Here is a 46,326-nt window from a genome sequence, read left to right as displayed (position 1 = left end):
CCCCCCCCCCCCCCCCCCCCCCCCCCCCCCCCCCCCCCCCCCCCCCCCCCCCCCCCCCCCCCCCCGCTACGTTCGCGCGGCCGGCAAAGTACCGGTCATCGCTCTATGTTCACAATTGACTCAACCATGGGGAATATTTCACAAGATTACTATTTACAGTTTGGTCATGGTCGTGGAGGCTCCTGTCGCTTGGGTTGAGCCAGTTGGGAGTTTTCGATGTTCGAGGTCAACGGTCCAGACGCTTTTCACGGGGTGATACCGGTCTATCAGCCTGACACGATGAACGGCGAGAACGACATGGTTGAGGAAGTAATCGTCGTTGGGCAGCGGGTACAGCGTATCACTCGTCTCGACCCCAACCCGGGCATCTATGAGCGATCATACTCGGTGTGGACGGGCACTGGCTGGCAGCCGCTTTTCCCCGTGGATCAGAACGTACTGGACCAAGCGATCAACGCTGGCTCGGACAATGACCCGATAACTGAGCCTGAAGTGTTGGTTCTCGTGCCAAAAACCAGTCCCAATTACGCAAAGGCGCTCAATGCGGCGCTTTTGATTGAGGCGAAGGTTGATCAGTTGCATGGTCAGATAATGATTATCGAAAATGATGAAGTGATATTTCTCGATAACGGCAACCATATGACCGGCGCTCAGCTGAAGAATCTCTGGAATAACATTGACTATGCTGTGACCGAGGATACCTATGAGCCAGGTAAAGGTGGTGAAGTTGTTGGAGGTGTTTCTCACGTCCGCTTCGATACCATTTATGATCCGGACGCCCACAAGGGATACTTTGTCAACGCGGGGGACATTGGCCTCGGATACTATGTCCTCCACGAGCTCTCGCACACTACGGCCCCAGGCAAGGCGAAGCTCGACGAGAAGTTTCTCGCATATCAGAGCGCCGTCCCGGGCGATCCGAAGGGCACGAATTTCTACACCCATCCCCTCGGCTTGGAGGTTGAGAGGTTTACCAACAATATCTATCAGGACATTGCGTCTCACGTTAATCAGCCAGTGTGGCTGAGCGCGCCCGCCGGTTACTAGTGGGAGAAGGCAATGAGACTTCTAGTAGTCACCCTAGGAATTATCGTCTCCTTGCTAGCTGCGTCATCGGTCTCAGCGCAGGGCGGTCAGAAATGGTCGGACCGTGGCGTCTTCGTATTCGGTAGCCTTGCGTTGGACTTCGAAAAGCAGCGGGCAAAGCTTGGCTGGAAAGCCGTGCCACTGGAAAATTGCTCTAGTGCTGAGTTCTATTGCGCCAAATCTGAACTCGCGTCGGTGGTCCTGCCACGAAAATGCTCAGCCAATCTTCGTGTTGGCGATACGTGGGAATTGGCGGGAGTCCGCACCCGTGTTGTGGGCACAATCGACGAGCCGCTCGGGCACCTCGCTGTACCAGGAGGTGTGCTTTATGTCCTACAGAGCGCGGACAATCCTCGCGTGGCGTTCATTTATAAGCGCTCGTCAGGCGTACTATCCGTCCTCGCCGATCCAGCGAAGGACCTTGATCTGAATTGGACGAAGCCTAAGGGGCGCGGCGACTACAGTGAACTCACCAGCTCGGCTTATTGGCGAGGCGTCAACGGTTCGCTGATCACCAATGACGCGTTCGGACCGTGTTACGGCTGATCCCGCTGGCGGTAATAAGGCCAAGACCTCGGCGGCTAGGCCAAAAGGTCTAGCCGCCGAATGCTTTTCGAGCACTGCTTTGATGATCCGGCCGCTGATGGCCGTAAGCTTCTTGCTGGCGTCATTCCGGAACGCCCGCGCGCACGAGTGAGCTTTGGCCCTTCGCTTGCCTTCGCGGAAGAGTCCTTGGGAGGACCTGTTGTCAGCTTTCATGCTGCCGGGCGAAGCTACATCGGCGCTCCTCGCAGGGTTCAACGCGCCCTTGGGTACGTTCTCCGCCTGGATCAAGGCTGCATCGGCGATGGGCCTGATCACGTCAGGGCAGCAAGAGAATCTCGATCGCCTTCGGAGAATTTGAAACGAGTTCGCTCACTCATGGGAGCCGGTGTCGTTCTCCGAACAACGGCTGGCGTCCCACATCTCCGCTCTTCACTATAGCCCCCTGGTCAATGAGCCCCCGAGGAACGCCGCGGATAAAGTCCGTACCTTGATCAGCGCCCTTCTCACGGAACTCAGAGCCACGACCCATGAGATTGGAAAGACAGGCTCGACCGCGCGCGCCATCGACACACACCTCATTCCAGGCCTGGCCTTCGGCACCCTTGATCAGGTGAGCGTCTGCGCGCGGAGTCTGGCCGAAGTCGCCGAAGAGCTTCGTGAGGCAAAGGGCCAGTGCTGGGCGTTCCTGACGGCTCAATGGGAGCGTTGGCGCGGCCTGCTGACCATCCTGAGAGGCAAAGCCAGCCAAGAGGATCAAGTTCTGATCACCGAGACGCTGGCAAAGTACGCCGCGCTCCCGAAACCGGCACGCCCAACCTGAGACAGGTAGGACGACGTTGGACGTACTAGGCCGCAGCCGCGCGCTTGCGGATCAGCTCAGGGATGATCGCGTTCTTGGTGACCTTGTCGCCCAGGCCCAGGCGACCGTAGACCTCGCCGCCAATGCCCGGATCAACGTTGCCGTCAGCGTCCTTGCTGCTGTCGACCTCGAACGTCCAGTACTGGAACCGGTCGGCCAGCGGCTTGGCGAAGTCGCGCTCTAGGCGCTCATCGGCGCCGATGAGCATGACCGGCGCGGCGACATGGACGTAGGTCGGTACGATCTTATCGAACAGGTGCTCGAGATTGCTGCGGACCACGCACGATCCGGAAATGATCGACTTAAGCACCACCAGGTGTTCGATGCGGTCGAGCGACTCCACGTACTCTTGGGTGATCGGAGCCATGTCGGCCCAATCGACGCCGAACGCATCGGCGCGATCATTCCAGAAGCAGGCGACCGACACGTCGGCGCCGACGCGCTCAAGCGCTTCCAGAGCGCCCGCGCCAAGGAAGTCGGCGTCCTCGACCGTCATGGCCAAGCAGATGCGCGCACCACGCATGATCGTCTTCTCTGCCAAGGCTTCGGCCAGCAGGCCGCCGAGGCGGTGCATGGCTTCGCGATAGGCGTTGGTGGCGGACTTTTTGTCTTGGAGCACGGCCAAAGCTTCGTGAGCTTCGGCGCGAAGGCTGGCCGGGAGGTCTTGCACGACTAAGCTCATGCTCGCTCCTGCAGGGCTACAATCACCTCGAACGGGCTCGGACGGTTGTCCACGACAAACTCCTCGAATCGCGTGAACGCGGGCGTGCCCGTCCTGAACGCGGAGTATCCCGTGAAAGCACCGAATCGATAGTAAAGGTGCTTCTTGCGAATCGCGAAGTCCAGCCCCGGAAGGCTACGGAGATGATCGCGCACCGGGTCCGGCAGCACGTATTCCGGCCCAAGGACGGTGGTGACGGGGCCAGGACCCGTCGCTGCGTGTAGGGCGAAGTCCGCCAAGCTGATCTTCTCGGGACTCGTAACCCAGGCGGCAAGCAAGGTTTCGAAGGCCTTGCGCCGCACGCTCGCTTGCGGATCCCAAATGGCGATCGCGTCGAGCGCCCGGGCCAGTTCGGGGTCCCCTTCGATCAGCGCGCCAAGGTCCCGTTCAACCGGGAAGTGGACCACGTCGGCGACGACATCGGCGGGCTTGGCAGCCTCCAGCGCGCCGCGCTGCTCAGCCGTGGGGACAACGAGTTCGTAAGCGCCGTTGATGTTGAGCGACTGGTCCAAGGACCGCTGCATCCGGAAGTCATCGCCGATCGGGTGATCGCCGCCCGTCCAGGACGTCGTGGCACCGCTCTTGAGCTGGCTGAACCGGCGCTCGCCCGGCTGATCGACAATGAGGTCGTCGATGAAGCACAGCTGCTGCTCTTGCACCCAGGTGTCGGCCCCATCGTTGCCAGCCGCCAGGGCCTTGGCCATCAACGACGCCAGACGCGCCGCGGCGAAGTAGCTCTCATAGGTCGCGCCCTTGGCGTTGTTTCGGCCCCCGCGGTTCTTGTTGCCCGCATAAGTCGCCGCCTTGGCACCCAAGACCGCTTCAATGGTCGCTTTCTCGTACAAGCGTGTTTCCAACCTTTTCGGCAACCTAGCTGCGCTGCGCGCGAAGGTCGATCTACGGCATTTGGACGTGCCTGTGGGATTCGCCAAGCCCGCGCTATGCCACCTGTTGCACGGTCGAAGGCCAGAGGCGGTGACGTAGGCCAGCTGCGCTTGGCGCGGCGGAAAAGTCCGGCTGCCAGAAAGCCCAGTGCAAACCCCAACTCCGGCGACCAGGCGCCGGACGCACCTTGGGCGGTCGCCGCGTGCTCTCAGATACAACTTCTTGGAAAAGCGTAGGCGCGTAAGACAAGCTTCAAGCGGCTAGACCGCCGGCCCGTACGAGGCTGAAAGGTATCGGCTTCTCCGTCGACCACGAAGAGAAGTTTCTCTCCAGGCAGTCAGTCGATTTCGCACTGAACACCTTACCTTGCGATCCAGGCGCACCGATTGCGGCGGTCGTTTCTAATTATTCCCGCCCTTGAGGCGCCCTATGGCTCACAGCATGGTTGCCCCAACCCGACCGTCCCATCACCGGTCAGAGGCACCAAGTAGCAGGCGAGTATGGCGATGACGCGCGAGGAACTTCACCAGAAGGTCTGGTCCACGCCGATGAGGACCCTTGCGAAATCGATGGGAATCTCCGACGTGGCGCTGGCCAAGAGGTGCCGAGCCGCGAACATACCAGTTCCGCCAAGGGGCTGGTGGGCTCGAAAGGAAGCCGGCAAGCCAGTCAGGATCACTGCCCTGCCACCAGCGCGCTCCACCTTCGCGAACTACTTCCCCGCACAGGAACAAGACTCCACGGCAGATTCCAGCACGACCGACCGGGAGAAAGGAGCGCCTCTCGACCCGCCACGGTTCAGGGATCTAGCGGCGGTCAGCGATGAAATTCGGGCGATGGTGAAGACGGTCAAAGTCCCGTCGACGCTAGAAATCCCGCATCCGATTGTCGCCCGCCTTCTGAAGGAAGACGCCGAGCGGAAACCCAGCTCCTCGCCAAGCGGCTTTCTTGCCCAACGCCATGGGCCGAAGTTTGCGACGCCGATTCAGCAGCGCCGCCTTCGCATCCTATCCTGCGTTCTCACCGAACTCGCCCGCCTCGGATGCAAGATCAGCGGTCACACCCACGCCGGTGAGCGCTTCAGCGTCCAGGTCGGCGACCATTGGACCTATATCGCGCTCGCCGTCGAAGGCGGCCAATCAAACCGCTATTCGTTTTCCGGTCGCCGCAACGTCAAAGCGCCCGACCGCGAACAGCTGCGATTTGACATCACAGAGCATGGCGAGGGCCCGCCGCCCAAACAGACCTGGCGAGAGGATCAAGGGCCTCTGGAAAAGCAGGCTACCGAGATCGTGCGGGGCATCCTTCTCCAGGCTGAGGAGGACACACGCAAGTTCGCGCTCATGCACTTCAAATGGACGTGCGAGGAGAACGAGCGCCGGGCCAGCGAAGCCAAACTCGCAGCCGAGCAAACCGAAGCTCGCCGGGTCGCAGAAGAAGGCGGCGATGGCGGCGCGCGTCGAAAGGCTACTCAGCGATGCGGATGCGCTGGAGCGCGCGGCCAGGATTAGGCGGTATGTAACTGCGGCTCGCACCGCGTCAGAAGAAGGCTCGACGCCAGCTTCGCGCGATGCCGTCGAACGCTGGGCGCTATGGGCGCTGGCGCAGGCCGACGCGATAGACCCTGTGCTGTCGGGACAATTTACGGAACGCCTCGAACTCTAGAGCGCAGGAGGGATCTTGCCGCCGCTGCCCTTCCCTGCCCGAGGGCGTAAGTCAAGGGCCGCCGAAGCGCACCCAAGGACAGGCGCTCAAATCGGGCGGGACGCGAATTCGATTTTTTCTGAACTCAAAGGCGGCCGCCGCGCGATCCGAAAATCGCAACCACCGACACAACCACCGTCCCAAACGGGAAATCGGCGGAGCCGGATTCGGCTAAGGCATTGAAAGAATGGCGCGCCCGGAACGATTCGAACGTCCGACCCTCAGATTCGTAGTCTGATGCTCTATCCAGCTGAGCTACGGGCGCGCATTGCCTTTCGGCGAGGCGGGGGAAGTAGCCCGTCCGTTTCGGGAACGCAAGCCCGGTTTGAAGGATATTGTGGAAAAGTTTGACGCACCCGCGTTCGGTTGCCGCCAAAGCCTTGTGCGGCCTGGGTTCAGAGCCCGCAATTAAGGCCGGCGCCAGAGGATCTGGGCGTGACAGCGTCGCTCTATTGGTGTCCATGGAGCGCTTCCGGGACGGCGGGCAGGCTGTCCCCAACGTCTGCCTGAGGATCCGTATGCGTCGTCTCGCAACCCTGCTCGCCCTTTCCTCCGCCATCTCCCTGACCCTGGCCCCGATCGCCGCTTGCGCGGAGTCGATCCCGCTGGGCATGCCCACGCCCAAGCCGGTCGTGCACTCGACCACGGCCAAGGGCATGGTCGCCGCCGCCAATCCGCTGGCGGTCGAGGCGGGCCTGCGGGTGCTGCGCGACGGCGGCTCGGCCGTGGACGCGGCGGTGGCCATCCAGGCGGTGCTGGGCCTGGTCGAGCCGCAGAGCTCGGGCCTGGGCGGCGGCGCGTTCCTGGTGTTCTACGACGCCAAGACTGGCAAGGTGACGGCCTATGACGGCCGCGAGAAAGCCCCCGCCGGCGCCTCACCCGATATGTTCATGGGTCCGGACGGCAAGCCCCTGCCCTTCGTCAAGGCGCTGCTGTCGGGCCGCTCGTCGGGCGTGCCGGGCGCGGTGGCCATGCTGTCGATGGCTCAGAAGGAGCACGGCAAGGCCGCCTGGAACACGCTGTTCAAGGACGCCGAAAAACTGGCCGACGACGGCTTTGTCGTCAGCCCGCGCCTGGCCGGCATGATCGTCAGCCGCGCCCCGCAGGCCAGCCAGCCGGACGCGGTAAAGTACTTCACCAAGCCGGACGGGACCCGCTACCAGGCCGGCGACGTGCTGAAGAATCCGGCCTATGCGGAGACGGTGCGCAAGATCGCCGCCGAGGGTCCGGCGGCCCTGCTGGACGGTCCGATCGCCCAGGCCATCGTCGACCGCCTGCACGAGGGCGACCTGCCCAGCAGCATCACCTTGCAAGACCTCAAGAGCTATCAGCCGCGCTCGGCGCCGGCCCTGTGCCGTCCGTGGAAGGTCTACAGTGTCTGCGTGCCCAACCCGCAGTCGTCGGGCCTGGCGGTGATCCAGGCGCTGCAGATGCTGGAGCACACCGACATCGGCAAGCGTGGCCCGACCGATCCGGTCGCCTGGACCCTGCTGGCCCAGGCCGAGCGGGTCATGTACGCCGACCGCGACCGCTACGTCGGCGATCCTTCGTTCGTGACCGTGCCGGTCGACGGCCTGCTGGACCCGAAGTATGTCGCGCAGCGCGCCAAGCTGGTCACACCCACGGCCGGCGAGGCCCCGCCGTTCGGCCACCCGAAGGGCGCGCCCAAGGTCGGGATCGACATGACCAAGGAGCCGGGCGGCACCACGCACCTGGTCGTGGTCGACACCGCCGGCAACGTCGTCTCGATGACCACCACGGTCGAGAGCGTCTTCGGCAACGGCCGGATGGTCGGCGGCTTCTTCCTGAACAACCAGCTGACCGACTTCTCGTTCTCGCCCAAGGAGAAGGACGGCGCGCCGGCCGCCAACGCCATCGCGCCGGGCAAACGGCCGCGCTCGTCGATGGCCCCGCTGATCGTGCTGGACAAGAAGGGCAAGCTGGTTGCGGCCCTGGGCTCGCCGGGCGGCAACGCCATCCTGTCCTATAACCTCAAGGCCATGGTCGGGCTGTTCTACTGGGGCCTGAACATGCAGCAGGCCGTGTCGCTGCCGAACGTCGTGGCGCGCGGCGACAACTATTCGGGCGACGCTGATTTGTTCGGACCGGAGATGCTGGCGGCGCTCAATGCACGCGGCGTCAACGTCAAGGTCGGCCAGCTGGAGACCTCGGGCCTGCACGGCGTGATCGTCCGTCCGAACGGCGTGCTGGAAGGCGGCGCTGACCCGCGTCGCGAGGGCGTGGCCAAGGGCCTCTAAGGGTTCAGGTGTGGGCCTGGTGCTCTTCCAGGCCCGCCTCGACCTCGGCGCGGGAGAAGACCTCTTCCTGGCCGTCCAGCAGCAGCTCGGCATCGGACGCCTCCTGCACGGCGATCAGTCCCGCCACGCGGCGCAGGGCGGTCGGGGCGTCGGGCGCCTCGACGGTGATCTCGTGGATCGGCGCGAGACTCGGAGACGCGCCCAGCTTTACCGCGATGGTCCAGATCGTCGTCATCGGACTTCCTCCTAGGTCGCCGAGGCGTCGGCGGCCTTGTCATCAGGTTCCGGCAGCGGGTCGGGGACGCCGGCCAGGGTCAGGTCGAACACCGAACCGCCAGGCCCCGTCTCCACCAGCGCCAGGTCGCCATGATGACCCTGCGCCAGCTCTCGGGCGATGGCCAGGCCCAGGCCCGTGCCACCACGCCGCACCGAGCCCACGAAGGGCTGGAACAGGTTGGCGCGGGCCCGCTCGGGCACGCCAGGGCCATCGTCCGACAGGCGCAGGATGCTCGCGCCCTCTGCGCGGCGCAGCTCGACGAAGACCTTGCCCTTGCCGCCTCGATCCGGCGCGCCCTCGATGGCCTCGCGGGCGTTGCGCAGCAGGTTCGTCAGGATGCGGTGCAGTTGGTCGGGGTCGGCCAGCACCTGCTCGCGCGCGCCGATGACCGTCTCCAGGCCCACGCCCTGCGGCGTCAGGCCAGCGTCCTCGGCCGCCATCTCCAGGGCCGGGCGCAGCGGGATGATGCGCGTCACCGGCTCGGGCTCCTTGGACTTGCCATAGGCCATGACGTCCGAGGCTAGGGTGATGGCGCGATCCAGGGCGCGTTCCAGGCGGGGCAGGGCCTGGGCCACCTTGGGATCGCCCAGGGCGGCCAGGCGGTCGGAGGCCATCTGGGCGCTGGTCAGCATGTTGCGCAGGTCGTGATTGATCTTGGCCACCGCCTCGCCCAGGGCCGCCAGGCGGGCCTTGGACGCCAGGGCCGCCAGCAGGTCGGCCTGCATGCGGTCCAGTTCGGCCTCGGCGCGGCCGATCTCGTCGCGGCGCTTGGAGACGGTGATGCGGGCGGCTGGGTCATCTGGATCGCCGCGGAAGGCTTCCATGGCCCGGGTGATGCGCTGCATGGGCCTGACCAGGAAGACGTTCAGGAAGGCGTAGACGAACAGGCCCGCCAGGGCGGCGATGAAGATCGTCACGCCGGCCAGGCGCCAGAAATACTCGACCAGGGCGGCCTTCAGCGGGGCGTCGGGCACCACCACCTCGACGAACTCGGCCTTGCGGAAGCGCGGCTCGGCCATCACCCGGACCATGCTGCCCTTGGGGCTGGTCAGGGTGAAGAACGGCGCGGCCAGCCACGAGCCGGGGTTCTGGCGGCGCAGGTCCACCAGGTAGGGCGTCTTGAACGGCTGCTTGGGCGGCAGCACCAGGCGCCGCGCGCCTTCGGCCTGGACGGCGACGGTGACGGCGCCGGCCTGGTCGAACATCTGGTTGGCGACCGCGTCGCTGACCCGCAGCTCGGGATCGGACTCGGCGATGGTCGAGGCCAGTTCGCCGGCCCGCACCCGGTCCAGAAGCCACTGCTCCTCATAGGCCGCCAGGGTCGGCGGCACGATCAAGAGACCGCCCAAGGCCACCACGATGGCGGTGAACAGCAGCAGGCGCGCCGACAGGCCGCCCGGCCACGGGAAACGCTTCCGGGGCGGGGCGGTCTTCGTTTCCGACGGCGAAACCGTTTCGACCATTCGGTGCGGCTACTTCTCGTCCTGAGGCGCGGCTCCGCGCCCTTTGCGCCAATGGCGCCACAACGGCGGCAGAAAGGCCAGAACGCCCATGCCGATGATGGGAAGATAAATGCGTGGCGAGAAGAGGGTCTCCAACGTTACCGGCCCGCCATGGGCGAAGAGATGGCCAAGTCCCGCGCCAATGCCGGCATAGACAAACGAGCTCGGGATCATGCCCAGGATCGAGGCCAGGACGAAGGTGCGGACGGGAATGTTGGCCACGCCCGCCGCGACATTCACCGCCAGCAGCGGAAACGCCGGAATCAGCCTCAGGGTCAGCAGGTAGTTGAAGGCGTCGCGTCGCAGCCCTTCGGCCATGCGCGCCAGGAAGGCGTCAGGCTTGCGGCGCAACACGTCGCCGAAGGCGGTGCGGAAAACCAGATAGGTGACGGTCGATCCACCGGTCGCGCCAGTGACCGCCAGCGCGCCGCCCAGGGGTCCGAAGAGAAAGCCGCTGGTGAGCGACAGGATCAGCGCGCCCGGCAGTGAAACCGCCACCGAGCCCACATAGATCGCCAGATAGATCACCGCGCACAGCACCGGCCGCTCGCTGGCGAAGGCCTGCAGCTCGGTTCCCCGCAGGCGCAGCTCTTCCAAGGACAGGTGGCCGGCCAGACCGCTGAAGAAGGCGGCCACGGACAGGATCACGATGACCGCGAGCGGCCCGAAACGGCGCAGCAGAGTCAGCGCCCGTTCCCGAGTCATGGCGCGCCGACCGCGTCCTCGACCGCCGTGAAGCCGTCGGCGCGCAGGCGGGCGGCCAGGTCGCGCTTGATGCGGGTGACCAGGCCCGGCCCGCCATAGACGAGCGCCGAGTAGAGCTGCACGGCCCGCGCCCCGGCGCGGATCTTGGCATAGGCGTCGGCGCCGCTGGCGATGCCGCCCGCGCCGATCAGGGCCACGCGGCCGCCCGCGGCGGCGTGGAAGCGCTTCACCACCTCGGTGGAGGCCGCCAGCAGCGGCGCGCCCGACAGACCGCCGCTTTCGCCGGCATGGGCCGACTTCAGGGTGTCAGGGCGAGCGATGGTGGTGTTGCTGACGATGATGGCGTCCAGGCCCGCGCCGACCACCGCCTCGACAATGGCCTCGACCTCGCCGTCCTCGAGATCCGGCGCGACCTTCAGGAAGATCGGATAGTCGGCGCCGGACGCGACCTTCAGCGCCTCGCGCGTCTCGGACAGGCGGCCCAGCAGCCCCTCCAGCGCCGCCTTGGTTTGCAGGGCGCGCAGGCCCGGCGTGTTGGGCGAGGAGATGTTGGCGGTGAAATAGTCCGACAGGCCCCACAGGCGGGTCAGGCCGGTGACGTAGTCCTGGATGCGGTCGCTGGCGTCCTTGTTGGCGCCGATGTTCGCGCCGACGACGCCGCCCTTGGTCTTGCGGGCCGACAGGCTGCGAGCGAACGGCTCGAGGCCGCCGTTGTTGAAGCCCATGCGGTTGATCACCGCCTGGTCCTGCGTCAGGCGAAACAGGCGCGGGCGCGGATTGCCGGCCTGCGCCAGGGGTGTGACGGTGCCCGCCTCCACGAAGCCGAAGCCGGCGGCCAGCATGGCGTCCGGGACCTCGGCGTTCTTGTCGAAGCCCGCGGCCAGGCCCACGCAGTTGGGCAGGTCCAGACCCGCCAGCGTCACCGCCAAGATCGGATCGTCAGGGCCGCCGTCGCGCGGACCCAGGCCCCACTTCAAGCCCCGGATGGCCCAGCCGTGCGCGTCCTCGGGATCGAAGACGTGCAGCGCGCGGGCGGCGATGTCGTGGAAGCTCATGCGAGATGGTCGCCCAATTGCGGCACGCCGTCGGCGTCGAGTTGCAGGTCGGCCTCGGTCACCACTTCGCTGATCAGCAGCGGGCGGAAGAGGTGCGGGAACAAGGCCCCGCCGCGCGAGGCCTCCCACTTGAGCGCATCGCCCAGGGACTCGGCCTCGACGCCCAGCAGGACGAGGTCCGACTGGCCCTTGAAATAGAGCGCGGCGGTCGTCTGGGCCTGGTCGGCGCCGGACAGGTGGATGAAGCCATCCTGGTGGTCGACGGCCGAGCCTTCGAACTTGCCGACGGCCTTGGCGGCGTCCCACTCGGCGCGGGACAGGATCTTGTAGATCAGGGTCATTCGCCGCCGGCTCCGCCGTTCTCGCTCACGAAGAGCACGTGTTCGAGGACCGGCGGACCACCGCCGCCCCAGTTGAAGACCACGACCGTCGAGGTCGGGAAGCGGCTGCGCAGCTTGTTGGTCTGGATCGGCGAGGCGCCGCCCGTCAGGGCCAGGCGCAGGGCCATTTCGTGCATGCCGGGATTGTGGCCGACCACCATCACCGTGCCGACCGCGTCGCCGTGATCTTCCAGCGCCTGGACGATCTCTTCCGGATCGGCGTGATAAAGATCGCGCAGGTGCTCGAGCTTCGCCTTAGGGAAACTTGTCGCCACCTGCTCGGCGGTCTCGCGCGTGCGGCGGGCCGAGGAGACCAGCAGCAGCTCGGGCGAATAGGCCAGGCCCGCCAGCACTTGCCCCATGCGCACGGCGTCCTCGCGCCCACTCGGCGCCAGGGCGCGCTCGAAGTCGCCGCCGCTCTGGGCGTGCCGCTCGGCCTTGCCGTGGCGCATCAGGATCAGTCGCTCCATGGGTCCTCCATAGCCGTCCGTCGCCTCGGCAGGAAGCGCGCGGTTGACACCTTCTTCGCATAGCGCTCCAAGGCGACATGGCTGCGCTCGATCTGGTCACGCCCGCCGCCCCGCCCACTGGGGGAGGAACCTGGCGGTTTCCCGCCGACGAACCGCTGCGGCTCGATTCGGGAGCGGTGCTGGAAGGCCTGGAGATCGGCTACCAGACCTACGGCCAGCTCAATGCCGACAAGTCCAACGCCGTCCTGATCTGTCACGCCCTGACCGGCGACCAGCATGTCGCCTCGCCCCATCCGGTGACGGGCAAGCCCGGCTGGTGGACCCGGCTGATCGGCCCCGGCAAGCCGCTGGATCCCGAACGCCACTTCGTCATCTGCTCGAATGTCATCGGTGGCTGCATGGGCTCGACCGGCCCGGCCTCGACTAATCCCGCCACCGGCAAGCCCTACGGCCTGACCTTCCCGGTCATCACCATCGGCGACATGGTCCGCGCCCAGGCGATGCTGGTCAAAGCGCTGGGCGTCGAGACCCTGTTCGCGGTGATCGGCGGCTCGATGGGCGGCATGCAGGCCCAGCAGTGGGCGGTGGACTATCCCGAGCGGGTGTTCAGCGTCGTGGTGCTGGCCTCCGCCTCAAGGCACTCGGCCCAGAACATCGCCTTCCACGAGGTGGGCCGCCAGGCGATCATGGCCGACCCGGACTGGCGCGGCGGCGCCTACGCCGATCACGGCGTGCAGCCCGGCAAGGGCTTGGCCGTGGCGCGGATGGCGGCGCACATCACCTATCTGTCCGAGCCCGCCCTGCAACGGAAGTTCGGCCGCGAGCTGAAGCGCGACGGCCTGTCCTGGGGCTTCGACGCCGACTTCCAGGTCGAGAGCTACCTGCGCCACCAGGGGGCCAGTTTCGTCGATCGCTTCGACGCCAACAGTTATCTCTACATCACGCGGGCCACCGACTATTTCGACATCGCCGCCGGCCATGGCGGGGTGCTGGCCAAGGCCTTCACCGCCGCCCGCGACGTGCGATTCTGCGTGCTCAGCTTCACCAGCGACTGGCTGTACCCCACCGCCGAGAGCCGCCACCTGGTGCGCGCCCTGACCGCCGCGGGAGCACGCGCCGCCTTCGCCGAGATCGAGAGCGACAAAGGCCACGACGCCTTCCTGCTGGACGAACCGGTGATGGACGCGGCCCTGGCGGGTTTCCTAAGCTCGGCCGAACGCGACCGGGGGCTGACTTGACCGACATCGCTATCCGTGAGGACTTCCGCGAGATCCTGCGCCTGGTGCGCCCGGGCTCGCGCGTGCTGGACGTCGGCTGCGGCGAGGGCGCGCTGCTGGACCTGCTGACCCAGGAGAAGCAGGTCGACGGCCGGGGGCTGGAGATCAGCGCCAGCGGCGTGGCCGCCTGCATGGCGCGCGGCCTGTCGGTGGTGCAGGGCGACGCCGACCAGGACCTGGATCACTTCCCCGACCGCTCGTTCGACTACGCCGTGCTGTCCCAGACCCTGCAGGCGACGCGCAATCCGCGCCACGTGCTGGACGAGCTGCTGCGCATCGCCGACCGGGCCATCGTCTCGTTCCCCAATTTCGGCCACTGGCGGGTGCGCTGGTCGCTCTTGAGCCGGGGTCGGATGCCCGAGACCAAGGCCCTGCCGATGCCCTGGTGGTCGACGCCGAACATCCACCTGTGCACGTTGGCCGACTTCATGGCCCTGACCGACGACCTCAATCTGCGGGTCGACGCCAGCGCCGCCTCCGCCGGAGCGGGCGCGGCGCGGGCCATGAACCCCGTCAGCGCGCTGGAAAATTGGCGGACCGAGACCTGCCTCTTCATGCTCAGCCGCAACGGTGTGGCCCCAACCAGGGAACCTCTGCCCGGCTCGGGCGATCTCTTCGACGGATGAAGACACTTCGTCTCATGACCTACAATGTCCACCGTTGCGTGGGCACCGACCGCAAGCTCGACGTCGAGCGTGTGGCGGAGGTGATCGCGGCTGAACGCCCGGACGTCGTGGCCTTGCAGGAGCTGGACGTCCTGCGCGCCCGCACCAAGGGCGTCGACCAGGCCCATCGCCTCGCAGAACTCCTGAAGATGAGCTTCCACTTCCACCCAGCCATGACCGTGGAAGAAGAACTCTACGGCGACGCCATCCTGACCGCCCTGCCCGAGACGCGGATCAAGGCCAAGGGCCTGCCGCTCTACAAGCGCGTGCCGGGCCTGGAACCGCGCGGCGCCCTGTGGGTCGAGGTCGATGTGGGCGGAACCAAGGTCCAGATCATCAACACGCACCTTGGCCTGGTGCCGCAGGAGCAGAAGCGCCAGGCCGCCGCCCTTCTGGGTCCCGACTGGATGGGCGACGACAGGTGGCTGGCCCCCGGCGTGGTGCTGGGCGACTTCAACGCCACGCCCTATTCGGCCACCTATCGGATGCTGCGGACCGCCCTGCGCGATGCCCAGGCGCCAACGCCAACCTGGCCGCGCCCGGCCACGGCGACCTTTCCGTCCAGCTTTCCGTTCATGCGGATCGACCACGTATTCCTGACCAAGGGCCTGGAGACGCGCGGCGTCAGCTCGCCGTTCAGCCCGATGGCCCGTGTCGCGTCCGACCACCTGCCGCTGGTGGTCGATCTGGAGATCACGGCTGAAGGTGGTCCGGCGGCAGCGGCGGCGGCTCGGTAAGCCGGGCGATGTCGCGCTTCAGGCGCTTGCGCCGACCCCAGGGCCGCCAGGCGTCGTCGGGCGCGATGGCGTCGCCCAGGCTCCAGTCAGCGATGAACTGCTGAACACCGGTCAGGCGACGGGTCGGCACGGGCTGCAGCCGGCGCGGCGGACCACCCCGGACGTCCAGAGCGTTGATGGCCGCGCCCAGGCCGCCTTCCCGCTCCATCGTCTCCAGCACGGTCTCGGTGTCGCGGTCGATGAAATGGCCGACCAGCCTTCCGAGGAAGGCGCGCACCGTCTCGCGCTCCAGGTCTGACCGGGCCTCGAACGCCAGGTCGCACTCGCTGTCCAGGCCGATCGAACGATTGTTGAGGTTGGCGCTGCCGATCCGCAGCATCCAATCGTCCATGATCGCCACCTTGGAGTGGACGATGATCGGCGCGCCCTTGGGTGTGTGGGCCGAGAAGGCCGAAAAGCGCTTATGGATGTCACATTCGCGCAGGCGGTTGATCGCCGCCGTGCGGGCGCTGTCCATGGTCATCTGGTCGAAATAGCTGGGACTGCGGGCCGGGCCGATCGTCACCACCTCGGGGCCGTCCGGCTCGGCCAGGCGCTCGGCCAGGGCTTCGACGATGATCGGCGAGGTCAGATACTGGTTCTCCAGATAGATCAGCCGCTTGGCGCGGCGGATGGCGGAGAGGTGCAACAACAGGCTCTCGATGACCTCGGGCCGGCCCTGCCAGGCGGCCGAGGTGCGGGCCACGGCGATCGGCATGCGGCGCAGGTCAGGAAACAGGTTCTCCGGCCAGGGGGTCTCGTCCGGGCGCTCTGGTCGCTCGACGTGGTCGCCGCCCGAGGCCTTCCAACGGTCCATGAACAGGTCGGCCATCGCCTCGCCCGCCCGGCCGTCGACCAGCATCGAGACCTCGTGGCGGGCCGGATAGTGGCGGCCCGTCGGCAGGCGACGCAGCGGATTGTTGTCCAGGTGCCGAGTGTCGTCCCAGCGATCGACGCTGATGTCGCCGCCGCTGATCAGGGCCGTGACGCCGTCGATGATCACCGCCTTCTGGTGATGGCAGGCGCTGGCCGGCAGGGTGGCGTCCAGGCGGTACTTGACCCGCGAGCCGGCGAAGAAGGCCGCGCCGCGGTGGGGGCCGAACAGCTGCGAGGCGGCGATCGGGAACGGCATGTCCCAGGTCAGCACTCGCACGTCCAAGGCCGGGTTCAGCGCCGCCTGCCGCCGCAGGATCAGGCCGATGCGATCGGCGTGAGTAGGATCGCGGCTCTTGCGGACGCGGTCGGGATCCAGCCGCGTCAGCGGATCGAACACCCAGGCCAGGATCCAGATCGACTTCTTGGCCGACAGGATCAGGGGCTTGAGCGAGTCAAACGCCTCGTCGTTGTCGATGAACAGGGCCACGCGATCGGCGGGCTCGACCCGCCAGCAGTTGTATCCCGGTTGGAAGACTGAAGACCCCGGATCCATGTCGCCCCAAACGCCGTGAGCTACGAGAACGCGCGGGGCCGTTTATGGCTGCGCTTGTTCACGGCGTCGCGTGAAATCCTCAGCCCGCGATGGCGGCCGCGTCGCGTTCGCCGGTGCGGATGCGCAGGGCCTGTTCCAGGTCCATGACGAAGACCTTGCCGTCGCCGATCTTGCCGGTGTTGGCGGTGCGCTGCAGGGCCTCGATGACGGGCTCGAGCACGTCGGTCGGCACGGCGATCTCCAGCTTGACCTTGGGCAGCAGCTTCACCTCGTACTCGGCGCCGCGATAGACCTCGGTCTTGCCCTTCTGTCGGCCATAGCCGCGCACCTCGGTGACCGTCAGCCCCGACGCCCCCGCCTCGGTGACGGCCTCGAGCACCGCGTCCAGGCGGCTCGGCTTAATCACGGCGACGATCATCTTCATGGCGCGGCTCCCAGGAGCGAACGGTTGTTACGACTCCAAGCTAGGCGTCCGAGCGCTTCGCTCCAAGTAAGATCAGACTTCACGAGGGCCTGGCGCCTGATTGACAGGCATGGGACGCCCTTCGGTGTGGCGCGCGGGTGTCGGTCCCGCCGGACTGGGCAGCAAAACGCCAGGCGCGAACACCCTCGCCCGGGCCCGATGCCCCCGCGGCTTGACCGCGAAGGTCTGCTTGATCGCCTCCATCAGGATCACGCCGGCGAACCGCGGCCACAGCCGCGCGCCCACCTGCTCGAAACCCTCGGCCCATCCGGACATGGCCCCGAACGGCGGGACATAGAGAGCGCGGGTCCAGCCGGCCGGTTCCAGGCCCGCCTCGCGGATCAGGCTTTCCAGCTGGCTGCGGCTGTAGGGTCGGCCGTGGCCGAAGGGCGTGGTCTCGGCGCCGGTCCAGACGCCGTCGCGCGACGAGGCGGCCACGATCAGCCGGCCGGTCGGAGCCATCACCCGGCCGATCTCGGCCAGCAGGGCGGCCGGGTCGTCGGCCTCCTCCAGGGCGTGGACGGCCAGGACGCGGTCGAACATGGCGTTGGGCAGCGGCAGGGCGGTCTCTTCGACCAGGCAGGCCTGGTTGCGGCCGCCGTTCGGCCAGACCTCGACGCCCTGCTGTGCGGGCATGGCCGCGACCACGCGGCGCGCCCGGGCGCGGGCGGCGTCCAGGAACGGGGTGGCGTAGCCCACGCCCAGGATGTCGAGATCCCGCGTGTCGCCCCAGGCCTCCTCGACCTTGCGAGTGAGCATGGTCCGCGCCGCGCGCCCCAGGGGGGCGGCGTAGAAGGCGCGCAGGTCCAGCACGTCGCGGCGCATTGAGTCTCCCGAGCCGAAGCCCCATCCTTGTAGGCGCGCCCGCGCCCTCGTACCAGAGCACCGACATGCCCCTGACCGTTCATCAGTTCCCCTGCCTGTCCGACAACTACGGCTTCCTCATCCGCGACGAGGCCACGGGCAAGGTCGCCACGATCGACACGCCCGACGCCGAAGCGATCCAGGCCGAACTCGACAAACTGGGCTGGAGCCTGGACCTGATCCTCAACACCCACTGGCACCCCGACCACGCCGGCGGCAACGAGGCGTTGAAGACGGCCACCGGCGCGACCATCGCCGGCCCGGCGGAGGTGACCCGCATCGCGCCGCTGGACCGGGTGCTGCGTGGCGGCGACACGATCGCGCTGGGCGAGACGCAGTTCGAGGTGATCGACAGCGGCGGCCACACCCTGGGTCACATCGCCTATCACGACGCGGCGGACGGCATCGCCTTTGTCGGCGACACCCTGTTCGCCCTGGGTTGCGGGCGGCTGTTCGAGGGCACGCCCGAGCAAATGTGGGATTCGCTTTCGCGCGTCGCCGGCCTGCCCGACGACACCACCGTCTATTGCGCCCACGAATACACCGCCGCGAACGCGCGCTTCGCCCTGTCGGTCGATGATGACCCGGCCCTGAAGGCCCGCGCCGAGCAGATCTTCGCCGCCCGCGAGCGCGGCGAGCCGACGGTGCCGACCACGATCAAGGCCGAGAAGGCCACCAATCCGTTCCTGCGCGCGCCGCTGCTGCGACCTGACGCCGCCTCGCCGGCCCAGGCCTTCGCCGAGATCCGCGCCGCCAAGGACAGCTTCAAGGGGTGAGTAAAAGCGTGACTGAGAAGGCCATCTCCGGCGACCTGGGCGCCAAGGAAATCATCCGGATGCTGGACCTGGCGCCGCATCCCGAAGGCGGCTGGTACAAGCGGACCTTCGAGGACGAAGCGGGTCCCGACGGCCGCGCCCAGTCGACCTGCATCTATTTCCTGCTGGAGGCCGAGCAGGTCTCGGTCTGGCACCGGGTCGACGCGGTCGAGACCTGGCACTGGTACGCCGGCGCGCCGATCTCGATCAGCCTGTCGCCGCCCGACGCCAACGGCGTCACGGCCTATGTGCTGGGTCCCGACCTGCGGGCCGGCTGCCGGCCTCAGGTGGTGGTGCCGAAGGACTGGTGGCAGACCGCCGTCAGCCTGGGCGCCTGGACCCTGGTCGGCTGCACGGTCGCGCCCGGCTTCCGTTTCGAAGGCTTCGAGATGGCCGCCCCCGACTGGAGCCCGTCGAAAGGGTGAGCGGCCGCCGAAATCGCGCTCCCCCAGCCCCCGCGTCAACCTGTCGCGGGTCCCCAAACAGGGTCCCCATAGTGGGTAACTTGGTCGCATGGCGTCGGTATCTGAGCCATGCAATCCTTTTCTGGTCGCGTTAATAGCGTGGGCCCAGGGGAACCAAGTAACAGATGTCCGAAGAGTACATGAACGCTCGCGCAGCCACCCGCTACGCGACGGATTACATCCTGCGCTGGGTCGAAATCGCCAATGAGGTCCACGGATCCGACCTTTTGTACGCCCTGGTTTTCACCACCCTGTGGGCCGGCAACTGCTCGCACATCCGCGGCGGCGTCTATGCCGAGGTCGACGACATTCCGCCCGATCACGAGCGCCGTCCGCTGACCGTGCGCCAGGTCGCCGACTCCCTGGGCCTGCCCTACGAGACCGTGCGCCGCCGCTTCGTCGAGATGCTGGAAAAGGGCATGGCGCAACGCGTCGGCCGCGAGGGCTTCATCGTCCCGTCCTCGGCCCTGGCCCGCCCCGAAGTCGTGCAGGGCCTGAAGCGCTCGCACGTCAGCCTGACCCGCTTCCTCAAGGAACTGAAGACGATCGGCGTCGAGGCGGCCTAAGGCCCCCTCGTGCCCGCCGCCGACCGCGCCCTGCGGGGCCTTGCCTGGCTGATGTTCCTGGTCACGGCCATGACGACCAACGTCGTGGGCGTGCTGATCCCGGAAGTCGCCAGGGCCTACGGCCTGAACCTGACAGAGGCCGGCGGCCTGCAGTACGCCACCATGGCCGGCATCGCCCTGGCCGGCCTGTTCCTGGGGGGCATGGCCGACCGGCGCGGTCACCGGACCACGGTGATCCTGGGCCTGGCGCTGTTCGCGCTGGCCAGCGTCCTCATCGCCTTCAATCGCGCCCTGGCGCCGTTGCTGGTGCTGTTGTTCGCCAGCGGCCTGGCCATCGGGATCTTCAAGACCGGGGCGATCGCCCTGATCGGCGACCTGGCCCGTACGCCGGCGCAGCACACCCGCGAGATGAACATCGTCGAGGGTTTCTTCGCCCTCGGCGCCATCGCCGGGCCTCCGATCGTGGCGCGGCTGCTGGCAGAGGGCCTGCCCTGGACGGCGCTTTACGGCCTGGGCGGCGCTCTGACTCTGGGCCTGCTGGCGCTGGCCCTGATCGTCCGCTTCCCTCCGGCCCGACCGTCGGCAGAGCCCGAGCGCGCCGGCATGATCGCCACCCTGGCCATCGCCCGCGATCGAACCGCCCTGGGGTATGGCGCCTGCATCTTCCTCTATGTCGGCGTCGAGACGGCCGTCTATGTCTGGATGCCCGCCCTGCTGGCGGCCGAGGGCGCCAAGACCCTGCTGCCAGGCGCCTGGGCTCTATCGACCTTCTTCGTGCTGCGCGCCGTAGGCCGCTTCGCCGGCGCCTGGACGCTGGAGCGGCTGGGCTGGGCGCGGACCCTGGCGGTCTGCGGCGTGGCGGTGCTGGCCTGTTTCGCGGGCGCCCTTGCGGGAGGACACCAGGCGGCGGCGACGCTGCTGCCGCTGTCAGGCCTGTTCATGTCAGTGCTCTATCCGACCCTGAACTCGCGGGCGATCAGCGGCTTCCCGGCCCAGCGGCACGGCGCCGCGGCGGGCTTCATCCTGTTCGTGACGTGCTTGTCGGCCGTCTTGTCGCCGCTGGCGATCGGCGCGGCCAGCGATGCGTTCGGCGGTCCCCGCGCGGGCTTTGCTCTGGCGACCGGCATGGCGCTGGCCCTGGCCGGCGCCCTGGTCTTCAACGCCGCGAAGGCTCGCGCCTAGACGCTGGAGCCGCGCACCACCAGTTCGACCGGCGCCAGGGTCGAGCGCGCATCCTCGCCGGCCATGCGGCGGAACAGCAGGTCGACCATCGCCCGCGCCCCGAACGCCAGGTCCTGGCGCACGGTGGTCAGGGGCGGGTTGCTGTGGCGCGCCAGGACGATGTCGTCGAAGCCGACCACACCCACGTCGCCAGGCACGGTCTTGCCGGCCGCATGCAGCGCGCCGACGGCAGCCAGGGCGATGACGTCCGAGAAAGCGAAGATCCCGTCGAACGGCACGCCCGTCTTCAGGAAGGCGGTCGCGGCTTCCTGCGCTTCTTCCATCGTGTAGGGCGTGGAGACGACCAGGGCCGGATCGAACGGCAGGCCGGCCTCGGCCAGGCCCTTCTTGTAGCCTTCGAACCGCAGCGCCGCCTCGGGCGCGTCGACCGCGCCGAAGAAGGCGATGCGCTTGCGGCCGCTGGCGGCCAGGTGGGCGACGGCCAGGCGGCCGCCCTCGACATTGTCGCTGCCCACCGCGCAGTAGCGCTGGCCCGGCAGCTGGGCGCCCCAGACGACCATCGGCTTGTAGTTGTCGGCGACGGCGTTCAGGGCGTCGTGCTGGGTGCTCTGGCCGATCAGGACCAGGCCGTCGGCGCGGTGCGACTGGATGATCCGGTCCAGCCAGCCCGTCTCGGTGACGATCACCTTGTTCAGCAGGACGGAATAGTTGCGGCGGGTGATCTCGTCGGCCAGGCGGCCCAGCATCTCCAGGAAGAACGGATCCGAGATCAGCTGCCCGGTTTCGTGCGCCAGCGGAATGACGACTCCGATGGTGTCGGTCTTGCGCAGGCGCAGGGACCGCGCCGACTGGTTGACGACATAGCCGTGGGTCTGGGCGATCTCGACGATCTGGTCGCGCAGGGTCTTGGGGATCAGCGGATTGCCGGCCAGGGCGCGGGACACCGTCGAGATCGACACGCCCGCCATGCGAGCGATGTCGGCCATCTTCAGGCGGCCACGTTCGGGCGCCTCGGCGATGTCGGGGCTATCCATAGGGAGACAATAGAACCTTGCGTACGCGCGAAAAGCCTCGCTAGCGTCGCATTACGCGCGGTTGTGCGCGGGCAGCGGCGCCAGGAGGCCGTGAACAGCGAACACTGCTATTCGAGGCCGGTAAACGACGACTGAGCGCTTATGGTTACGCTTGCAAGATTTGCAAAGCGATACCCTTGAGACGGGAGTGCGTCCGGGCGGCGAACCGCTCACACCTCGCCTGACGCGCTCTGTCAGCGGTTGATCACCTTGATGATGCGCTTGGAGGAAGGGCGACCAGCCACACCCTGGTCGGGCGAATAGGTGATGGTCAGCGAACCATCCTTGAGGCTGGCGGCGGGCTTGTGGCCCTCGGCCAGCAGCACCCGGGCGATGCGTGAGATCAGCGAACGGTCGCCCTTGCGGGCCATGCGCTCGAAAGCCTCGGCGACCACGGTGGCGGAGTCGGCGGCCAGGACCGAGGTCTCGGGCCGCACGTCCTCGACGGTCGAGAACTCGATGTCGCGCTGGGCCGCGCGGCTGGCGCGGGCGGTGGCGATGCGCACCCGCTGGACAAAGACGCTGAACGACAGGATCGACGGCGGCTGGATCGAGGTGGCCCGGCCCGACAGGGCGGCCGCCGCGCCCATCGGGGCGTCGTCGGTGAACAGGATCATCCCGCCCAGCTTGGTCACCCGCAGCACGGGCTCGCCCAGGTCGTTGCGATAGATGACGTCGCCACGCGAGGCGGCTTGCGGCGACAGCACCCAGACCTCGGCGCTGTTGTCGAACTTCATCAGGGGGCGGGGCGCGGCCTGGTCGAAGATGAAACCGCCGCCGGCTTCGGAGACATAGCGGGCCACGGGCGGGGCTGTGACTCGACGGGCCTCCGCCGGGCCCTTGTGGCCGAGCAGAGCGTCCCGCAACGCGTGCGGCAGCTGCTGGGCGTTCGCGGACGCCGCCATGACCATCAGAGCCGCGATGGTCAGGGACGCACGCGCACCCCAATCGCCAAGCTCCGCCTTACAGAATTTCATGCGATCCGTACTGCCCGCCGACTGGGGCGAATCTTGGACGCGTTAACGTCCAAACCCCGAAGCCACGCGCATGAGGCCAAACTGCAACAGCAGGCGTCAAGTCCAGGCTTCGGGGGAGGTCGTCAGGACCTGGCTTACGCCATGTACTGGCCGCCGTTCAGGCTCAGCGTCGCGCCGGTCACGAAACCGGCCCGCTCGCCCGACAGGAACGAGACCATGTCGGCGATCTCCTCGCCCTTGCCCAGGCGGCCGACCGGGATGCCGGCGACGATCTGGGCCAGAACGTTTTCCGGCACCGCCGCCACCATTTCGGTGTCGATATAGCCGGGGCAGATCACGTTGACCGTCACGCCCTTCTTGGCGTTCTCGAGCGCGAGCGCCTTGGTGAAGCCGATCAGGCCAGCCTTGGCGGCCGAATAGTTGGTCTGGCCCATCTGGCCCTTCTGGCCGTTGATCGAGCTGATGTTGACGATCCGGCCCCAGCCGCGATCGCGCATGCCCTCGATCACCGGGCGGGTCATGTTGAAGGCCGAGTCCATGTTGACCCGGATCACTTCGGACCACTGCTCGTAGGTCATCTTGTGCAGCATGCCGTCACGGGTGATGCCGGCGTTGTTGACCAGAATGTCGACCGGGCCCAGCTCGGCCTCGACCTTCTTCACGGCCGCCTGGCAGTCCTCGAAGTGGCCGACATTGCCCTTCACGACCATGACGCCCAGTTCCTTGGCGCAGGCGGCGGCCGCTTCTTCGTTGCCGGAATAGCCCGCCGCCACCTTGTGGCCGTCGGCGATCAGCCGTTCACAGATGGCCCGACCGATACCGCGGGTGCCGCCGGTCACGAACGCAACTCTCGTCATCTGATCTCTCCCGATCGCGATTTTTCTTATGGTTCACGTGATCCGCGCGCCCCAGCAAGAGGAAGCGCGCGGCCACGGCTAAGGTTGCGCGACGTTTTTGTCTCAGAGCGCCTCGATGCACATGGCGACACCCATGCCACCGCCGACGCACAGGGTGGCCAAGCCCTTCTTGCCGCCCGAGCGCTTCAGCTCGTGCACCAGGGTAGTCAGGATCCGCGCGCCCGAAGCGCCGATCGGGTGACCGATGGCGATGGCGCCGCCGTTGACATTGACCTTGGCCGGGTCGAGGCCGAGCTCGCGGACCACGCACAGCGACTGGGCGGCGAAGGCTTCGTTGCTCTCGACCAGATCCAGGTCCGAAACCGACCAGCCGGCCTTTTCCAGCGCCTTCTTCGAGGCCGGGATCGGGCCGGTGCCCATGATCTCGGGCTCGACGCCGGCATTGGCCCACGAGACGATCTTGGCCAGGGGCTTGAGACCGCGCTTGGCGGCTTCGTCGGCGCTCATCAGGACGAGTGCGGCGGCGCCGTCATTCAGGCCCGAGGCGTTGGCGGCGGTGACCGAGCCTTCCTTGTTGAACACCGGCTTCAGGCCCTGGACGCTTTCCAGCGTCGCGCCGTGGCGGATGAACTCGTCCTTGTCGACGATGGTGTCGCCCTTGCGGCCCTTGATGGTGACCGCGACGATCTCGTCGTCGAACTTGCCTCCCTTCTGCGCGGCCTCGGCCTTGTTCTGCGAGGCGACGGCGAACTTGTCCTGATCTTCGCGGGTGATCTGCCAGCGGCTGGCGATGTTCTCGGCGGTCTGGCCCATGTGGTAGCCGTGGAAGGCGTCCCACAGGCCGTCCTTGATCATGGTGTCGACGAACTGCAGGTCGCCCATCTTCTGGCCGCCCCGCAGGTTCTGGGCGTGCGGCGCCTGGCTCATGCTCTCCTGGCCGCCGGCGACGACGATATTGGCCGAGCCGTCGGCGATCTGTTGAGCGCCCAGCGCGACCGCGCGCAGGCCCGAGCCGCACAGCTGGTTCAGGCTCCAGGCCGGGCTCTCGACCGGGACGCCGGCCTTGACCGAAGCCTGGCGGGCCGGGCCCTGGCCGGCGGCGGCCTGCAGCACCTGGCCCAGGATCACTTCGTCGACGTCGGCGGGCGCGATGCCGGCGCGGGACACGGCCGCCTCGATGGCGATCTTGCCGAGGTCGGAGGCGGGCAGGCTGGCGAGCGCCCCGTTGAACGAGCCGACCGGGGTGCGGGCGGCGGAGACGATGACGATGTCGCTCATTGGATAGCTCCCGTGACGTTCTGACGTGACGCCTTCGCGGTTGCAGCGTCACCGTTTTTGCAGTGCGGCGCCAAAAGTGCACATCCGGCCGCGTGCGTCACGACCACATTTTCATGCCTTCGCGACAGCTCCAAGTCATCAGACCACTGGCGCCATGCCTTTGCATTAGCGATAGTGCGGTGCGAGAAGCGGATGTAACCGCTGCCCTAGGGAACGAAATGTCCGAGAACCCTGAAAAAGGCGAAGCGACCACCGGCGCCGAAAAAGCCGCCGGTCAGCGCGTGATCATCAAGAAATACGCCAACCGTCGCCTCTACAACACGGCGTCCTCGTCCTACGTGACCCTCGAACACCTGTCGGACATGGTGAAAGAGGGCGTCGACTTCGTGGTCTATGACGCCAAGTCCAATGACGACATCACCCGCTCGGTCCTGACCCAGATCATCTTCGAAGAAGAAAACCGCGGCGGCGGCCAGAACCTGCTGCCCATCCAGTTCCTCCGTCAGCTGATCGGCTTCTACGGCAATTCGATGCAGGCCTTCCTGCCGTCGTACCTGGAAATGTCGCTGGAGAGCTTCTCCAAGCAGCAGGAACGCATGCGCGGCCAGTTCGCCGGCCTCGCGCCCGGCAAAATCCCCGGCATGGGCGTCTACGAAGAACAGATCCGCCAGAACATGGCCCTGTTCGACCGCGCCATGAAGATGTTCTCGCCGTTCGCCTATGTCCGTCCCGAGGACGCCGGCGCCGCCCCGGCCGAAGCCGCTCCGGCTCCCGCCGCCGCCCCGGCCGGCGACGACTCTCTGGCCGAGCTGAAGCGCCAGATGGAAGCGATGCAGGAGCAACTCGCGAAGCTCGCCAACAAGTCTTAACCACAACAGTCCAGGCGATCTTAACCGTCTCGGCTCTACGAATTCGGGTATGAACGGCCCGATCGATCCTCTTCGACGCCCAGGTCCCGCACGCCGCGCCTTGCCGGCGCCGCGCGATGACCGACGTCCTGAGGACCAGCAAGAGGCCGTCTTCGTCGTGGAGGAAGACGCCCCCCCACCGCGCCAGGACCCACCGCGTCGCGAAGGCTTCGCCGCCTTCGCCGCCCATGTCATGGGCCAGTCGGGTCAGAAGCGCGGCCTGCGCGGTGGGCAGGAAGTGCTCGATACGGCCAGATCGACCTATCTCGGGACGGAATATTCCGGCCCGGCCGATCGCCGTCCGCCAACAGGCCTGCTGAAGAAGACCAACATTTAAAGCCCCACCCGGGTCCCGAAACGGGAACCGCCGGGCTGGCGCGGAACTTGCTTGGACGTTGACGATATCAACGCCGCGAGCCCGCCATGCTGTCCGTCGCCATCCGCATCTTCGACGTCGCCGTCGTGGCCCTGATCTTCACGGCGCTGACCTGAGGGGTCTGCCCTTGTCCTTCGACAAGCTCAGGATGAGGGCTACTTTTGACGTCGCTTCAGTAGAAACCTCATCCTGAGCCTGTCGAAGGACGAGGTTTCGGCTCCTCGGCGTTTCAAGCGCTCTCCAGCAGCATCATCGTCCCCTGCCCGCCGTCGGCGCAGATGCTGACGATGGCGCGTTCGCCCTTTGGACGGGCGGCCAGCTCCTTCACCGCCTGGCTCAGGATCCGCGCCCCGGTGGCCCCGAACGGGTGACCCAGCGCCAGCGACCCGCCGTACGGGTTCATACGCTCGCGCGGGAACGCGCCCATCGGCGCCGTGACACCCGCTTTCTCCGACAAGAACTTGGCGCTCTCCCAGGCGGCGATGTGCGACAGCACCTGGGCCGCGAAGGCCTCGTGGATCTCCCACAGGCGGACATCGGCATAGGTCATGCCGTTGCGCGCCAGCATGCGCGGCACGCCATAGGCCGGCGCCATCAGCAGGCCCTCGTGGCGCAGGTCGATCGAGGTGACCTCGTAGTCGACGATCTTCACCTTCGGCGTCTCGCTCGGCAGACGACCCATACCCGCTTCGGAGCCGACCCAGATCGCCGCCGCCCCGTCGGTCAGGGGTGAGGAGTTGCCGGCCGTCAGCGTGCCCTTGCCGCTGGTCTTGTCGAAGGCCGGACCCAGCTTGGCCAGCTTCTCCAGCGTCGAGTCCTTGCGCGGGATCGTGTCGCGCTTCGCGCCGCCGATCGGAATGACCAGGTCGTCGAAGAAGCCCTCTTCCCAGCCCTTCACCGCGCCCTGGTGGCTGGCGAAGGCGATGGCGTCCTGGTCGGCGCGCGACAGGCCCCATTCCTTGGCCGTGATCTCGGTGTGCTCGCCCATCGACAGGCCGGTGACCCGGTTGGCGACCTTGGGGATGAAGAGCTTGACGTCCTTCAGGTTCAGCGCGCCCAAGGCCTGCAGCCGTTGTCCGCCGGTCTTGGCGCCCTGGAACTTGCGGATCCAGTCCGACAGGGCGACCGACAGGCCGATCTGCACCCGACTCATGCTCTCGACGCCGCCGACCAGGGCCAGGTCGCGGCCGCGCCCGTCGACCATGCCGGCCGCCTCGATCGCGCCGATCATGCTGGTCGAGCAGGCCATGATCGTCGAGAAGGCCGGGATGGTCGGATCGCCGCCGGCGTCCAGCAGCACCTCGCGCGCCAGGTTGCTCCAGGTCAGGTTCGGAATGACCGTGCCCCAGACCGCGAAGTCGGGCTTCACGCCCTGGGCCAGCATGGCCTTGACCACCGGCACCGACAGCTCGATCGCGTCGTACGAAGCCAGCGGCCCATCGACCTTGGCGAAGGGGGTGCGGACGCCCTGGGCGATCCAGACATTCGAGGCGGATTTGGCGGCGGGCATGGTTCGATCCCCAAGCGGAATGACTTCGCTATAGGTAGTAGATCAGAACCGCGCCCGCCGCCTCTTGTCGAATATCGACGTCTAAGGGTTTTTCGGCCCCGGGATTGGCGTCGGCGGCGGGTCAGTCTGGCACTCGAACGTATCCTGCTCGAAGTAGGGAGATGTCGTTCCCCACCATTGGTACTGCTGGCCGGAGCAGTACAGCGTGCGCTCACCAACGATCTCGGCGTGCGTTTCGTCGGAGTAGTAGACTCGGTCCCAGCCGTTTTGCAGCGCCGCCGAAGCGGGTAGCGACAGGCTCAGCCCCAGCAGCGTCGCGGCCGCGGCGGCTTTCATGATGGTCTTCAGCTTCATCCAACCCTCCATGTCGCGCGAATGCGCAAAACAATTGAAGGCTGCATTTTCATTTAAACAATCTAGAATGATCATTTCTTTTGTAGAAAGACGGGGACCGCTTCCGCCGACGCCATGAGCCATCGCAATTTCAGGCTCCGGTTCGCCCCTTAGGCGCGGCGCCCTATTTGCGCAGCGACGCCGAGCGGCTTAATCCGACGGCATGAGCACCGATCAAGACCTCGACACTCTGGACCTCGACACAAAGAAGGCCCGCGCCAAGGCGTGGTTCGAAAGCCTGCGCGACCAGATCTGCGCCGCGTTCGAACAGCTGGAAGACGAAGCTCCGGCCGACCTCTATCCCGGCGAACCCGGCCGCTTCGAGAAGAAGCCCTGGGACCGCGCGGCCGGCGGCGGCGGCGTCATGGGCATGATGCACGGGCGGCTGTTCGAGAAGGTCGGCGTCCACGTCTCGACGGTGCACGGGACCTTCACCCCCGAAATGGCCAAGACCGTGCCCGGCGCGGCTGAGGATCCCCGCTTCTTCGCCACCGGCATCAGCCTGATCGCCCACATGGTCAGCCCGCGCGTGCCGGCCGTGCACATGAACACCCGCTTCATCGCCACGACCAAGAGCTGGTTCGGCGGCGGCGGCGACCTGACGCCCCTGCTCGGCTACCAGCGTCAGCAGGACTTCCCGGACGCCATCGACTTCCACGCCGCCTATCAGCGGGCCTGCGACAAGTACGATCCGGACTGGTACGCCAAGTACAAGGCCTGGTGCGACGAGTACTTCTTCCTGCCCCACCGCAACGAACCGCGCGGCATTGGCGGCATCTTCTACGACCACCACGATAGCGGCAGCTGGTCCAAGGACTTCGCCTTCACCCAGGACGTCGGCCGGGCGTTCCTTGAGATCTATCCCGAGCTGGTCCGTCGCCGCATGGGCGAGGCCTGGACGGCGGACGAGCGCGAGCAGCAGCTGGTCCAGCGCGGCCGCTACGTCGAGTTCAACCTGCTGTATGACCGCGGCACGATGTTCGGCCTGAAGACCGGCGGCAATGTCGAATCGATCCTCAGCTCGATGCCGCCGACGGTGAAGTGGCCCTAGGCCTTGGGGGATTGGGGGCACTTGGCCCCCGTGTCGATCCAAGCCTTGATCAGCTCGCCGAACTGAGCCTGGGTCCCGGGGGCCGGGACGCGGCCCGCGCCGGGGTTCCAGGCCCAGCCGACCAGGTGGTCCCGGGCCATGTGGTCGTGCAGCTGCGCCATCGACTTGCCGCCATTGGTCGCCGGATTCTTGATCTGGGCGCAGATCTGCGCCAGCGACTTGCCCTGCCAGGCCATCTCGGCCGGCGCCAACGCCCATTTGGGATCGCCGGGAATGCTCTTGATGTCCTGACCCCAGGTCGGGACGTTCTTTGCCGTATGGCATGAGAAGCAAGCCAGGCCGGCCGGACCGTGGCCGCTGTCGCCGGCGACCATCGGCGGATTGTGCGGATGCAGGTCGTCGCCCTGGGTCGGAGCACGCTGGACCGGGTGACAGTTCAGGCAGCGCGGGCTCTGGATCACCTTGCCGGCTTCCTGGAACAGGGCGACCGAACGCGCGCCCGGATCCTTGATCGACTGGAAGCTGGCGGCGGTCTTCAGCGCGACCGGCGCGGGCTTGGCCGGCGTTTCGGGCGCGGTCTGGGCGCCCGCGACAACGGCGCCGGCGAGCGCGACGGCCCCGGCAAGCATGACGACGGTAGCGGCGCGCATAGGCGTTCTCTCCGGAAGGGTCCGGACTCGAACGCTTCAGCTTACCCTTGAGTTTCCTGGGCCAGGAACCGGCCGATCCACTGGGCCATCCGCACGCGGTCGTTCGTGGCGCTCAGGCTGGCGATCGCCGCGTCGGCCTGCTCGTCGGTGAAGCGCGTCCCGCGTCGGGCCTCGATCAACGCCTTGGCATAGGCCGGCGTGAATTCCGGGTGGAACTGCATCGAGATCGCCTTGGCGTCGTCATAGGCCAGGATGCCATAGGGCGTGAATGCACTGCCACCCAGCACCCGCGCGCCCGGCGGCAGGGCGGTCACCTGATCCTGGTGGGAGCCGGGCACGGAGACATGGGCCGCATCGTCCATCCAGGGTTCGTGCGCCGAGACCTCGTAGGCCTGCAGACCCACGCCCCAGCCCCTGTCGGACTTCTCGGCCTTGCCGCCGAACGCCTCGGCCATGATCTGGTGACCAAAGCACACACCGACCAGCGGCTGCTCGCCCTTGGCCTGGCGCAGGAAAGCCTTCAACGGCTCGATCCACGGCAGCGGGTCATAGACCCCGGCCGCCGAGCCGGTGATGACATAGGCGTCGTTCTCGGCCGGATCGGCCGGCAGCTCGCCCGCCTCGACGTCGTAGACCTGGTAGCTGTGGCCATCGCCCAGCAGCGTCTCGAACATCGCCGAATAGCTGCCGTAGGTCTCCGCCAGGTCGCCCGGCGGATGGCCGGTCTGAAGCAGGCCGATCTTCATTCTAGTAGACCATCCCCTGAGCCACGGCCTTGAGCCGCTCGATCGCGCTGAACTTGTCCTCGATGAAGTCCTGGTCGATCCACCAGATCTCGATCTCGCGCATCACCTCGCCGACCATCGGGCCCTTGGGCACGCCGGCCATCATGATCTCGTCGCCCGACAGCGGGAAGGTCGGCGGGGTCCAGGTCTCGGCCAGGGCCAACAGGGCGCGCCATTGCGGGGCGGTGGAGTCGCGGCCCGAGCCGGCCCAGGCCAGCTTGATCCGGTCACTGAAGGCGCGCACGCCCAGGCCGTAGACGGCGCGGCGGGCTTCGCGGGGGCTCATCCACGAGACCACGCGTGGGTTCTTACCCACGGCGTCGACCAGGCGGTCACGGACATTGTTGGGCAGGCGCAGGCGCTCGGCCACCTGCTCGGCGACCTTGGCGTCGTCCGGGATCAGGGCGGCCAGGCGCAGGTCGGGATCGTTCTCGAACAATTGCTCGGTCTCGATGGCGACCAGGGCCTCGAAGCGGGCCAGCGACTTCACCGACGGCAGGATCGAGCCCAGCACCGCCGTGGCGGCCATCAGGCGGAAGGCCGGGCGCGGATCTTCCGCGGCCAGCATCTTCATCAGTTCCTTCTGGGTGCGCTCGGCGGCGCGGCCCGAGACCATGCCCTTCAGCGCCTTGCAGGCGGCCAGGCCCTTCTGGTCGGCCTCGCCCTTGCCGTACCAGGCCTGGAACCGGAAGAAGCGCAGGATGCGCAGATAGTCTTCGCGGATGCGGGTCATCGGATCGCCGACGAACACCACCTTGCCCTCGCGCGCATCGGCGATGCCGTGACCGGTCGGGTCGAACAGGTGACCCTCGACATCGGCATAGATGGCGTTGAAGCGGAAGTCGCGCCGCTCGGCGTCCTGGCCCCAGTCCTGGGTGAAGGCCACCACCGCCCGGCGGCCGTCGGTCGAGACGTCCTTGCGCAGGGTGGTGATCTCGTAGGGCTGGCCGCCCGACAGCGCCGTGATCGTGCCATGGTCGACGCCGGTCGGAATGGCGCGCAGGCCCGCCTGCTCCAGGGCGTCGATGACCAGGTCCGGCGTCAGGGTCGTGGCGATGTCGATATCGTCGACCGGCTTGCCCATGATGGTGTTGCGCACGCAGCCGCCGACGAACCGCGCGCAGCCCGGATAGCCGCGCGCCTCCAGGGCGGCGATCACCGCCTTCGTCTCCGGCGAGGTTATCCACGGCGCGGGGCCGATCGTTTCAGTGCTCACGCCTGTTCCCACTCATGCGTTGCGCCCGTCTAGGGGGCGACATTGTTAGGCCAGGAGGCCCTGTTTTCGCCAGCCGTCAAACGCCCTGTTCGGAGGGGTGACGACCGTTTTCGTCGTAAAGCGCCTCGTACAGCGACCGAAGCATGCCCGCCGTCGCGCCCCAGATGAACCGATCGTTCCACGGCATGGCGTAAAAGTGACGGCGCGCGCCATCCGGCGCCTCGCGGTGCTGGCGCTGGTGGTTGGCCGGATCCATCAGGAACTCGAACGGCGTCTCGAAGACGTCGGCCACTTCTTCCGGACTGGCCGTGAAAGTCGCCTTCGGATCGACGAAACCGACCACCGGCGTGACGTAGAAGCCGGTCACCGTCTGATAGCCGTGCAGCAGGCCGGCCAGGGTCACGCGGGCCGGGTCCAGCGCCACCTCTTCCTGCGCCTCGCGCAGGGCCGTCTCCCAGGGCAGCTCGCCAGGGTCGCAACGACCGCCGGGGAAGGCGATCTGGCCGGTATGGCTGCGCATGGTGTCGGACCGGCGCGTCAGGAGCACCGTCAGGCCCTCCTCGTGCTCGATCAGACCCACCAGCACGGCGGCGGGGCGCAAGGCGTGCGGATTGTCGACCTTCAGCCCCGGATTGAGGTCGTAGTCGGACCGCATGGGGTTGGCGAGGCTCGGATCATAGTCCGCGATCGGATGCAGGCGGCTGGTGATCCAGGCGCGGCGTTCATCTCTCGTCATGCCGGCGCCGATCCGGGCGGGGCGATCGGGAAGAAGGCCCCGTTCGAGGTCACGCCCCAGGTGTCGCCGTTGAGGCTCGCCATCTCGGCCAGCTCGTAGAACACCGGGCGGGCGATCAGGGCCTCCAGGCCGCGACGGACGTGGACGTAGGGTCGCGGCTCGCCAGTCGCGGCGTCGATCTCGACACGGACGACGTTGTCGGGACCAGCCTCGACCTCGTCGCCGACATTGGTCTGGAAGACGAGCGCCTCGCCCACGCGGTCGACCCGCGTGGCGATGAACGGTGCATCCTCGACCGTGATCTTCATCTTCTCCACTGGCGTGACCAGGTGATAGCCGTCCGGATCGAGCCGCAGCACGGTTGAGAACAGCCGCACCAGAGCCTCGCGGCCGATCGGCGTGCCTTCGTGGAACCACACCCCATCCTTGCGGATGCGAATGTCGATCTCGCCGCAATGGGGCGGGTTCCACAGATGCACCGGCGGCAGGCCGCGCACGCCGGCCGCCTTCGCAGCTTGGGCGACGCCGTCCAGTCCAGCTTTCGGCGTATCGGTCATCACTGATCAGTTAGGCCGTACCAGCCCGGCACTCAAGCGCGCGGATCGATGGCGACGAGACCCGACAGACCCTCGTCGCCACCTTGCCGTAGCGGCAACAGCAGCACGCGGCGCTGGTCCACGGGGCCGGGCATGACGACGCCGGCGGTGTGGGCGTTGGTGAAACCCACCCGGCCGAAATAAGGACCGTCGCCAACCAGCAGCACGGCCCGCCAGCCAGCGGCGCGGGCGGCCTCGACGGCGCTCTCGACCAAGGCCTGGCCCAGGCCCGCGCTGCGCTCGTCGGGATCGACGGCCAGCGGACCCAGGAACGCGACCGGCTCACTGCCGATCGTCACCGGCCACATGCGGCAGCAGCCGACCGGCGCCCCGTCGCGGATGGCCACGAACGAGCAGTCGCTCAGCAGGGTGTTGCCCTCGCGCAGGCGCTCGGACGACTTGGCGAAACGGCCGGGGCCAAAGACCCGGTCGATCAGGTGAGTGACAGCGGCCTCCATCGCCGGGGTCTCATGGACCAGCGGCGGATAGGGCGCGGGAGAAATAGTCTTTTGAACGGAGGTCATCGGCCTTCGGGAAATGCGAAAGGGCGTCGGGGGCTCCCGACGCGAAGGCGCGACCGGGAGGGCTTCAGGTCGTGGCGCGTTCGCGCTGAATTCGTCGCAGGCGTCGCATGCCCCCACTCCTCCAAAAGAGATCGGATCGTGGCAACGCCACGCTCCGAGGCTCCCAAAAGATGCGCGCGCTGTAGGGCCAAGGCTTTCTCAGGTCAATAACGTTGCGGTGCGACAGCTTGGCCCTATGTTCGGCGCCATGTCCGACCCAGCGTCCCCGGCCGCAGAGCCCGCCCCTGACACCTCTACCCGCGCCCTGTTGCGGGAGCGTGACTTCCTTCTGTTCTGGGTGGCGCGTTTCGTCTCCACCCTGGGCGTGCAGATCCAGTCGGTGGCCCTGGGCTGGCAGGTCTACGCCATCGCCCGCCTGACCCACTCGGTCGGCGAGTCGGCCTTCATGGTCAGCATGATCGGCCTGGCCCAGTTCGTGCCGCTGTTCCTGCTGACCCTGGTCGCCGGCGAGAACGCCGACCGCCGGACCCGCAAGCTGATCGTCGCGACCACCCTGGCCCTGGACGCCGTCAGCGCCGGCGTGCTGCTGACCCTGGCCCTGATGGGCTCGCACCAGCTGTGGCCGATCTTCGCCATCTCGGTGCTGTTCGGGGCCAGCCGCGCCTTCCTGTCGCCCGCCAGCAGCGCCATGGGACCGATGCTGGTGCCGCGCCCGCTGCTGCCGCGCGCCATCGCCTGGAACTCGCTGTCCTGGCAGGGCGGCTCGATCGCCGGTCCGGCCCTGGGCGGCCTGCTGCTGATCCACTCGCCGGCCCTGGCCTTTGGCGTTTCGCTGGTCCTCTACCTGGTCGCCGCCTTGTTGGCCCTGTCGATCCGCAAGAACACCAAGCCCGAGACCCAGCCCGGCTCGCGCGTCGACCTGATCAAGGAAGGCCTGGCCTATGTCTGGAACAACAAGATCGTCTTCGGCTCGATCTCGCTGGACCTGTTCGCGGTGATCCTGGGCGGGGCCACGGCCCTGCTGCCGGTGTTCGCCAAGGACGTGCTGCATATCGGGCCCGGCGGCTTCGGCCTGCTGCGCGCGGCCCCGGCCATCGGCGCCTCGCTGGTCGGCGTCTATCTGGCCAGCCAGCCGATCCGCCGTCACGCCGGCCGGATCATGTTCGCGGGTGTCGCGGTCTTCGGCCTGGCCACGGTGGTGTTTGGCCTGTCCAAGCTGGTCTGGCTGTCGGTGGCCGCCCTGGCCGTGCTGGGCGGGGCCGACATGCTCAGCGTCTATGTCCGCCAGACCCTGGTCCAGATCGTCACCCCCGACCACATGCGCGGCCGCGTCGCCGCCGTCTCGGGCGTGTTCATCAGCGCCTCCAACGAGCTGGGCGAGGTCGAGAGTGGCGCGGCGGCCTGGCTGCTGGGTCCGATCGGCGCGGCGGTGTTCGGCGGCGTCGGGGCCATGGCGGTGACGGCCGCCTGGGCCTGGCTGTTCCCCGACCTGCGCAAGGCAGATCGCCTAGAGTAGTCCAGCCAGCTTGCGGATCCCGTCGCCCGTCAGGCGGCGGATCAGCCACTCGTCCATCGTGGCCGCCCCCAGGCTGTCATAGAAGGCGATCGACGGCGCATTCCAGTCCAGCACCGACCATTCGAAGCGCCCCAGCCCCTCGGCGACGCAGCGCTTGGCCAGGTTGACCAGCAGCGCCTTGCCCGCCCCCGAGCCCCGCGCCGAAGGCCGCACGAACAGGTCCTCCAGCCAGATCCCGTGCCGGCCGACAAAGGTCGAGTAGTTGTAGAACCACAGCGAGAACCCGACCGGCTGACCGTCCAGCTCGGCGATGTCGGCGAACGCGCGGGGGTTCTCGCCGAACAGGGCCGCAGCCGTATCGGCTTCCGTCGCCGTCACCGTGTCGAGCAGCTTTTCATAGTCCGCCAGATCGAGGATGAACTGGTGGATCAAAGCGGCGTCGGCGGGCGTGGCGGTGCGGACGGAAACAGGCATGGCGGTCTCTGCGGACTATCGGGACTTCGTTCTGGAGCAACTGGCCCCGCTGGGCCACATCACCTCGCGCTCCATGTTCGGCGGAGTCGGCGTCTATGCGAACGGCCTGTTCTTCGCGCTGATCGACGACGACACCCTGTACCTCAAGGGCGACGACGCCCTGAAGGTCGAGTTCGAGGCCGCCGGCTCCCACGCCTTCGCGCCGTTCGGCCACGACAAGCCGATGGCCTACTGGACCGCCCCGGCCGAGGCGTTGGATGACCAGGACGTCCTGCTGGAATGGTCGAGGAAGTCGCTGGAGGTGGCCGCGCGAGCAGCGACCTCCAAGAAGAAGCGCTAGCCGATCTTCACCCCCGGCGGCGGCTCGCTGCTCTCGGGCACGAAGAAGTCCGGCATCAGGGTCGCGGCCGGGTCGACCTTGTACTGGTCGAAGTCGCGCACGCCCTCGCCATACAGGAACGTGTCGTCGATCAGGAACTGGCCGGTCAGCTCACGCGAGGGCTTGTTGAAGATCGCATAGGCCGCGTCGGCCATGATCTCGGGCGTGCGGCAGTGGCGCAGGCCTTCCTCGCCGGTCAGGGCGAACTGGATGGCGGCGGTGGCGATGCCGGTGCGCGGCCACAGGGCGTTGAAGGCGATGCCGTCGCTCTTGAACTCCTCGGCCATGCCCAGCACGCACATCGACATGCCGAACTTGGCCATGGTGTAGGCCACGTGCGAGCCGAACCAACGCGGCGACATGTCCAGCGGCGGCGACAGCATCAGGACGTGCGGATTGGCCGACTTCTTCAGGTGCGGGATGCAGGTCTTCGACGTCAGGAACGTGCCGCGCGTATTGATCTGATGCATCAGGTCGTAGCGCTTCATGTCGGTCGACAAGGTGCCGGTCAGCGAGATGGCCGAGGCGTTGTTGACGCAGATGTCGACACCACCGAACTGGGCGACGGCCTTCTCGACCGCCTCCTGGACATTGGCTTCCTCGCGCACGTCGACCACCAGCGGCAGGGCCTGGCCGCCGGCCGCCTCGATCTCTTTCGCGGCGGTGTAGATGGTGCCCGGCAGCTTGGGATGGGCCTCGGCCGTCTTGGCGGCGATGACGATATTGGCCCCGTCCCGCGCCGCGCGCAGGGCGATGGCCAGGCCGATGCCGCGCGAGGCGCCGGTGACGAAGAGGGTCTTGCCCTTGAGGCTCATGAGCGTGCTTCCCGAGTTCGGACGAGGTCGATGCCGGCGATGATGAAGCCCACGATGAAGCTCATCTTCGCCACGTGCGCGATCGGACCGTGATCCTTCATAGCGAGCCCCGCAAGGCCGATGACGAGCGCGGCGATCCAGAGGCCGGCTGGGATGCGGAACACCTTGGCCCGCAGCATATCGACCGCCCAGATCACCATGCCGATCGACCACAGGCTGGAGGCGATCATGTACGACGCCTCGCCGAAGATCTGCGCCGCCGAGGTTCGCACCAGCATCACGCCCAACAGGCCCAGGACGAAGCCGACCAGGCCCAGGACGCTGGCCGAGCGCTTGCTCGCCGACCACACGCCCAGCATGCCGATCATCAGCAGGAGGTCGATGGTCACGTAAACGAGGTGCGGCTGCGGATCGACCAGGCGCGGATAGATCAGGAACGGCGCGACGACATCAATGGCCGACCCGACGATCGTGGCGACGCCGGCCAGGCGCAGGACAGTCCGGTTGTCCATCAGGCGCCGGCTCCGACGGTCTTCACCGACAGGTCCCACAGGCGGTCGGCCGCCTCGGGGTCCAGGGCGTGCGGCATGACACCGTTCCAGGGACGCTCCTGGCTCCACGGGACCGCCTGGTTGCAGTCCTCCAGATAGAGCCCGCCGACGCCGTCCAGCTCATCGCCGACCGCCGCCCAGACGCTGGTCGCCGCGCCCTGCTCGGTGGTCTTGAAACCCTCGCGCGGCTTGTCGTTCTCGTCCAGCCAGCCCATGGCGCGCTGTTCCTCGATCGACATGTGCCGCTGCAGAGGGGTCATGATGCCGCCGGGCATGACGGCGTTGGCGTTGACGCCCTGGTCCTTGAACCGCGTGTCGAAGCCGACCGCGAACAGGCTGTTGGCGGTCTTGGCCTGGCCGTAGGCTTCCCACTTGTCGTAGCCCCGGTGCTCGTAGTTCGGGTCGTCGAAGTTCACCCCCGCACGGCGGTGGCCGATCGACGACAGCGACACCAGCCGCGAGCGCTTGCCGCTGGCCTTGGCGCCGGCCACCAGGTTCGGGGCCAGAAGCACCGACAGCAGGAAGTGGCCCAGGTGATTGGTGCCGAACTGCATCTCGAAGCCGTCGGCGGTGCGCATCAGCGGGCTGGCCATGACGCCGGCGTTGTTGATCAGCAGATCGATCGGCCGGTCGCCCCAGACGTTGGCGAAGTGGCGGATGGACGCCAGGCTGGCCAGATCGACCATGCCGAAGCTGGCGCGCTTGGAACCGACCTCCTCGTTGATTGCATTGGCGACCTCTTCGCCCAAGTCCGGCTTGCGGGCGGCGATGATCACTTCCGCGCCGGCCAGCGCCAGGGCTCGCGCCGTCTCGACGCCGATGCCGGTGGCCGCGCCGGTGACGATGGCTGTCCGCCCCGACAGGTCATGGTCCGCGACGACCTCGCGCGCCGTCGACTTCGCCCCGAAGGGCGAGGTGATGCGATCGCTCATGATGTTCCTCCCTCGTATTTTGCTTTGTGTGGAACGCTACATCTGGATGGCGCAGATCCCCAGGGCGATCGCCAGGCACAACGGGCCATAGGCGCGGCGGTTGAGGCGCCAGAACGGCGTGCCCTCGGCATAGCGGAACACCGGCGGGACATAGGTCGCCAGGCCTCGGCCAGCGAACACCAGGAAGAGAGCCCAGCGCGCTGCCTGTAGCCACGGCTCGAACGACGTCGGTGGAAAGGCGCTGGCCAGGACCAGTCCGCCGCCGATCGCGAGCGCCAGAGCGACCGCCGCGCTGGCGACCAAGCCGGGCGCCTTCATGCCGCGCGTGCGGCCCACGACATGCTCGACCATCGAAGCCTCGTCGTGGCCGGGCCAGCGCCCACCAAAACCCCAATAGAGGTGGATGGCCGCCAGCAGAAACAGGACGCCGGCGACCAGCGCGGCCAGCAGCACGGCCTAGCCAACCTTGGAGAAGTCGGGCGCCCGCCGTTCCATGAAGGCCATGAAGGCCTCGCGGGCTTCGGCGGTCTTGAGGCGTTCGCCAAACAGCGCGCCTTCGGTGTCCATCAGCTCGGCGATCTTCTCGGCGTCGCGCATCAGACGCTTGGTCGTGGTCAGGGCGCCCAGCGGACGGGTCGCCAGCTGGTCGGCGGCGGCGCGGGCGCGGGCCCGCAGGTCGGCAAGCTCGGCCGAGCCGTTGGCGATGCCCCAGGCCACCGCCGTGCCGCCGTCGATCGCCTCGCCCAGGGCGAACATGGCGTAGGCGCGGGCATGACCGATGCGGGCCGGCAGCAGCCAGCTGGAGGCGGCTTCCGGCACCAGGGCCAAGTTCACGAACGGCACGGTCAGGCGCGCATCGGGCGTGACATAGACGAGGTCGCAGTGCAGCAGCATGGTCGTGCCCACGCCCACGGCCTGGCCATGGACGGCGGCGACCAGCGGCCGGGTGGCGTTGGCCAGGGCCTTCAGGAAACGGATCACATGGCGCTCGCCCGTCGCGGCGCCCGTGGCCTGGGCGGCGAAATCCTGCAGGTCATTGCCGGCCGTGAAGCTGTCGCCGTCGGCCTGGAAGATCACGACCCGCACGGCCGGATCCTTCTCGGCGGCCTCCAGGCTGTCGGCCAGCACGCCGTACATGTCGTTGGACAGGGCGTTCTTCTTTTCCGGACGAGCCAGGGTCAGCGTCATCACGCCGGCGTCGATCTCGACTTTCACGTGATCGGTCATTGGGGATCTCCCTTGGGGAACTTGGTCTGGAGGCTGGAGAGCCAGCGCGCGACGACGCCGATCTCCTCGTCCGTGAAGCCTTCGGTCAGGTGGGCGTTGATGCCGTCCAGGCCCGCTTTCGCGGCCTCGCGGGCGGCGCGGCCCTTGTCGGTCAGATGCAGGCGCATGGCCCGGCCGTCCTTGGGGTCGGCGCGGCGCTCGACCAGCTCGGCCTTGGTCATGCGGTCGATCAGGCCGGTCATGGCCGAGGGTGCCAGGTCCAGGGCGTCGGCGGCCTCGCCGATCAGCGCCCCGTCCTGTTCGCCGAGATAGAACAGCACCCCCGACTGGGCGGCGGTCGTGACGCCCTTGGCCGCCATCTTGCCCTCGATCCAGCGCTGCACGCGCCGATGGCCGGCGTTGAGCAGGAAGATCAGGCGGCGGTCGGCGGGCACGGGCATGCGCGCCAGATTATGTTTCGTATGCGAAATGTCAAACGGACGTTTTTAGGCTTCGCTAGAAATCGCCGAATACCAGGCGACACCCTCCGCATCGACGTCGCGCCGGATGCGTCCCCGGCCGATCAGGCAGTTCAGGTGCGCTAGCGCCTCGCCGGTCGCCATGCCCAGCAGGTCCGGCCCGATCGGCCGCGCGAACAGGGCGCCGAAGGTGTCGACCACCCGCTTGGGCTCGGCCAGCTTCTTTTCCAAGCGCGAGAGGCCCCGCTCGTGGCCGGAGATCAAGCCGTCGATCCGGGTGTGCAATCCCTCGAACGGATCGTTGTGGGCCGGCAGCACGATCACCTCGTCCGGCACGGCCGCCTTCACCTTGGCCAGCGACCGCAGCCAGTCGCTCAAGGGATCGGCGTCCGGCTCGGTCGGGAACACCGAGACGTTGGACGAAATGCGCGGCAGCACCTGGTCGCCCGAGATCAGCACGTTCAGCTCGGGGCACCACAGGCAGGCGTGGTCGGGCGAGTGCCCCTGCCCCGTCACCACCCGCCAGGTCTTGCCGCCGATGTCGAAGTCCTCGCCGTCCGACAGCCGGCGATAGCTGTCGGGCAGGGCGTAGATCGCCTTGCCGAAGCCGCCGAAGCGGGCCTTGTAGTTCTCGATGGCGTCCTCGTCCCAGCCGGCGGCGTGGAAGAACTTCACCCCGTCCTCAGGCGCCGCGCGGCCGGTGTCGGCCACCAGCATGCGGCACTGGAAATATTCCAGGCGGGTCATCCACAGCCGGCAGTCAAACTTGCGGGTCATCCAGCCGGCCAGGCCGACATGGTCGGGATGCAGGTGGGTGCAGATCACCCGCGTGACCGGCTTGCCGCCCAGGGCCTCGGCGAAGGCCGCGCGCCAGGCCTGGCTGGTCTCCTTGGTCTGGACGCCGGTGTCGACCACCGCCCAGCCTTCCCCGTCGGCAATGGCCCAGACATTGATGAACTGCAGCGAGCCGCCCAGCGGCATGCGCAGCCACAGGACGCCCGGCGCGACCTCGACCGCCTGGCCCGAGCCCTGCTCGGGCGCGGTCTCGAACGGATAGACCAGGCGGCCCTTCCGGGGCTCCTGAGTCTCTTCCGGCGCTTCGCCATCTTCGAATCCGTCGCGCATTCCGTTCCCTTCAGACGCCGTTCAACCGGCGCTCACCCTTGATTTGACCCATTTTTTGCCTCCGAACCCAGTCATCATCATGCCCAGGTCGGACGGTATCTTGACCCCTAGTACCCGCACGCGCTTATGTCCGCGCGAGGAATCCACCCAGGAGACATTTCCCATGAAGCGTTTCGCGATCGGCCTGACGGCCGCCCTCGCGGTCGCCATTCTGACCCCTGCAGTCGTTATTTCGGCGCAGAAGGAAGAGAAGGGCAAGCCCGCCGCTGTCGACGCGAAATCGCGTGAAGCGGGCATGAAGGACGCCCCGGCCCTGATCCAGGCCACCGGCGCGGGCTGCACGGTTTCGGACGCCCGCTTCATCGGCGAGGACAAGAAGGCCGGCTCCAAGTACTACGAAGTCGCCTGTAACGAAGGCATGGGCTTCGCGCTGATCGCCAAGAAGGACGTCGCGCCGCAGATCTACACCTGCCTGGAATCGAGCCAGCCGGGTCCGGACGGCAAGACCGGCGGCCTGGCCTGCGTGCTGCCCGGCAACGCCAACCCCGGCGCGGGCCTGGCCCCGTTCGTCAAGAAGGGCGGCGCGACCTGCGACATCGAAAACACCCGCGCCATCGGCTCGGGCGCCAAGAACTCGTACTTCGAAGTCGCCTGTAAGGGCGGCGCCGGCTACATCGTCCAGACGGTCTCGCCGCTGAACATCAACGGCGAAGTCACCGTCAACAGCTGCCTGCTGTACGAAGAAGGCGGCAATGTCAGCTGCAAGCTCACCAACCGTGAGACCCAGCTGGCCGTCGTCAACACGCTGAACACCGGCGCCGCGGCCGCGGGCACGACCTGCGCCATCAAGGACAAGCGCTACGTCCTCAGCACCAAGACCGACAACTATTTCGAAGTCTCGTGCCAGGACGGCAAGGGCTACATGTACCAGCAGACGGCGGCCAACGGCGCCTTCGCTCGGGCCATCCCCTGCGCCCAGGCCGGCTTCGTCGGCGGCGGCTGCACCATGACCGACGCGGTCGCGGCGCAGACCGAGCAAGCCGGCTTCTACAGCAAGCTGGCCACCAAGGCCGGTTTCCCCTGCGACGTCGAGAAGTACGGCATGCTGCCGACCAACGACCCGAAGAAGGAAATCGTCGAGCTGAAGTGCAAGGGCAGCGAAGTGGGCGGCATCGCCGTGTTCACCGCCACCGGCGGCACGGTGTTCGACTGCCTGACGGCCGAGTTCAACGGCTATCGCTGCAGCTTCACCAAGAAGGACACGCAGTTCGCGCGTCTGAGCCAGGACCTGGTCGGCTTCAACAAGGCCTCGTGCAAGGTGTCTGACGCCCGCGTGATCGGCTCGACCGAAACCGAAGGCTTCGTCGAAGTCGCCTGCTCGGACGGTCTGCCGGGCTGGGTGCTGGGCTATCCGACCGGCGTCGCCAAGCCGGCCGCCAAGGAGTTCCTCTCCTGCGTCCAGGCCAAGGGCATCGGCGGCGGCTGCAAGCTGCCGACCAACAAGGTCAAGGGCTGATCCCAGCCTAGAGCTTGAACAAGTCAGCCCGCCCGGAGCGATCCGGGCGGGCTTTCTTTTTGGCCTAAGGGCTGGCTAGGCTGGATCATGCTCCGCGCCCTGACCCTCGCCTTCGCCCTGCTCGCCACCGCTGCCCAGGCGGGTGAGCGCTACGTCTCGATGGGCAGCTCCTACGCCGCCGGACTGGGCGTCGCGCCCTACCAGGAAGGCGCGCCGGCCCGCTGCGCGCGGTCGACGCGGAACTACGCCAGCCAGCTGGCGGCCAAGCGCGGCCTGACTCTGGTCGATGTCGGCTGCAGCGGGGCCAAGACCTCGGCGATCCTCCAGCCCTGGGGCGAGCTACCGGCCCAGATCGATGCCGTGACGGCCGACACAGCCCTGGTCACCGTCACCATCGGCGGCAACGACATCGGCCTGGTCGGCGGGCTCTATGGCGCCTCGTGCCGCAAGCTGGGCGAGGCCAATTGTGCGCCGGCGACGACAGCCAGCGAGGCGGACTACGCCGCTCTGAAGACGGCCATGACCGGCATGGTCGCGGCGATCCGCGAGCAGGCGCCGAAGGCCAAGATCGTGCTGGTCGAGTATCCGACGATCCTGCCGCCACAGGGATCCTGCGCCGCCACGCCGCTGAGCGATGCGGACGCCGACGCGGCGCGGGCCAAGGCCGCGCGGCTGCTGGCGATCACGCGAGAGGCGGCGGCCGCCAGCGACGCCTGGGTGATCACCACCTCGGAGTTCAGTCGCAACCACGACGCCTGCGCGGCGCAGCCGTGGATGAACGGCTACCCGGCTCCGGGCGCCGCGCCCTATCACCCGAACCTGGCGGCCATGACCGCCATCGCCGAAGCTTTGGACGCCGCCCTCCGCTAGAGCGCTGCCTCGATCAGCCGTGGGCCGGGCGTCGCCATGGCGCGGGCGAAGGCGTCGTCGAAGGCCTCGGCCGTCGCCGCGCGCTCGGCGGCCATGCCCATACCCTGAGCCATCTGCACCCAGTCGATGCGCGGATCACCCAGATCCAGCAGCCGCGAGGCCGCCGGTCCCGGATTGCCGGCGCCGGTGCGGCCCAGCTCGATGCCGAGGATCCGATAGGCGTGGTTGGCGAAGACCACGACCGTGACGTCCAGCTGCTCGCGGACGATCGTCCACAGGCCCTGCACCGTGTACATGCCCGCGCCGTCGCCGGTCAGGGCCAGCACCTTGCGGTCGGGACAGGCCACCGCCGCGCCCAGCGCCAACGGGATACCCTGCCCGATCGCGCCGCCGGTCAGCGACAGCCACTCGTGAGCGCGGGCCGCCTTGGTCTGGGTGAAGATCGGCAGGCCGGCGGTCACCGCGTCGTCAGAGATCACCGCGCCCGTCGGCATGTGCTTGGCGATCGATGCGCCGATGGCCCAGGCGTCGAAGCGGCCGGCCGGCGCTTCGGGCGCGGCATAGGTCTCGACGGGGCCTGACGCCGGCGCGCCGACCGCATCGGCCAGGGCGTTCAGCGCCGCCGCCGCATCGATCTCGCGGCCGCACAGGGTCTCCACCGAGCAGCCTTCCGGCACGAGCACACTGGGCCGGTCGGGATAGGCGAAGAAGGCCACCGGCCGGGCGGTCGAGACCAGAATCATCAGGTCGACGCCGTCCAGGTCCTTCAGGGCCTGCTCGCCGAAATAGGGCAGCTTGTCGGGACGGAAGCGGCCTTCGCCCCGCGCCTGGCGGGCGGTGAAGGTGTCGGTCAGAACGCGCACGCCATGCGCCGCGAGACGCCCAGCGGCGGCCAGGGCGACTTCGCCGCAAGCGCCCGAGCCCAGCAGCAGCACCGGCTTCTTGGCCAAGGACAGCGCCTTGGCGACGGAGTCGACGGCGGCTTTATCGGGCTTGGCGAAGCTCGGCGGCGTCACCACCGGCCCCTTCACGGTCGCCTCGTTCCAGGCCGCGTCGGCGGGCAGCACCAGGCAGGCATTGCCGCCGGGCGTCCCGTAGCTGGCGACGATGGCCTCGGCGGTCAGCGGTCCGACGCTGTCGGCGCTCTCGGCCGACTTGACCCACAGCGAGTTGGGCGCGGCCAGGGCGGCGATGTCGCTGTTCAGCGGCGCGTCGAAGCCCCGGTGATAGGTGGCGTGGTCGCCGATGACGTTGACGATGGACGTGTACGCTCTGCGGGCGTTGTGCAGGTTGGCCGCGCCGTTGGCGTAGCCGGGCCCCAGGTGCAGCAGGGTGCAGGCGGGTTTGCCGGCCATGCGGCCATAGCCATCGGCGGCCCCGGTCGCCACGCCTTCGAACAAGCACAAAACCGAGCGCATGCGCGGCTCGCGGTCCAGGGCCGAGACGAACTGCATCTCGCTGGTGCCGGGATTGGCGAAGCAGGCGGTGACCCCGTTGTCGGCCAGGGTGGTGATCAGGGCGTCCGCGCCGTTCATGCGTTCCTCCGAACTTATGCCTCCTGTCTCCGACATTTCGGCAAGGCCGCCAACCCGGTTGCGCTCCCGATGGCAGCTATTGCAGTCTGGCCGACAAAACGGGGGGAAAATTTGCCATGAAGGCCATGAGCCCGGCCGCGCGCTGGACGCTGGTCGCGTCCGTCATCGCCGGCGTCAGCTATGTCGCGACCTGGGTCGTCGAGCTGCCGCCGCTGGCCGAGACCGCCTGGAAAGGGGCCGGCGTCGCCCTGCTGGCGCTGCATGCGGCGCTGCGAGCACGATCCCTGGACGGCTGGCTACTGGTCGGGGTCATGGCTCTGGGCGCGGCCGGTGACGTCTTGCTGGAGACCCACGGCCTGACCGTCGGGGCCATCGCCTTCCTGCTGGGCCACCTCGTCGCCAGCGGTCTTTATCTGCGCCATCGGCGAAGCGCCGCCCTGGCGCCGCTGGTCCTGATCCCGGCGGTCACGGCCATCGCCTGGATGCTGCCCGCCGACCGCGCCGCCGCGCCGGGCATCGCCCTCTACAGCGTCTTCCTGTCGGTGATGGCCGCCACGGCCCTGGGCAGCCACTTCCCGCACAAGAGTGTCGGGCGCGGGGCGTTGATGTTCGTGCTGTCGGACCTGCTGATCTTCGCCCGCCTGGGTCCGCTGCCGGACAATCTGGCGACCGGGCTGGCGGTGTGGGGTCTGTACTATTTCGGCCAGATGCTGATCTGCGTCGGCGTCGCGCGTACGCTGCAGTCTAGAACCGCATGACCCCGGCATCCGGCGTCGCCGAAAACAGCCGCTCGAGCTCTTTCGGCCGCCGGTCCCTCGCCATGGCCTGGTTGATATAGCCCTTGTCGGTCAGCTCGCCGCTGGCCGCGTCGGGCGCGCCGTCCAAGATCAAGGCGCGGGCGATCTTGCCGCCGCCGCCCTTGGCCGCCGCATTCATCCGCGAAAGGCCTTCGAAGATCTGACCACGGACGGCGTCTGTGTCCCCGAGCCGCTCGCACGCCTTGGCGTCCAGGAACAGCATCAGGCCAACCCCGTCCTGCCCCTCGCCGC

Annotated in this window: 55 protein-coding genes and 1 tRNA gene (1 of these 56 only partly in view); 21 read left to right on the top strand and 35 right to left on the bottom strand. The window is 67.7% G+C overall.

Annotated elements, in window-relative coordinates; translation table 11 throughout:
* Positions 1-216 precede the first annotated feature (216 nt).
* From AC07NF_RS09095 to AC07NF_RS09085, 3 genes are all read left to right on the top strand, one after another.
* Complete coding sequence (locus AC07NF_RS09095) at positions 217-1,047, top strand: hypothetical protein (RefSeq protein WP_494633854.1); 831 nt, start codon at positions 217-219, stop codon at positions 1,045-1,047.
* A gap of 12 nt (positions 1,048-1,059) precedes the next feature.
* Positions 1,060-1,632 (top strand): hypothetical protein, encoded by a 573-nt coding sequence (locus AC07NF_RS09090; protein ID WP_494633852.1) that lies wholly within the window; start codon positions 1,060-1,062, stop codon positions 1,630-1,632.
* A gap of 487 nt (positions 1,633-2,119) precedes the next feature.
* Positions 2,120-2,452: a hypothetical protein gene (locus AC07NF_RS09085; RefSeq protein WP_494633850.1), complete on the top strand. Its 333-nt coding sequence runs from the start codon at positions 2,120-2,122 to the stop codon at positions 2,450-2,452.
* A 25-nt stretch (positions 2,453-2,477) separates the two neighbouring features.
* Here the strand turns inward: AC07NF_RS09085 and AC07NF_RS09080 are convergent, their stop codons facing one another.
* On the bottom strand, positions 2,478-3,110 hold the full coding sequence (locus tag AC07NF_RS09080; RefSeq protein WP_494633848.1) for a hypothetical protein: 633 nt from the start codon (positions 3,108-3,110) through the stop codon (positions 2,478-2,480).
* Positions 3,111-3,169: 59 nt separating this feature from the next.
* Positions 3,170-4,057 (bottom strand): hypothetical protein, encoded by an 888-nt coding sequence (locus AC07NF_RS09075; protein WP_494633846.1) that lies wholly within the window; start codon positions 4,055-4,057, stop codon positions 3,170-3,172.
* Between the two features lie 540 nt (positions 4,058-4,597).
* Between AC07NF_RS09075 and AC07NF_RS09070 the strand changes: the two genes are divergently transcribed.
* Complete coding sequence (locus tag AC07NF_RS09070) at positions 4,598-5,608, top strand: hypothetical protein (RefSeq protein ID WP_494633844.1); 1,011 nt, start codon at positions 4,598-4,600, stop codon at positions 5,606-5,608.
* A 381-nt stretch (positions 5,609-5,989) separates the two neighbouring features.
* On the opposite strand, the gene AC07NF_RS09065 is transcribed toward AC07NF_RS09070, so the two are convergent.
* Positions 5,990-6,066, bottom strand: a tRNA-Arg gene (locus AC07NF_RS09065).
* A 253-nt stretch (positions 6,067-6,319) separates the two neighbouring features.
* Between AC07NF_RS09065 and ggt the strand changes: the two genes are divergently transcribed.
* Entirely contained in the window at positions 6,320-8,059 is a 1,740-nt protein-coding gene (gene ggt, locus AC07NF_RS09060; protein ID WP_494633842.1) for a gamma-glutamyltransferase, read from the top strand.
* Between the two features lie 4 nt (positions 8,060-8,063).
* Here ggt and AC07NF_RS09055 read toward each other — a convergent pair whose 3' ends face one another.
* From AC07NF_RS09055 to AC07NF_RS09030, 6 genes are read right to left on the bottom strand one after another with little or no spacing between them, the layout of a single operon-like run.
* The gene (locus AC07NF_RS09055) at positions 8,064-8,294 is read right to left on the bottom strand and encodes a hypothetical protein (RefSeq protein WP_494633840.1); all 231 of its coding nucleotides are present in this window, start codon (positions 8,292-8,294) and stop codon (positions 8,064-8,066) included.
* An 11-nt stretch (positions 8,295-8,305) separates the two neighbouring features.
* Positions 8,306-9,799, bottom strand: coding sequence for a sensor histidine kinase (locus tag AC07NF_RS09050; protein ID WP_494633838.1), 1,494 nt, complete (start codon positions 9,797-9,799; stop codon positions 8,306-8,308).
* Positions 9,800-9,808: 9 nt separating this feature from the next.
* A complete protein-coding gene (locus AC07NF_RS09045; RefSeq protein WP_494633836.1) occupies positions 9,809-10,543 on the bottom strand; it encodes a TVP38/TMEM64 family protein in 735 nt (244 codons plus the stop codon).
* Entirely contained in the window at positions 10,540-11,598 is a 1,059-nt protein-coding gene (locus AC07NF_RS09040; RefSeq protein ID WP_494633834.1) for a quinone-dependent dihydroorotate dehydrogenase, read from the bottom strand. Before AC07NF_RS09040 ends, AC07NF_RS09045 begins: the two co-directional genes overlap by 4 nt.
* Positions 11,595-11,939 carry a DUF952 domain-containing protein gene (locus AC07NF_RS09035; RefSeq protein WP_494633832.1) on the bottom strand — a complete coding sequence of 115 codons (345 nt, stop codon included), beginning with the start codon at positions 11,937-11,939 and terminating at the stop codon, positions 11,595-11,597. The genes AC07NF_RS09040 and AC07NF_RS09035 overlap by 4 nt, the downstream gene beginning before the upstream one ends.
* Complete coding sequence (locus AC07NF_RS09030; protein ID WP_494633831.1) at positions 11,936-12,448, bottom strand: SixA phosphatase family protein; 513 nt, start codon at positions 12,446-12,448, stop codon at positions 11,936-11,938. Before AC07NF_RS09030 ends, AC07NF_RS09035 begins: the two co-directional genes overlap by 4 nt.
* Positions 12,449-12,525: 77 nt before the next feature.
* Between AC07NF_RS09030 and metX the strand changes: the two genes are divergently transcribed.
* Genes metX through AC07NF_RS09015 form a run of 3 tightly spaced genes read left to right on the top strand, consistent with a single transcriptional unit; the run spans position 12,526 to position 15,127 of the window.
* Positions 12,526-13,686 carry a homoserine O-acetyltransferase MetX gene (metX, locus tag AC07NF_RS09025; RefSeq protein ID WP_494633829.1) on the top strand — a complete coding sequence of 387 codons (1,161 nt, stop codon included), beginning with the start codon at positions 12,526-12,528 and terminating at the stop codon, positions 13,684-13,686.
* A gap of 5 nt (positions 13,687-13,691) precedes the next feature.
* Positions 13,692-14,351, top strand: coding sequence for a methionine biosynthesis protein MetW (gene metW, locus AC07NF_RS09020; RefSeq protein WP_494633866.1), 660 nt, complete (start codon positions 13,692-13,694; stop codon positions 14,349-14,351).
* Positions 14,348-15,127, top strand: coding sequence for an endonuclease/exonuclease/phosphatase family protein (locus AC07NF_RS09015; protein WP_494633827.1), 780 nt, complete (start codon positions 14,348-14,350; stop codon positions 15,125-15,127). The genes metW and AC07NF_RS09015 overlap by 4 nt, the downstream gene beginning before the upstream one ends.
* Here AC07NF_RS09015 and AC07NF_RS09010 read toward each other — a convergent pair.
* The 3 genes from AC07NF_RS09010 to AC07NF_RS09000 all read right to left on the bottom strand — a co-directional run bounded on the left by AC07NF_RS09010 (position 15,084) and on the right by AC07NF_RS09000 (position 17,883).
* Positions 15,084-16,595 (bottom strand): phospholipase D-like domain-containing protein, encoded by a 1,512-nt coding sequence (locus tag AC07NF_RS09010; RefSeq protein WP_494633825.1) that lies wholly within the window; start codon positions 16,593-16,595, stop codon positions 15,084-15,086. The genes AC07NF_RS09015 and AC07NF_RS09010 overlap by 44 nt on opposite strands.
* 79 nt (positions 16,596-16,674) lie before the next feature.
* Positions 16,675-17,019, bottom strand: a complete 345-nt coding sequence (locus tag AC07NF_RS09005) for a P-II family nitrogen regulator (protein ID WP_010918409.1) — start codon at positions 17,017-17,019, stop codon at positions 16,675-16,677.
* Positions 17,020-17,091: 72 nt separating this feature from the next.
* Positions 17,092-17,883, bottom strand: coding sequence for a class I SAM-dependent methyltransferase (locus AC07NF_RS09000; RefSeq protein ID WP_494633823.1), 792 nt, complete (start codon positions 17,881-17,883; stop codon positions 17,092-17,094).
* Positions 17,884-17,948: 65 nt separating this feature from the next.
* Between AC07NF_RS09000 and gloB the strand changes: the two genes are divergently transcribed.
* The 4 genes from gloB (at position 17,949) to AC07NF_RS08980 (ending at position 20,949) form a co-directional block, all read left to right on the top strand.
* Positions 17,949-18,698, top strand: a complete 750-nt coding sequence (gene gloB, locus AC07NF_RS08995; protein ID WP_494633821.1) for a hydroxyacylglutathione hydrolase — start codon at positions 17,949-17,951, stop codon at positions 18,696-18,698.
* Between the two features lie 8 nt (positions 18,699-18,706).
* Positions 18,707-19,162: a cupin domain-containing protein gene (locus AC07NF_RS08990; RefSeq protein ID WP_494633819.1), complete on the top strand. Its 456-nt coding sequence runs from the start codon at positions 18,707-18,709 to the stop codon at positions 19,160-19,162.
* A 164-nt stretch (positions 19,163-19,326) separates the two neighbouring features.
* Complete coding sequence (locus AC07NF_RS08985; RefSeq protein WP_295107667.1) at positions 19,327-19,767, top strand: hypothetical protein; 441 nt, start codon at positions 19,327-19,329, stop codon at positions 19,765-19,767.
* A gap of 9 nt (positions 19,768-19,776) precedes the next feature.
* A complete protein-coding gene (locus AC07NF_RS08980; RefSeq protein ID WP_494633817.1) occupies positions 19,777-20,949 on the top strand; it encodes an MFS transporter in 1,173 nt (390 codons plus the stop codon).
* On the opposite strand, the gene AC07NF_RS08975 is transcribed toward AC07NF_RS08980, so the two are convergent.
* The 4 genes from AC07NF_RS08975 to AC07NF_RS08960 all read right to left on the bottom strand — a co-directional run bounded on the left by AC07NF_RS08975 (position 20,946) and on the right by AC07NF_RS08960 (position 25,134).
* Positions 20,946-21,935, bottom strand: a complete 990-nt coding sequence (locus tag AC07NF_RS08975) for a LacI family DNA-binding transcriptional regulator (RefSeq protein WP_494633864.1) — start codon at positions 21,933-21,935, stop codon at positions 20,946-20,948. The two genes, AC07NF_RS08980 and AC07NF_RS08975, sit on opposite strands and share 4 nt — an antisense overlap.
* 281 nt (positions 21,936-22,216) lie before the next feature.
* Positions 22,217-22,999 carry a DUF4908 domain-containing protein gene (locus tag AC07NF_RS08970; RefSeq protein ID WP_492813969.1) on the bottom strand — a complete coding sequence of 261 codons (783 nt, stop codon included), beginning with the start codon at positions 22,997-22,999 and terminating at the stop codon, positions 22,217-22,219.
* A 134-nt stretch (positions 23,000-23,133) separates the two neighbouring features.
* A complete protein-coding gene (locus AC07NF_RS08965; protein ID WP_492813968.1) occupies positions 23,134-23,856 on the bottom strand; it encodes a beta-ketoacyl-ACP reductase in 723 nt (240 codons plus the stop codon).
* A 102-nt stretch (positions 23,857-23,958) separates the two neighbouring features.
* Positions 23,959-25,134 (bottom strand): acetyl-CoA C-acetyltransferase, encoded by a 1,176-nt coding sequence (locus AC07NF_RS08960; RefSeq protein WP_494633815.1) that lies wholly within the window; start codon positions 25,132-25,134, stop codon positions 23,959-23,961.
* Positions 25,135-25,352: 218 nt separating this feature from the next.
* Between AC07NF_RS08960 and phaR the strand changes: the two genes are divergently transcribed.
* From phaR to AC07NF_RS08945, 3 genes are all read left to right on the top strand, one after another.
* A complete protein-coding gene (gene phaR, locus AC07NF_RS08955; protein ID WP_494633813.1) occupies positions 25,353-26,003 on the top strand; it encodes a polyhydroxyalkanoate synthesis repressor PhaR in 651 nt (216 codons plus the stop codon).
* A gap of 49 nt (positions 26,004-26,052) precedes the next feature.
* Positions 26,053-26,379, top strand: coding sequence for a hypothetical protein (locus AC07NF_RS08950; protein WP_494633811.1), 327 nt, complete (start codon positions 26,053-26,055; stop codon positions 26,377-26,379).
* A gap of 89 nt (positions 26,380-26,468) precedes the next feature.
* Positions 26,469-26,534 carry a hypothetical protein gene (locus AC07NF_RS08945; RefSeq protein WP_125155815.1) on the top strand — a complete coding sequence of 22 codons (66 nt, stop codon included), beginning with the start codon at positions 26,469-26,471 and terminating at the stop codon, positions 26,532-26,534.
* 113 nt (positions 26,535-26,647) lie between these two features.
* Here the strand turns inward: AC07NF_RS08945 and AC07NF_RS08940 are convergent, their stop codons facing one another.
* On the bottom strand, positions 26,648-27,928 hold the full coding sequence (locus tag AC07NF_RS08940; protein WP_494633809.1) for an acetyl-CoA C-acyltransferase: 1,281 nt from the start codon (positions 27,926-27,928) through the stop codon (positions 26,648-26,650).
* Positions 27,929-28,009: 81 nt separating this feature from the next.
* The gene (locus AC07NF_RS08935; RefSeq protein ID WP_492813958.1) at positions 28,010-28,282 is read right to left on the bottom strand and encodes a DUF6289 family protein; all 273 of its coding nucleotides are present in this window, start codon (positions 28,280-28,282) and stop codon (positions 28,010-28,012) included.
* 202 nt (positions 28,283-28,484) lie between these two features.
* On the opposite strand from AC07NF_RS08935, the gene hemF reads away from it, so the two are divergent.
* Positions 28,485-29,372: an oxygen-dependent coproporphyrinogen oxidase gene (gene hemF, locus AC07NF_RS08930; RefSeq protein WP_494633807.1), complete on the top strand. Its 888-nt coding sequence runs from the start codon at positions 28,485-28,487 to the stop codon at positions 29,370-29,372.
* Here the strand turns inward: hemF and AC07NF_RS08925 are convergent.
* From AC07NF_RS08925 to AC07NF_RS08895, 7 genes are all read right to left on the bottom strand, one after another.
* Entirely contained in the window at positions 29,369-30,022 is a 654-nt protein-coding gene (locus AC07NF_RS08925; protein ID WP_494633805.1) for an Isoquinoline 1-oxidoreductase subunit, read from the bottom strand. The two genes, hemF and AC07NF_RS08925, sit on opposite strands and share 4 nt — an antisense overlap.
* Before the next feature lie 41 nt (positions 30,023-30,063).
* Positions 30,064-30,768 carry a glutamine amidotransferase-related protein gene (locus AC07NF_RS08920; protein ID WP_494633804.1) on the bottom strand — a complete coding sequence of 235 codons (705 nt, stop codon included), beginning with the start codon at positions 30,766-30,768 and terminating at the stop codon, positions 30,064-30,066.
* A gap of 1 nt (position 30,769) precedes the next feature.
* The gene (locus AC07NF_RS08915; protein WP_492813952.1) at positions 30,770-32,023 is read right to left on the bottom strand and encodes a CCA tRNA nucleotidyltransferase; all 1,254 of its coding nucleotides are present in this window, start codon (positions 32,021-32,023) and stop codon (positions 30,770-30,772) included.
* Between the two features lie 76 nt (positions 32,024-32,099).
* On the bottom strand, positions 32,100-32,759 hold the full coding sequence (locus tag AC07NF_RS08910; RefSeq protein WP_492813950.1) for a CoA pyrophosphatase: 660 nt from the start codon (positions 32,757-32,759) through the stop codon (positions 32,100-32,102).
* A complete protein-coding gene (locus AC07NF_RS08905) occupies positions 32,756-33,316 on the bottom strand; it encodes a DUF1285 domain-containing protein (protein WP_492813949.1) in 561 nt (186 codons plus the stop codon). The genes AC07NF_RS08910 and AC07NF_RS08905 overlap by 4 nt, the downstream gene beginning before the upstream one ends.
* Positions 33,317-33,348: 32 nt before the next feature.
* The gene (locus tag AC07NF_RS08900; protein ID WP_492813948.1) at positions 33,349-33,879 is read right to left on the bottom strand and encodes a GNAT family N-acetyltransferase; all 531 of its coding nucleotides are present in this window, start codon (positions 33,877-33,879) and stop codon (positions 33,349-33,351) included.
* A 64-nt stretch (positions 33,880-33,943) separates the two neighbouring features.
* On the bottom strand, positions 33,944-33,988 hold the full coding sequence (locus AC07NF_RS08895) for a hypothetical protein (RefSeq protein ID WP_454718615.1): 45 nt from the start codon (positions 33,986-33,988) through the stop codon (positions 33,944-33,946).
* A 138-nt stretch (positions 33,989-34,126) separates the two neighbouring features.
* On the opposite strand from AC07NF_RS08895, the gene AC07NF_RS08890 reads away from it, so the two are divergent.
* Positions 34,127-35,395 (top strand): MFS transporter, encoded by a 1,269-nt coding sequence (locus AC07NF_RS08890; RefSeq protein WP_494633799.1) that lies wholly within the window; start codon positions 34,127-34,129, stop codon positions 35,393-35,395.
* Here the strand turns inward: AC07NF_RS08890 and AC07NF_RS08885 are convergent.
* On the bottom strand, positions 35,387-35,869 hold the full coding sequence (locus AC07NF_RS08885; RefSeq protein ID WP_494633796.1) for a GNAT family N-acetyltransferase: 483 nt from the start codon (positions 35,867-35,869) through the stop codon (positions 35,387-35,389). The genes AC07NF_RS08890 and AC07NF_RS08885 overlap by 9 nt on opposite strands.
* Here AC07NF_RS08885 and AC07NF_RS08880 point away from each other — a divergent pair.
* Positions 35,811-36,209, top strand: coding sequence for a TfoX/Sxy family protein (locus AC07NF_RS08880; RefSeq protein WP_494633794.1), 399 nt, complete (start codon positions 35,811-35,813; stop codon positions 36,207-36,209). The genes AC07NF_RS08885 and AC07NF_RS08880 overlap by 59 nt on opposite strands.
* Here AC07NF_RS08880 and AC07NF_RS08875 read toward each other — a convergent pair.
* The 7 genes from AC07NF_RS08875 to AC07NF_RS08845 are packed head-to-tail and all read right to left on the bottom strand — an operon-like array spanning position 36,206 to position 41,356.
* Positions 36,206-37,063 (bottom strand): SDR family oxidoreductase, encoded by an 858-nt coding sequence (locus tag AC07NF_RS08875; RefSeq protein ID WP_494633792.1) that lies wholly within the window; start codon positions 37,061-37,063, stop codon positions 36,206-36,208. The two genes, AC07NF_RS08880 and AC07NF_RS08875, sit on opposite strands and share 4 nt — an antisense overlap.
* Entirely contained in the window at positions 37,060-37,575 is a 516-nt protein-coding gene (locus tag AC07NF_RS08870; RefSeq protein ID WP_494633790.1) for a hypothetical protein, read from the bottom strand. Before AC07NF_RS08870 ends, AC07NF_RS08875 begins: the two co-directional genes overlap by 4 nt.
* Complete coding sequence (locus AC07NF_RS08865) at positions 37,575-38,546, bottom strand: SDR family NAD(P)-dependent oxidoreductase (RefSeq protein WP_494633788.1); 972 nt, start codon at positions 38,544-38,546, stop codon at positions 37,575-37,577. Before AC07NF_RS08865 ends, AC07NF_RS08870 begins: the two co-directional genes overlap by 1 nt.
* 36 nt (positions 38,547-38,582) lie before the next feature.
* Positions 38,583-38,999 carry a DUF3995 domain-containing protein gene (locus AC07NF_RS08860; protein WP_494633786.1) on the bottom strand — a complete coding sequence of 139 codons (417 nt, stop codon included), beginning with the start codon at positions 38,997-38,999 and terminating at the stop codon, positions 38,583-38,585.
* A gap of 3 nt (positions 39,000-39,002) precedes the next feature.
* On the bottom strand, positions 39,003-39,773 hold the full coding sequence (locus tag AC07NF_RS08855; protein WP_492813936.1) for an enoyl-CoA hydratase-related protein: 771 nt from the start codon (positions 39,771-39,773) through the stop codon (positions 39,003-39,005).
* On the bottom strand, positions 39,770-40,213 hold the full coding sequence (locus tag AC07NF_RS08850; protein ID WP_494633784.1) for a MarR family winged helix-turn-helix transcriptional regulator: 444 nt from the start codon (positions 40,211-40,213) through the stop codon (positions 39,770-39,772). The genes AC07NF_RS08855 and AC07NF_RS08850 overlap by 4 nt, the downstream gene beginning before the upstream one ends.
* Positions 40,214-40,258: 45 nt before the next feature.
* Complete coding sequence (locus AC07NF_RS08845; RefSeq protein WP_494633782.1) at positions 40,259-41,356, bottom strand: MBL fold metallo-hydrolase; 1,098 nt, start codon at positions 41,354-41,356, stop codon at positions 40,259-40,261.
* A gap of 163 nt (positions 41,357-41,519) precedes the next feature.
* Here AC07NF_RS08845 and AC07NF_RS08840 point away from each other — a divergent pair, with 163 nt between their 5' ends.
* Together AC07NF_RS08840 and AC07NF_RS08835 are read left to right on the top strand one after the other, a co-directional pair.
* Positions 41,520-42,872: a hypothetical protein gene (locus tag AC07NF_RS08840; RefSeq protein ID WP_494633779.1), complete on the top strand. Its 1,353-nt coding sequence runs from the start codon at positions 41,520-41,522 to the stop codon at positions 42,870-42,872.
* An 87-nt stretch (positions 42,873-42,959) separates the two neighbouring features.
* Positions 42,960-43,742 (top strand): SGNH/GDSL hydrolase family protein, encoded by a 783-nt coding sequence (locus AC07NF_RS08835; RefSeq protein WP_494633777.1) that lies wholly within the window; start codon positions 42,960-42,962, stop codon positions 43,740-43,742.
* On the opposite strand, the gene AC07NF_RS08830 is transcribed toward AC07NF_RS08835, so the two are convergent.
* Positions 43,739-45,277 carry an acetolactate synthase large subunit gene (locus AC07NF_RS08830; RefSeq protein ID WP_494633775.1) on the bottom strand — a complete coding sequence of 513 codons (1,539 nt, stop codon included), beginning with the start codon at positions 45,275-45,277 and terminating at the stop codon, positions 43,739-43,741. The two genes, AC07NF_RS08835 and AC07NF_RS08830, sit on opposite strands and share 4 nt — an antisense overlap.
* Before the next feature lie 116 nt (positions 45,278-45,393).
* Here AC07NF_RS08830 and AC07NF_RS08825 point away from each other — a divergent pair, with 116 nt between their 5' ends.
* Complete coding sequence (locus AC07NF_RS08825; protein ID WP_494633773.1) at positions 45,394-46,035, top strand: lysoplasmalogenase family protein; 642 nt, start codon at positions 45,394-45,396, stop codon at positions 46,033-46,035.
* Here the strand turns inward: AC07NF_RS08825 and AC07NF_RS08820 are convergent.
* Positions 46,022-46,326, bottom strand: partial view of a feruloyl-CoA synthase gene (locus AC07NF_RS08820; RefSeq protein ID WP_494633771.1) — the 3' end only. Its footprint extends 1,486 nt past the window's final position; 305 of the gene's 1,791 nt are visible here — the last part of the coding sequence; its start codon lies off the right edge, out of view; its stop codon occupies positions 46,022-46,024. The two genes, AC07NF_RS08825 and AC07NF_RS08820, sit on opposite strands and share 14 nt — an antisense overlap.

It is taken from the genome of Caulobacter sp. GW821-FHT10A06, assembly GCF_059415805.1.
The sequence above is the reverse complement of the archived record's forward strand: the minus strand, read 5'-3'. Positions and strand labels throughout refer to the sequence as shown.

Bases quoted from the DNA above. Each gene is read 5' to 3' on its own strand.
- AC07NF_RS08985 (WP_295107667.1), top strand. From the start codon at position 19,327: ATGTCCGAAGAGTACATGAACGCTCGCGCAGCCACCCGCTACGCGACG.
- AC07NF_RS08940 (WP_494633809.1), bottom strand. From the start codon at position 27,928: ATGCCCGCCGCCAAATCCGCCTCGAATGTCTGGATCGCCCAGGGCGTC.
- AC07NF_RS08835 (WP_494633777.1), top strand. From the start codon at position 42,960: ATGCTCCGCGCCCTGACCCTCGCCTTCGCCCTGCTCGCCACCGCTGCC.
- AC07NF_RS09010 (WP_494633825.1), bottom strand. From the start codon at position 16,595: ATGGATCCGGGGTCTTCAGTCTTCCAACCGGGATACAACTGCTGGCGG.
- AC07NF_RS09050 (WP_494633838.1), bottom strand. From the start codon at position 9,799: ATGGTCGAAACGGTTTCGCCGTCGGAAACGAAGACCGCCCCGCCCCGG.
- AC07NF_RS08970 (WP_492813969.1), bottom strand. From the start codon at position 22,999: ATGAAATTCTGTAAGGCGGAGCTTGGCGATTGGGGTGCGCGTGCGTCC.
- AC07NF_RS08900 (WP_492813948.1), bottom strand. From the start codon at position 33,879: ATGACCTCCGTTCAAAAGACTATTTCTCCCGCGCCCTATCCGCCGCTG.
- phaR (WP_494633813.1), top strand. From the start codon at position 25,353: ATGTCCGAGAACCCTGAAAAAGGCGAAGCGACCACCGGCGCCGAAAAA.
- AC07NF_RS09015 (WP_494633827.1), top strand. From the start codon at position 14,348: ATGAAGACACTTCGTCTCATGACCTACAATGTCCACCGTTGCGTGGGC.
- AC07NF_RS08865 (WP_494633788.1), bottom strand. From the start codon at position 38,546: ATGAGCGATCGCATCACCTCGCCCTTCGGGGCGAAGTCGACGGCGCGC.
- AC07NF_RS08875 (WP_494633792.1), bottom strand. From the start codon at position 37,063: ATGAGCCTCAAGGGCAAGACCCTCTTCGTCACCGGCGCCTCGCGCGGC.
- AC07NF_RS09045 (WP_494633836.1), bottom strand. From the start codon at position 10,543: ATGACTCGGGAACGGGCGCTGACTCTGCTGCGCCGTTTCGGGCCGCTC.
- AC07NF_RS08885 (WP_494633796.1), bottom strand. From the start codon at position 35,869: ATGCCTGTTTCCGTCCGCACCGCCACGCCCGCCGACGCCGCTTTGATC.
- AC07NF_RS08965 (WP_492813968.1), bottom strand. From the start codon at position 23,856: ATGACGAGAGTTGCGTTCGTGACCGGCGGCACCCGCGGTATCGGTCGG.
- AC07NF_RS09070 (WP_494633844.1), top strand. From the start codon at position 4,598: ATGGCGATGACGCGCGAGGAACTTCACCAGAAGGTCTGGTCCACGCCG.
- AC07NF_RS09055 (WP_494633840.1), bottom strand. From the start codon at position 8,294: ATGACGACGATCTGGACCATCGCGGTAAAGCTGGGCGCGTCTCCGAGT.
- AC07NF_RS09030 (WP_494633831.1), bottom strand. From the start codon at position 12,448: ATGGAGCGACTGATCCTGATGCGCCACGGCAAGGCCGAGCGGCACGCC.
- AC07NF_RS09000 (WP_494633823.1), bottom strand. From the start codon at position 17,883: ATGCGCCGCGACGTGCTGGACCTGCGCGCCTTCTACGCCGCCCCCCTG.
- AC07NF_RS09040 (WP_494633834.1), bottom strand. From the start codon at position 11,598: ATGAGCTTCCACGACATCGCCGCCCGCGCGCTGCACGTCTTCGATCCC.
- ggt (WP_494633842.1), top strand. From the start codon at position 6,320: ATGCGTCGTCTCGCAACCCTGCTCGCCCTTTCCTCCGCCATCTCCCTG.
- AC07NF_RS08850 (WP_494633784.1), bottom strand. From the start codon at position 40,213: ATGCCCGTGCCCGCCGACCGCCGCCTGATCTTCCTGCTCAACGCCGGC.
- AC07NF_RS09035 (WP_494633832.1), bottom strand. From the start codon at position 11,939: ATGACCCTGATCTACAAGATCCTGTCCCGCGCCGAGTGGGACGCCGCC.
- AC07NF_RS08880 (WP_494633794.1), top strand. From the start codon at position 35,811: ATGAACTGGTGGATCAAAGCGGCGTCGGCGGGCGTGGCGGTGCGGACG.
- AC07NF_RS08845 (WP_494633782.1), bottom strand. From the start codon at position 41,356: ATGCGCGACGGATTCGAAGATGGCGAAGCGCCGGAAGAGACTCAGGAG.
- AC07NF_RS08950 (WP_494633811.1), top strand. From the start codon at position 26,053: ATGAACGGCCCGATCGATCCTCTTCGACGCCCAGGTCCCGCACGCCGC.
- AC07NF_RS08935 (WP_492813958.1), bottom strand. From the start codon at position 28,282: ATGAAGCTGAAGACCATCATGAAAGCCGCCGCGGCCGCGACGCTGCTG.
- AC07NF_RS08960 (WP_494633815.1), bottom strand. From the start codon at position 25,134: ATGAGCGACATCGTCATCGTCTCCGCCGCCCGCACCCCGGTCGGCTCG.
- AC07NF_RS08830 (WP_494633775.1), bottom strand. From the start codon at position 45,277: ATGAACGGCGCGGACGCCCTGATCACCACCCTGGCCGACAACGGGGTC.
- metX (WP_494633829.1), top strand. From the start codon at position 12,526: ATGGCTGCGCTCGATCTGGTCACGCCCGCCGCCCCGCCCACTGGGGGA.
- AC07NF_RS09090 (WP_494633852.1), top strand. From the start codon at position 1,060: ATGAGACTTCTAGTAGTCACCCTAGGAATTATCGTCTCCTTGCTAGCT.
- AC07NF_RS08905 (WP_492813949.1), bottom strand. From the start codon at position 33,316: ATGACCGATACGCCGAAAGCTGGACTGGACGGCGTCGCCCAAGCTGCG.
- AC07NF_RS08925 (WP_494633805.1), bottom strand. From the start codon at position 30,022: ATGCGCGCCGCTACCGTCGTCATGCTTGCCGGGGCCGTCGCGCTCGCC.
- hemF (WP_494633807.1), top strand. From the start codon at position 28,485: ATGAGCACCGATCAAGACCTCGACACTCTGGACCTCGACACAAAGAAG.
- AC07NF_RS08825 (WP_494633773.1), top strand. From the start codon at position 45,394: ATGAAGGCCATGAGCCCGGCCGCGCGCTGGACGCTGGTCGCGTCCGTC.
- AC07NF_RS09005 (WP_010918409.1), bottom strand. From the start codon at position 17,019: ATGAAGATGATCGTCGCCGTGATTAAGCCGAGCCGCCTGGACGCGGTG.
- AC07NF_RS08975 (WP_494633864.1), bottom strand. From the start codon at position 21,935: ATGGCCGACATCGCTCGCATGGCGGGCGTGTCGATCTCGACGGTGTCC.
- AC07NF_RS08840 (WP_494633779.1), top strand. From the start codon at position 41,520: ATGAAGCGTTTCGCGATCGGCCTGACGGCCGCCCTCGCGGTCGCCATT.
- AC07NF_RS09095 (WP_494633854.1), top strand. From the start codon at position 217: ATGTTCGAGGTCAACGGTCCAGACGCTTTTCACGGGGTGATACCGGTC.
- gloB (WP_494633821.1), top strand. From the start codon at position 17,949: ATGCCCCTGACCGTTCATCAGTTCCCCTGCCTGTCCGACAACTACGGC.
- AC07NF_RS08920 (WP_494633804.1), bottom strand. From the start codon at position 30,768: ATGAAGATCGGCCTGCTTCAGACCGGCCATCCGCCGGGCGACCTGGCG.
- AC07NF_RS08855 (WP_492813936.1), bottom strand. From the start codon at position 39,773: ATGACCGATCACGTGAAAGTCGAGATCGACGCCGGCGTGATGACGCTG.
- AC07NF_RS08890 (WP_494633799.1), top strand. From the start codon at position 34,127: ATGTCCGACCCAGCGTCCCCGGCCGCAGAGCCCGCCCCTGACACCTCT.
- AC07NF_RS08910 (WP_492813950.1), bottom strand. From the start codon at position 32,759: ATGACGAGAGATGAACGCCGCGCCTGGATCACCAGCCGCCTGCATCCG.
- AC07NF_RS08870 (WP_494633790.1), bottom strand. From the start codon at position 37,575: ATGGACAACCGGACTGTCCTGCGCCTGGCCGGCGTCGCCACGATCGTC.